This is a genomic window from Variovorax sp. GW821-FHT09B05, from assembly GCF_059418265.1.
On sequence record NZ_JBWKPN010000002.1, the window covers coordinates 657,922 to 712,857 of the forward strand.

Here is a 54,936-nt window from a genome sequence, read left to right on the forward strand (position 1 = left end):
AGGCCGTCACCATCAAGAGCCACCACAACGTCGGCGGCCTGCCCGAGCAGTTGGGCCTGAAGCTGCTCGAGCCGCTGCGCGACCTGTTCAAGGACGAGGTGCGCGAACTCGGCGTCGCGCTCGGCCTGCCACCCGAAATGGTCTACCGCCATCCGTTCCCGGGCCCGGGCCTGGGCGTGCGCATCCTCGGCGAGGTGAAGAAGGAATACGCCGACCTGCTGCGCCGCGCCGACGCCATCTTCATCGAGGAGCTGCGCAACTTCACCGACGCCGAGACCGGCAAGACCTGGTACGACCTCACGAGCCAGGCCTTCACCGTGTTCCTGCCCGTGAAGAGCGTCGGCGTGATGGGCGACGGCCGCACCTACGACTACGTCGTCGCCCTGCGCGCCGTGCAGACCAGCGACTTCATGACCGCCGACTGGGCCGAGCTGCCGTATGCGCTGCTCAAGAAAGTGTCGGGGCGGATCATCAATGAGGTGCGCGGCATCAACCGCGTGACCTATGACGTGTCGAGCAAGCCGCCGGCGACGATTGAGTGGGAGTGAAATCAGGTCCTTCGGGGACTATCGCCTAGTATCGAAAAACTGCCGTAACGTGTTGATTTAAAAGGAAATACGTCACGGCAGCTATCGGTGGCTATCGCCGGCCAACGAAACAGGTTGGCGGTAAAAGTGGCGGTAAGAACCGGAGGCCGGATTAAGACCTTCCCGTTCACTATTGAGACCAAACCGGTCTTTGACGGTAAAAGTCTTCTCTGGAAAGCTGATTTCATGCGGCTTTCCAGGCATCAGCAGGTCTCCTGACCCCTGACGGTAAAAGCCGTCACCAACAGGAGGAAAACCTCGATGCTTACCGACACTGCACTGCGCAATTTGAAGCCTAAGTCATTGACTTATAAGGCTTCTGACTGGGATGGGATGTACGTGACGGTATCGCCACCGGTACCGTCACCTTCCGCTACGATTACCGTCTCAACGGTCGCGGTGAGACCCTGTCCATTGGCCGCCACGGGCCGGCGGGTATTTCGCTGGCGATGGCCCGCGAAAAGCTGATCGACGCCAAGAAGGCCGTCGCCCAAGGCAAGTCCCCCGCGTTGGAGAAGCAGCGCGAGAAGCGCCGTCTGACCGCTGCCAAGACCTTTGGCGACGTGACCGAGAGGTGGCTGGCCTGCGCTCGGATGGCCGACGGCACCAAGGCGATGCGCAAGAGCATGCAGCGCTCGCTACAGCATTTATCGTCGGATCCCAGGAGCGGTCGCGCGCGAGGCTAAGCTGGGACTACTCGAGCCAATCCTGAGGGCGTCATCGTGAAGACCTGCAAGGGCTCGAATGCGGCGAACACCTCCGCAAGCTCAATGCGCGTCATGCCGATCTCATTCAATATCTCTCCATCAGGCAGACCTGGGATCTGTAGAACCTTCTTCGCTTCCACATAGTTGATATTGTGGACAAAGATGCCGATCACTTCTGCGCCGCGGACGCGCCACTCGTTGTAGGGGCCTGCGACTTGAAAAGTTTCCTCAAGGGTGTCCATGTTTAGCGGCTTCCCTCCGGAATGATCGGTACCGTCTGGCGCTGAGAAGGAGCCCGCGTCGGTGTTAGAAACGGATAGAACGGAGGCAGCAGTTGGCCTGAACATTACGCCAACGCTGCCGCAGGGCTGCATGGTGTGTCCGGGCCACAGCACAGAACATGACAGAGGCCATTTGTCCTTGTGGTTGATGGCCTCTTGCAGGTCATCAGGAAATACTCCACCTGCGCGCATGTTCGCGTGACGCGAAAAGTGAACAACGACAGCCTTGTGCTTCTCAAGCGTTGCGGTCAGAACGTCGTCGGTCATCGGGGGCGTGTGATCTTGGTGCACTATTTCAATTTCTCTTGTTGTGGTTTCGACAAGTCAGCACCATCGGGCAATATTGGACTATGCATTCTGTTCAAACGTGAGAGTGAACGGATGACCCAGGCTGAACGCTCCAAAAAAAGGAAAGAATAATGTCTCACATCCCGGTGACCGACACGATCGCCCACGCACTCATGCAGCTCGTAGACGACTCGAACAACAATGGCGTCTATCGAGAGCCTTCGCACGCCGACATCGAATTTCACGTCAATCAGGCGAGCCTTGCAGAGCATGATCCCAAGCAGCAGGGACAGCTAATTGGAAAGGCGAAGCGCGTTCGAGCTGTCCTTTACGCGGTTATGGACTCAAGCCCGGTCGCAGCAAGTCGGTTCGCTTCAGGCTTGCTCGCGAAGGTGCGCGCATGCGGCGGATTCCGAGAGGCGTCCACCAACTATGTGGGTCGCGAAGCGATTGAAAACGCAAAGGCAGCCTTCGATGCAGAAGGTTTTGTTTTGACCGACGACGGCACGCTTTCTCCCAAGGTGCTCTCCTCTTTGCACGGCATCGCGCTAACTGATGCTCTCGCCGCCTACGCCCGACGAGCACAAAAGGGCGCCGAGGATGCTGCCCTGATCACGGGCACCGGAAAAGACTTGATGGAGGCCACGGCCGCTCATGTCCTCGATACGCTGCAAGGAAGATATCCCAGCGGCGCCAACTTCCAGGCACTGCTCGGCATGGCTTTCGTAGCACTCGACCTCGCCGTCCCCGAAATGCCCGAGCAGCCTGGCGAGCCGGCGGTTAAATCGATGGAGCGAGGGCTCTTCCTTTCGGCCTTGGGTGTCAATCGGGTTCGCAACAAGCAGGGCACTGGCCATGGCCGACCGTGGCTGCCGACACTCGCTGATGAGGAAGCGAAGGCCGCCATCGAGGTCATGGGCACGGTGTCTGCCTACTTGTTGTCGAAGCTCGCCAGGCGCGAACGCCGCATTCGGCTGCCGTGAAAAATCTGCGCAAGTTGTGATGCATCAAGCGGGGCACACGCCAGATGACTGCATCGTTGCTCTCGCCACAACCCGTCTTACCCCTGCTCGACAGCATGACGATTGAAGAGTTCTACTCCGCACCTCGCGGGACGTACGGAAATGCCTTGCTGAACTGGAGCAAGCACGCGCCGAGCGATGTGATTTCCTATGCGGTGAGTTACCGGAACGCAGCACATTGTTTGATCGCCGATTACGAGCGCAGGGGCATTGGTGATATTGACTACGGTGCTTGTCCCGTCATCTTTCTCTTTCGCCACGCGATCGAGCTCTACCTGAAGGCGATGGTATACCGCTTGGCCAGGCTCAGTGTCGACGACCAGGAGCTTCGGTGGGTATTGCCAAGGCTGTGGAGAGAGCATTCGCTCATGACGCTGCTGAGCATGGCACAGCCCGTTCTTACTGCCATGAGAGACAGGCTTCCTCTTGCTCTGCGAGTCATTGACGAGGAAGAGCTGCAGTTCGTGTCTGATCTGGATCGCGTTGACCCTGGCTCGTACTCATTTCGGTATCCCGTGGCATCTTCGGGCGGAGCCGCGCTGAAGGGGATGCTCATGACAAACATCTTCGTGTTTGGGCAGATGGCGGACCGGACTTTGGACTCACTCAATGCGATCTGCCGTCATCTCATCATCGAGGTACATGCCCTTGAACCCCAGATGTGTCTGAATCTCGGATCCATGAATTCACGGCAAAGGGGCTGACACGTTGGACGGCATGCCAGACGAGGTCCTGGAGGGAAGGTGGTCATCTTACGGGGCGATATTGGCGGAGCCTGACGTCAGGGCCAGGGTGTGCGCTGGTCTTTGCTGACCGCGAAGCTTCCTTTTTTGCCTCGATCCAGCGCTCGACCTCTTTTAGGTCACAGACGACACAGCGGGCGGTGAGTCTGAAGCGTCGCGGAATTCGCCGCGCTGCTCCATCTCGTAGATCGTTGTTTCAGCCAGGGGACGATCTGGTGCAGTTCGTGACGGCGGATGGTTCTGCGAAACGGCAAGGGTGGCTTCGTGAGGAACTGGGGTACTTCGTCATAGCCCCTCGTGCCTGGGGCAGGGAGGAGTAAATGTCTGTCCGCGGATTGCGGCAAGGGTGTCGACATGGCGGTGACCGTAGGCGGATGCGTTGTCGCTCATGGTGGCTATCGCGAATGATTGGTACAACCTGCTGGGGCGCAGCCCGGAGTAGGGCGTGACCGATCGGATTCCAATGCGCATATTTGCCTTGATGGCGATATTCGCTGCGCAGTGAGTCTTTGCGGAATCCAGACCGCCAGTGTCCCGACGGGCCTGGAGATTGCGCTTCCAACAGAACACCTCCAAACCGCGCGGGGCCGTCTGGTGGCGGTCATTTGGTCTTGTGATGGCCTAGGCTGCTCTAGCTCGATGAGGTTGGCATGGCCGCGGCCTCAACGATGAACTTGCTGCGCTCGTAGAGTTCGTCGAAGGTCATGATGTCGATGCCTGCGATGCTGTTGCGATACAGCTCGAAGGAGCGCATCTTGTCGGTGTTCACGCCGTGCTCCGAGACGAATTCGCTCAGGGAGCCCGCGACGATGAAGGCGCGTGGCCTGAAGTTGAAGACGTATTCCCCGGTCGGATTGCCGTCCCTGTCGTTGGGCTGGATCAACCCGTACAGCCTTTGCATTGCAGCCGCGACAGTACCTTGAACTTGAGCCACAGCACCGGCCAGTTCGGAAGAGGGGGCCCAGCAGCCAGAACGATAGGCCGATGCATCCAGCAGTGGTGTGTTGTGCTTCTTGATCTCCACAAAGCAAAGAGCGTTGATAATGCCGCGGGTCTTCATCAAGCCATCGGCACGCTTGCCATGGCTCAACAGATCGTGCCCCTGCACCACCTGTTCCAGCTTGCGGTCGTCGAAGCCGGTGACGAAAAAATAGCTCAGGCCGTAGCCGAACACCCATTGGTTCTTCTCGAAGAACATCTGCCACAACGCTTCATCGCCGTGTGCGTGCTTGGCCTGCTTCACCTGGTCGAAGTATCCAGCATCCTCCAGCAACCGCTGGAAGATGGTCAACTGCTTCTTGCGGTAGCCTAGTGTGACTACATCCTCTTTTGTCAGCTCCGCCTGAACGACTTCGGCAAATACCTCTTGGTTGTCATGCACGAGGTTCGCAGCTTGCTCTTTAGAAAGTACCAGCCGGCGAAGCTCGGCGTCCGTGATGTTGACTTTCTGCGGGCCATTGAATTCCACTGCCGCGATATCTTGGAAGAAGCGCAGCAATGTGGGGATCTCATTGCCGATGAAGGAGAAGTGAGTGTTGTGCGGAACGCCCGTGGAGCCGTTGAAGGCCTGCAGCGTCACAACGCGCAGGCTTCTGTCGCTCTCCAGGAACTTCGCGATGATCTCCGTTCGGCCTTTCTGTGTGTGGCGTAGCACCACTTCCTGCTTGACCTTGGCGTAGTGCAGGCCCTCTGAGTCGATGACCTTGGAGGCAATGCGGAGCGCGCCATCGGCCGTCGCTACCGCAGGGCTGATGTAGGTCTTACCGGGAATTTTTTTCCGATGTATCTCCGTCTCGTCGTCCATTCTTGCCTCCTTGCTGCGTCTGTAGTTTAGAGACATGGGCGACTCGGGCGCTCAAGAACGTGCTGGCGCTTGGTTGCCTGGTCGCGGCCGGGCTGTCGCTCGTGGAGCGCGGGCTGCTTTGATCCGTGGGTTTCCTGCTTCCCAGCGGGGCTCCTGGCTTGATTCGGTTTGGACATCGGTGTGGCGGATGGCGTAGTCGAGCAGATCGACGCCCTGCTGAGGCCGCTCACGCCGACCATGGGCAGGGAAGGCCACGAGGTGGAAACACGCGGCCAGGATCAACGGCATCCACAGATACATGTTGCTGTCGTTCTTCAGTAGTGTCGATGCGGCCATGGCCGAAGCCGTCAATGCAGGGAATAGGCCAAGCTTGCGCAGATCCCCGGTGAGCAACCCGACCCTGCCGTCGAAGACATTCCAGCGGTGGCGGTACTGCAATACCTGCCCAGCCTGATCGACCTCGATCACACAGGGCGTGACGATGGACTGCGCCGAGCGCCATGCCAGGCCGCCGGCCATCAGCAGCGCGAGCGCGAGGCAGCCGAAGGCCATCCAGCGCCAGTTCTTCAGATGAGTGGTCTTCGCGCGCTTCCTACTATGGTGAAGCAGACGACTATCCCATAGCGCAGAGAGCGATTGCTGCTATAGCCAGCTTGGGCTACGTTGAGGGCGCAGCAGCTGAAGAGCTTTACCGTATCGCCCTGGACACGCGGGATTCGGACGTCCGGTGGGGAATATTCGAACTGCTCGTGCCCTTCGCAGGCGAGAGCTTTCAACGTCGGCTGTTCGACTTGGCCGTGAACCCTGGGCGTCGAGCCGTCAGGCTGGCGGCAGTTGCAGCATTGCTTGGTAGCCATGAATCGGTCGCGGCCGAAATCGTTGGCATGATCACGCCCAATCTTGTCCGAATGCGTATCGAGGGAGTGGCATCGAGACTGCTAATGCTCATTGCGGCCCAAGGAGACGAGGACCAGATCCTAGGAATTGCGGCGGAACTGGCAACTCATCCCAAGCGCAGAGTACTCTTGCTGCTGGCGATCTGGGTCTTGAGTGAGCGGAACGGGCCGACGGCTCAGCGGATCGCGGAGGTGCTACCGAAGGATCACTTGGGCGTGCAGTGGGCAATTGCGGGGGCAAGGTGAACTGATCGAGAAGGCGCTCGACGACCTCGGCGACACCTTCAGTGTTGCCGAGGTGCTACGCTTCTTGCAGCCCTCGCAGAACTAGCAGCACAGTTCTTGCGCCTACAGCAATCGGGAAGCTGTCGAATCCAGCGTAGGTGAACCAACGAGGCGGTGCCGATCGGGCAGAGGCATTGCGTTTTCTGTACCCTATGAGTTGATTGATGATGGTGTCGCTAGAGTTGCCGCCCCATAAATCGCTCCATCTCCCGCGCCAGCAAAAGATGTGCGCTTCTGACGGTAAAAGCGACGGTAAGGCCCCAATGTCGATCTCCCTTTAACCACGCGGGTTTGGGCGTCTTGTTGATGATGGAGTGGGAGTGAGATCGGGGCCTTCGCGGACTGTCTTCCGCGAAGAAAACCCCCATCGGCCCTCAAGAGGCCGACGGCCCGACCTCGATCGCGATCTTTCCCCGCACCCCGTTGTTGGGACTTTCCAGCCGCGCATGGGCAAGCGGAATGTCTGCCAGCGAATAGACGGCACCCACGTGCGGCCGTAGCTGCCCGCGCTCGATCAAGGCGCTCAACTCATCGAGCTTGCCGCGGTTCTGTCGCGTGAAGACGAAGTGGTAGCTCGCGTTCTTGCCCCAGGCCTGGACGAGGTTCTGCGGCCGGGCGATGTCCACGATGCTGACGACGCGGCCGAGCTGGGCCAGCGCGTCGGGGCTGCGCGACAGGGTGTCGCCGCCGATGGTGTCGAACACGACATCGACGCCGCGGCCACCCGTTTCGCGCAGGACGGCGTCGACGTAGTCCTCCTTCTCGTAGTCGATGAGCACGTCGGCGCCCAGGCTGCGTGCGAACTCGAAGTTGGCTTCGCGCACGGTCGTGAACACCCTGGCGCCTATGGCCCTTGCGAGCTGGATCGCCACATGGCCGACGCCTCCGGCGCCGCCGTGCACCAGGATGCTTTCGCCCACCCTGAGCGCCGCGCGCACGACCAGTGCTTCCCACGCCGTGCCGCCCACCAGGGTCAGGCTCGCCGCCTCGAGATGGCTCAGCGAGGAGGGCTTCTTGCCGACGATGCCTTGGGCGGCGACGTGGTACTCGGCATAGCTGCCCGGCCCGTCGAAGATTTGCGGCGTGTACCAGACCTCGTCTCCGCGAGAGAAGGCCGTCACGCCAGGCCCGACTTCTTCCACAACGCCCGATACGTCGTGGCCGGTGATAGCCGGCAGTGGCACCAGGTCGGGATAGTCGCCCCGCCGGACCTGGTAATCGAGCGGATTGATCGAGGTCGCATGGACCCGGACCAGGACCTGTCCCGCCTGGGGCACAGGGCGGGGCAGGTCGCACAGTTCGAACGATTCGGGGCCGCCGAACGATGTGAGTCTCAGGGCTTTCATGGCATGTCCTTCATTTCTATAAAAAGGGATATCGGGAATTTCCGATGTTTCAGGGTAAAAAAAGGTCAAAGCTCCTTGCCGATGATCTCGGCCAGGGCGCTGATGGTTGCCTCGTTGCGCTTGTAGTAGGTCCACTGGCCGATGCGACGGACTTCGACGAGACCGGCCCGCTGCAGGGTCGCCAGGTAGTCCGACACCGTCGACTGCGACAGCCCGACGCCTTCCTGGATGCTGCTGACGCAGACCCCCACTGTCAGGACGTCGCCTTCGTCCTGCGGCGGGAAGTTCTTCGCGGGGTCCTTCAAGCCCTTCAGGATGTCGAGGCGCGTCCGGTTCGAGAGGGCCTTGAAGACTTCGAGCAGTTCCATGCGCCGATCGTATCGGAATTTACCGATATCTCAATGCCGATGACGTATGACCCTTCAAGTCTCAGGGGCCACCCACCACGCACGCCCCGTGCGCGGCGCCTCCAGCGCCACCCGTTCTCCCATCACCGGCGTGGCCAGCTTCACATCGCGCACCCGCGCCAGCGCCTGGATGCGCTCGAACGGCTCGTTCCACGCATGCATCGCCAGGTCGAAGGTGCCGTTGTGCACCGGCAGCAGCCAATGCCCGCGCAGGTCCAGGTGGGCCTGCAGCGTCTGCTCGGGCTGCATGTGGACGTCGGCCCATTGCTTGTCGTAGGCGCCGGTCTCGAGCATGGTCACGTCGAAGGGACCGTAGCGATCGCCGATGGTCTTGAAGTCGGCGTGGTAGCCGGTGTCGCCGCTGAAGAAGAGCCGCAGGTCGCCGGCCAGGATCACCCACGAGGCCCAGAGAGTGCGGTCCTCGTCGAGCAGGGTGCGGCCCGAGAAATGTTGCGCGGGCACGGCCGCGAGGCGGATGCCGCCGACGGTGGTTTCGTCCCACCAGTCGAGCTGCCGCACCCGCGCCGGGTCGACGCCCCAGCCGATCAGGCGGTCGCCCACGCCGAGCGGGGTGACGAACACCTCGACCTTGGGCGCGAGCCGCGCGATGGCTGCGCGGTCCAGGTGGTCGAAGTGGTCGTGCGAGAGGATCACGCCCTTGATCGGGGGCAGGTCGTCGATGTCGATCGGCGGCGCATGGAAGCGCTTGGGGCCGGCCCATTGCACTGGCGAGGCGCGCTCGGAGAACACGGGGTCGGTGAGCCAGAACTCGCCGTCGAGCTTGAGCAGCAGGGTCGAATGGCCGAGGCGGTAGAGGCTGCTGCCTGGCGCCGCCAGCAGGGCCGCGGTCGTCAGCGGCCGCACCGGGATCGGGGTGCTCGGCACGGTGGTGTCGGTCTTGCCGGTCAGGACCCGCCAGCCGATCGCCACGGTCTTCAGGAAACCCATCGGCGCGCGCGGCACGACGTTGCGATAGACGCCGCCGCGCTGCTGCGGCGACTGGGGATGGGCCGTGGGGCGCGAGCCGCAGGCGCACAGGGAGAAGGTGGACATGGCGAGGACTCCGTTCGTGAACAGGTGAAAGGGGCTCAGGCGCCGGCCGCCGGGCCGGGACGGCCGCAGACGAGGCGCACGGCGGTGCGGATGCCGGCCTGGTACTCGGCCGGCGTGCGGGCGTAGTGCTTGAGGCCGTGCGAGGCGGCATACAGGTGCTGCGCGAGCGCCTTGGCCGTGAGGCCGGCGCCGCGCCAGGGCACGGCGTCGCCGCTGGACTGGATGGCGCGTGCCAGTTCCTTGGGCACGGCCTGGTCGAACTCCTCGAGCACCGGGCCGACCAGCTCGCGCGCGGTCGCGACGATCTCGTTCATGTGCTCGAGCGACATCTGCGAACCGTCGTTCTGCGCATGCAGCGCCGCGAAGGCGCCGACCAGCCGCTCCTCGATCGGCAGCTCCTCGCGCGCCAGCGCGGCCCGCATGGCCGCGAGACCGCGTTCCGCGAACCAGGTGACGGCCTGCTTGAAGAGCTCGTCCTTCGCGCTGAAGTGCAGGTAGAGGCCCTGGCGCGAGATGCCGGCGGCGCGCGCGAGGTCGTCCATCGAGGTCTTGCGGTAGCCGTAGCGCAGGAAGACGCCGATCGCGGCCTCCATGATCGCGACGCGCCGGTCGGGGGTGGGGGCCATCAGCGGGGAACTCCGGCAAGGCCGAAGGAGATCGGGGACAGCGAAGGCATGGGGCGAATTCGACGGTGAGGGTGGGTGTTCAGGGCCCCGCCGATCGACGCACCACGAAGCTCGGTGCCGATCCGCGGGGACAGGCATCGAACTTTACAATATTGATCTACTTTGTCAATTTGGTATGGAAGTCGAGACCCCGCTCCTCACGCGGTTTCAACGCTCTCGTAGACGAGGATCGCCGCCGCGAGGTCCTCGAGCGCCGTGCCCACGGCCTTGAAGACGGTCCGTCCATCGGTCCCGGTTCGTCCCTGCACCCGGCCCGCGGCCAGGTCGGCCAGCTCTCCCGCCACGTCCGCCGCCGCGAACACGCCGCGCGACATCGGCCCGAGCAGCTCGCCGCTTTTCTGCAGCGCCTCCCGCGTGTCGATGAAGAGCTTCGCGCCGACGAACGCGGCATCGTCGGCCTCGCGCATCTGCGGCGTGAAGCTGCCGATCAGGTCGAGGTGGCTGCGCGGCCGCAGCCAGGCGCCCTCGATCACCGGCTGCGTCGCGAGCGTGGCACAGCTCACGATGTCGGCCTCGCTCGCGGCCTGGGCGAGGTCGGTGGCGACGAACGCATCGATATCTTGCGCGTGGAGGCGCGCGGCGAGTTCCTTCGCCGCCACTTCGTTGCGATCCCAGACCGCGATGCGCTCGATCGGCCGCACGGTGCGAAAGGCCTCGGGAACGAGGCCACCGACACGGCCGCAACCGACGACGAGCAGGCTGCGCGCCTCCACGGGCGCGAGGTAGGAGGCGGCGAGGGCCGATGCGGCGGCAGTGCGGCGCGAGGTGATCTCGTTGCCATCGATTTGCGCCAGCGGCTCTCCCGTGCTTGCGTCGTAGAGCGTGTAGGTCGAGAACAGACCGGGCAGGCCGCGTTCGGCATTGCCCGGGAAGATGTTCACCGTCTTGATGCCCAGGTAGCGCCCCTCCTGCCACGCCGGCATGATCAGCACGGTTCCGCCCGGTTGCGCGGCCTGGCCGGGAAGCGCATGCACATGCCGCAACGGCACTTCGCAGCCGGCGACGAACATGTCGCGCAGCGCGGGGATCAGGCGCTCGAAGCGCAGGGCGCGGCGGGTGGTTTCGGTATCGATGGTTCTCATGGGGCGGTGGGATGGAAACGGAGGGCGGGGCTCATGCATCGAGCACGAGGTCTTCGAGCGGCACGGCCTGGCATGTCAGGCACACGGCCGGGTCTTCGGGTTCGCGGCCATGCAGGTGCGCCACCTTGCCGGCGATCACGCGCACGGCGCAGCTTTCGCATTGCCCCACGCGGCAGCCGCTGGGCAGTGGCAGGCCCAGCGATTCGCCGAAGCTCAGCAAGCTGCCTTGCCTGGGCGTCCAGGTGGCCGGCCCGTGGCCCGAGCGCGCGAAGCGGACGTTGAACTGCTGCGGACCATCCGTTGGCGGCGCGGCGGGCGAACGGAACACCTCGCTGAAGATGTCGAAGCGCGGAACGCCGCGCGCCACCAGTCCCGCGATGACGCTGTCCATCATCGCGGGCGGCCCGCACAGGTAGAAGCGCGCCCGCTGTGCGATCAGCGCGTCGTCCACCACGCCGGCATCGATGTATCGGTCCGACTGGTAGTCGATGCCGAGGCGGTCCTCGGGCAACGGCGCGTTGTAGTGGTCGATCACCTGCAGTCGGGGCAGGCGTGCGCGGTGCTGCGCGATGCGTTCGCGGAAGGCATGCGTCGCGCTGTTCTGGTTGGCGTAGTAGAGCCGGATCGCGGGGCCTTCGGCGCCATCGGGCAGCGACTCGAGCAGGCTGATGAACGGCGTGATGCCGATGCCGCCCGCGAACAGCACCAGCGGCTGGGGCGAGCGCCGGGGAATCACGAAGCCGCCGGACGGTGCCCGCAGCTCGACCGTGTCGCCGAACTTCAGCTCGCGATGCAGGTGGCCCGACATGCGCCCCTGGTACGGCGTGCCGTCGGGCGCGCGGCCGCGCTGGTGCCGCACCGCGATGCTGTAGCCGCGCCGATCACCTTGCTCGGCCGCACCGGTGAGCGAGTAGGCACGCGAGACTGGCGTGCCATCGCCGAGATCGAGCTTCAGTTCGACATGCTGGCCGGGCCGGTAGTCGGGCAGGGCGCCACCGTCCAACGGCTCGAAATGGATGCTCAGAACGCCTTCGGCCTCGGGCCGCAGTTCGTCGATGCGAAAGCGGCGCGTGCCCGTCCATGCGCGCTGTTGCAACGCCGTGGCGGGATCGCGTTCGATGTTGCAGAGAAAGGAGCGGTGCGGCACTGAGCCGCTGACCGGATCGCAATGGTTGGCCGAGATCAGCGCATTGAAATTGCTGCTCAGCGCACCATCGACCGGCAGGCCCTCGCGGTCCAGCTCGCTGCAACCCTGCCACCAGCCGAACTCGGCCACGACGAGATCGTCGGCCAGGTCGGGCGTGATGCGCGCGACGAAGCGGGCCTCGCCCACGCGCGTGCGGATGCGCAGCCAGTCGCCGTCGACGATGTGCTTGGCCTGCGCGAGCGCGGGGCTCAGCTCGGCCACCGGCTCGGGCGCGCGCCTGCGCAGCGAGGGCAGGCTGCGATGCTGGCTGTGGCAGTAGAGACCGTTCTTGGCCGAGCTCAGCACGTAGGGGAAGCGGCCCTGCGCGGTCGCCCGAGCATCGCGCGGCGTGTCGGCGGGCTCGACGAAGCTCGCCACGGGCGGCTGGCCGTGGCGCAGCAGGGTTTCGGAATAGAGCTCGACGCGGCGCGTGGGCGTGTCGAAGCCTCGCACGCCGGTGGGCGTTTCGCGCGCGTACTTCCGCTCGCCCGCGTCGATGTCGCAGGCCATGCCTTCGGGCCGCTCGCGCAGCTGCGCCACCGTGAGGCCCAGCGGCTCGAGGATGTGGTTCCACCCGGCCTCCAGGCTGCCGCCGAAGAATGCGTCGCCCATGCCGAGACGTTGCGCGAGATCGAACAGCACCTCGTTGTCGGAACGCGATTCCCCGCGCGGCGCCACCATGCGCTGGCGCAGTTGCACCCAGCCGGCCGCGCGGTCGTCGATCTCGAAGCCGATGCGCAGGCCCTCGCGCTCCCAGGGCGTGTCGATCGGCAGCAGGATGTCGGCATGGCGCGCGGCCGGCGTCTCGAACAGATCGCAGTGCACATGGAACTCGAGCTGCGCCAGCGCCTGCTGCGCGAGCGCGGTGTCGGCCTGCGAGACCGGCAGGTTGGTGCCGAAGGCCATCATCGCGCGCACCTTGTACGGCTCGCCCTCGACGATCGCGCGATAGGTGTCGCGCGCGGTCACCCAGCCGTGGGCGGGCGGTCCGATCGGCCGTTCCTTCAGGCCGAGTGCCTTCGCGCGCTGTGCATCGGGCAGCAGCGAGAGCGCATTGACCGTGTTGACGCGCGGACCCGTGCGCACGCGGTTGCCGCCGATGCGATCGAAGCTGCCGCACAGCGCGTACAGGGTGGCGACCGCGCGCTCCGACTGGGTCGCGTTGGTGTGCTGGCCGATGCCGGTCCAGGCGTGATAGGCCGTGCGATGCCCGCCGCCGAACAGCTCGGCCGCGGCGCGCAGCGGGGCTTCGGGCACGCCGGTGATGCGTTCCACTTCCTGCGGCGTCCAGGCGGCGCAGGCCTGCGCCAGCAGATCGAAGGCCGGGCGGCAGGCGATGCGCGTGCCGTTCTTCGCCGTCAGCGTGACAGCACCGCGCAGGCGGAAGTGGGTCGAGCCTTGAACTCGTGCGGCCCGAGCGGTGTCGTAAGGCACTGCCCCCTGTTTCGTGTCGCTCCAAGCCATGAAGCGGTCGCCCCCGGCATCGGGCCTCAGGTCGCGCTCGCGCAGCAGATGCCCGTCGTCGTCGCGCACCAGCAGCGGCGCATTGGTCCAGTCGCGCACGAAGTCTTCGTCGAAGCGCTCGTCCTCGATCAGCAGGCGGATCAGCCCGAGCGCGAGCGCCGCGTCGGTGCCGGGCCGCACCGGCAGCCACACCTCGGCCTGGCGCGCCAGCGCCGTGGGACGCGGATCGACCACGATCATCCGCGCGCCTTTCGCTCGGCCCTTCGCGATGGCATTGGCCTGCGCCAGCCAGGTGTTGGTGGGGTTGTGGCCCCACAGCACGATCAGCTCGGCCTGCGCATAGTCGGCCGGCGGCATGCCGCAGCCGAAGGTGAAGGCATGGGCGAAGTCCTTGTGCCAATTGCAGACCTCGGTCGCGTAGCAGATGTTGGGGCTGCCGAAGAGGCGCACGAAGCGCTCGATCCAGTCGATGCTGTCGGACAGCGGCGTGCCGCTCGGCGTGGTGACCGCGAACACCACCGATTCGGCGCCGCTCTCGGCCCTGATGGCCCCCAGGCGCCGGGCGGTCTCGGCCAGCGCCTCTTCCCAGCCGATGCGCACCCAGCCCGGATCCGGATCGCCCTTGGGCCGCGTGCGGCGCATGGGATGCAGCACGCGGTGCGGGCTGTGCACGAGTTCGGGCGCGGCCTTGCCCTTCATGCACATCGCCTGGCCGGTCGGGTGCGACGTATCGGGCCGCACCGACACCAGCATGTCGCCGCGCACCTCGTTGAGCGTGCCGCAGCGCGAGCGGCAGAGCGTGCAGTAGCCGGGCTTGGTTTGCGTCGTGGCCGCGTCCATTCGAGTGCCCGGTCCGTTCAGGGCATCACGGGTGCCACGTAGCTCAGCGTGCGACCCAGGAACCACAGCATGAAGAGCACCAGCGGCGCATGGACGAGCAACTGGAGGAAGGTGAAGCCGACGATGTCGCGCGCCTTCAGCGAGAGCACGCCCAGCAGCGGCAGCATCCAGAACGGGTTGATCAGGTTGGGCAGCGCCTCGGCCGCGTTGTAGACCTGCACCGCCCAACCGAGGTGGACCTTGAGTTCGTTGGCCGCCTGCATGACGTAGGGCGCCTCGATGATCCACTTGCCGCCGCCCGAGGGAATGAAGAAGCCCAGGATGGCGGAGTACGCGCCCATCACCACCGCGAAGCTGTCGACGCTGGAGATGCTCACGAACAGGTGCGCGATGCGGTCCGACAGCGTGTGGCCGCCGTCGCCCTTGGCGGCGGTCAGCATGGCGGCGATGGCGCCGTAGAGCGGAAACTGGATGATCACGCCCGCGGTCGAGGGCACCGAGCGCGACACGGCGTCGAGAAAGCTGCGCGGGCGCCAGTGCAGCAGCATGCCGATCATCAGGAACAGCAGGTTGTAGGTGTTGAGCCCCGCGATCGCGATCAGCGGGCTCTTGGCCATGAACTCCTGCGCGAGCCAGCCGAAGCCGAGCGCGCACAAGAGCAGCGTGAGCAGCGGGCTGCGCTCGAGCCATTCGCCGGGGCGGCGCGCGGCGGTCGCATCCGTTGCCGGCTTGGTCTCGGCCAGGTCGATGCCCAGCTCCTGCGCCGTGACCGCGCTCTCGGCCGTGGGCGCGGACCACAGCGCGATCGCGACCGAGACGGTGATCAGCACCAGCGCCATCACCATCGATTGCCACAGGAAGATGGTCTGGCTGAACGGGATGACGCCGGTGATGTCGAGGATGCTCTTGGGCAGGCTGGCCGCGTTCGCCTGCAGTTGCGCCGCCGAGGAGCTCAGGCCGAGCGCCCAGGTCGCGCCCAGCCCGAGATAGGCGGCCGCACCGGCGGCGCGGTAGTCCATGCGCAGTTCGGTCCGGCGCGCCAGGGCGCGCACGTAGAGCGCGCTGAAGATCAGCGAGATGCCCCAGTTGAACAGCGACAGGATCATGCTGATCGCCGCCACGTAGGCGATGGCCTGGCGCCCCGACACGGGCACCGATGCCAGGCGGCCGATGAAGCGCGCGGCCGGCGGCGAGGTTGCGACCACGTAGCCGCCGATCGCGACCAGCGCCATCTGCATCGTGAAGACGATCAGGCTCCAGAAGCCGTCGCCGAAGGCCTTGGCGACGACCAGCGGGCTCGATCCATTGAGCAGCGCCGCGACCGCGACCACCGCCGCCGCGATGGCCGCGAACACGTAGGCATCGGGGAACCAGCGCTCGGCCCAGGCGGTGAAGCGCAGGCCCAGTCGGCTCAGGAGGCCGGGACCCGCGGGGCCGGGATGCGCGGTGGAAGGGAGCAGGGCGTCTTGCCCGGGGGCTGTTCTTGATGTCGAGGGCATGGTGTCTCCAGTGGCTGGGCCTGGGGCGTCTTTCGCGCCCGGGATGTCGTGCGGGGCGACTATGGGCGAATGCCTCCACCAATTCAAATATTGAATATCAATAGAGTGATATAGGATCGATCTATGTCGATCACGATCAAGCAGCTGCAGCATTTCGTCGCCACGGCCCACACGGGCCAAGTCTCGCGCGCGGCGCAGCGCTGCTATGTGAGCCAGCCCTCGTTGACGACCTCGCTGCGCAATCTCGAGACCGCGCTGAAGGTCCAGCTCTTCACGCGGCACTCCGACGGGCTGCGGCTCACGGTGCATGGCGAAGGCTTCCTGCGCCACGCGCAGCACATCCTGCGCACGCTCGAGGTGGCGGTGGAGGAGACCCACGGCTCGGCATCCTCGGTCGAAGGGCGCGTGCGCATCGCCATCACGGACACCGTGTCCGAATACATGCTGCCGAAGATCATCGGCGCCATGCGCCGGCAACTGCCGCTGATCGAGTTCGAGCCGGTCGAGCGCAACCGCGAGGAGATCGAGGCGGGGCTGCGCAGCGGCGAGTTCGACCTGGCCGTGGTGCTCGTCTCGAACCTCTCGCAGGCGTCCGACATCCGGCGCGAAAACCTGCTGAAGTCGCAGCGGCGCCTGTGGACCTCGCTCGACCATCCCTTGGCCACCGGGCAGTCGGTGTCGTTGCGCGAGATCGCGGAGCTTCCCTTCGTGCTGCTCGACATGGACGAGCACGTGGAGACCGTGGGCCGCTACTGGGGCGCGGCGAAGCTCGAACCCAAGGTCGTGTTCCGTACCAAGTCGATCGAGGCCGTGCGCAGCCTGGTCGCACAGAACGTCGGCGTGACGATCCTGTCGGACCTCGTGTTTCGCCCGTGGTCGCACGACGGCGGGCGCATTCGCCGCACGGCGATGGCGGGCGCGGTGCCGTCGATGGACCTGGGGCTGGCCTACCGGCGCAGCGGCGTGCTGTCCGAGGCGGTCGCCGCCTGCGCGAGCACCTTGCGGCTGCTGGCCAAGACGGTGACGCGCGAGTCGGATCTGCGGGCCGGCGACGGCCCCTGAAAAAAAGCCCCGCGTCTTCTCGAAACGCGGGGGCTCGATCGCTCAGGCCGGCATGCGCCCGAAGCGGCCGCCGTTGAAGTCGGCCATGGCCTGGCGGATCTCGGCCTCGCTGTTCATCACGAACGGACCGTAGCCCACCACGGGCTCGTCGATCGGTTCGCCCGACAGCCACAGCACCGTCGCGTCGCTGTTGGCCTCGATCTCCACGCCGCTGCCGGCTGTGTCCAGGTGCACCAGATGCCCCTCACGCGCGATCGTCTCGCCGTTGACCAGCACCGTGCCGCGCAGCACCACCAGCGCGAGGGTGCGGCCTTCCTTCGCCTCGAAGCGCCCGGTGCGGCCCTGGGCGATGCGAAGGTCCCAAACGTCCATCGGCGTGAAGGTGCGCGCCGGGCCGCGGTGGCCGTCGAAGTCGCCGGCGATCACGCGCACCCGGCCCGCGCCCTCGGGCAGGTCCACCGACGGGATCTGCGCGTCGAGCAGGGTCTGGTAGCCGGGCTCGGCCATCTTGTCCTTCGCGGGCAGGTTGACCCAGAGCTGCACCATCTCCATCGTGCCGCCGCGCTCGGTGAAGCCGCGCGAGTGGAACTCCTCGTGCAGGATGCCGCCGCCGGCGGTCATCCATTGCACGTCGCCCGGGCCGATCAGGCCGCCCGCGCCGGTGGAGTCCCGATGCTCGACCTCGCCCTGGTAGACGATGGTCACGGTTTCGAAACCGCGGTGCGGATGCTGGCCCACGCCGCGCGGGCGGACGGCCGGTTCGAAGGCGGTCGGCGCCGCATGGTCGAGCAGCAGGAACGGGCTCAGGTGCTTGCCCAGGCCGTCGTAGCCGAACAGCGAGCGCACCGGAAAACCGTCGCCCACCCAGTGCGTGCGAGGGGCGCTGTAGACACCGAGAACCTTCTTCATCTTCATCTCCTTGCGTCGCCAGGACGAGGGTCCTGGCCGATGGATAGAGAATATGGGTTGAACGATTGATGCGGTAGATGGCGATATTTGCCATCAGCGTTCTATTTTGTGAACGATGAGGGGCGAGAGCGATGAAGGATCTGAACGATCTCTACTACTACGTGCAGGTGGTGGACCACGGCGGCTTCGCGCCCGCGGGCCGCGCGCTGGGCATGCCCAAGTCCAAGCTCAGCCGGCGCATCGCGCTGCTCGAGGAGCGCCTGGGCACGCGCCTGATCCAGCGCTCGACGCGGCGCTTCGCCGTCACCGAGCCGGGCCAGACCTACTACGGCCACTGCAAGGCGATGCTGGTCGAGGCCGAGGCGGCCGACGAGGCCATCGCGCTGACCCAGGCCGAGCCGCGCGGCGTGGTGCGCATGACCTGTCCGGTGGCGTTGCTCGACACGCACGTCGGCGACATGGTGGCGGCCTTCATGGTCGCGCACCCGCGCGTGCAGATCCACCTCGAGGAAACCAACCGCCGCGTGGACGTGGTGGGCGAGGGCGTCGACGTGGCCATTCGCGTGCGGCCGCCGCCGATCGAGGACAGCGAGCTCGTGATGCGCGTGCTCGCCGAGCGCGGGCAGTGCCTGGTCGCGCATCCGAAATTGCTGTCGGGCGGCATCCCGCGCGTGCCCGCCGACCTCGCGGGCCTGCCGAGCATGGACCTGGGCCTACCGCAGCACGAGCATGTGTGGACCCTGATCGGCCCCGATGGCGCGCAGGCCGCCATCCGCCATCAGCCGCGCCTCGTCACGCGCGGCATGCTCGCACTGCGCGCCGCGGCCCTCGCGGGCGTGGGCGTTGTGCAGCTGCCGTCGATGATGGTGCGCGAGCAGATCGCGCGCGGCGAGCTGATCCACGTGATCCAGGGCTGGGCACCGCGGCGCGAGATCATCCACGCGGTGTTCGCTTCGCGGCGCGGGCTGCTGCCGGCGGTGCGGGCGCTGGTGGACTTTCTGGCGGAGCGCTTCGCGGCGCTGGACGAGGACTGAATCCGCGTTCCATTCGCCTCGGGCCGCGGTTCCTCACCCGCAACAGTTCGCTTCCATCGCAACCTCAAACCGACTCCTCGGCAACAAGTGTTGTGGATTTGTTCTCAGTGTTTGTCCGAATCTGAAACCGCGTTTGTACATCCGTACATCATTTGGTTAACAGCAATAACAATATGCAACCATCCAAAAAAGACAGTCAGGGAAGAAGGTATGCCACTCGTTCTGGGCGTGATGGGGCTCCCTCCGGTTGAGGTCGAGCTCCTGAGAATCATCGTCCGCCTCAGCTCCAATCTCCGTTCGCGCTGGACGGTCAGCGAATCGCAGTCCTGCGACCTGCTGCTGATCGACGGCGAAGGCCCGGCCGCGGAGCGGCAGGCGCCGCCGGCCCGTTTCGTGGTGCCGATGGTGCCGCGCCACGGCGCCGCCGCCACGCCACCCAGTCCCGCGCTGGCGCGCCCCATCTACGCCGAGGAACTGGTCGAGCTGCTCAACCAGATCGCGCCGAGCGCGGTGACGGGCCATGCAGCGCCATCCGGTGCGCGTGCTTCGCTGAGCCGCTGGCCGTCGCAGGCGACGCTGCAGTGCCACCCGGCCCATGTCCGGCTGGCGGCGGCGCTCGCCCGGAGCGCGCAATCGGCCGAGAGCCTCGGGGTGCTAGGCCAGGTCGATGCCGAGGTGTGCCGCGTTTTCCTTCGCCTACTCGACGAAGAGGGGGCCCTGGTCTGGGTCCGGGAAGAAGCGATCCCCGCGCCTCGCGTGGCCGCAGCCGCCGATGCGCGGCAACACAAGCAGGGGCTGCTCTCGCGCATCCGCCGGCGTCTCGGCCTGTTCTGAGCGCGGCACGCCATGAGGGATTTCAAGCTCGTCTTCACGGGCCCGATGGGCGTGGGCAAGACCACGGCCATCGCCGCCATCAGCGAAACCGCGCCCATCGCCACCGAGGTCGCCAATGCCGATGCCTCCGTGGCCAAGGCCACCACGACGGTGGGACTCGACTTCGGCCAGCTGACGCTGGACAACGGCGACCGGCTGCGCCTGTACGGCACGCCGGGGCAGGCCCGCTTCGACTTCATGTGGAAGATCCTGGTGCGCGATGCGCTGGGCCTCGCGATCCTGGTCGACAACAGCCGGCCCGATCCGCTGGCGGACCTGGTGGCCTATCTCGACGGCTTCGCGGGTGCGCTCGAGAAGATGCCCTGCGCGATCGGCGTCACCCGGCTGCCCACGCATCCTTCGCCCACGCTCGACGACTACGCCGGCGCGCTCGCGGCCCGCGGGCTGGTGCTGCCGGTGCTGGCGATGGACCCGCGCCGCAAGGACGACGTCGTCGCCTTGATCGAGACCTTGCTGATGCAGATCGAGGTGATCGACGAGGAGATCGCGCCATGAGCATTCCCCACGCGCTCAAGCTGCGTGCCGCGGCCGAGGCCCGCAGCGTGCTCGACGAGACGAGCGGTGTCGTCTCGGTGGTGGTCGCCACGCCCGACGGCTTCGAGATCGCGCATGCCAGCCTGCGCGACTTCGACCCCTCGCGCATCGCCGCGATGGCCAGTTCGATGGCCGCCATCGGCGCCGTGGCCTCGCAGGAGGCGCGCCTCGGTCGCTGCACCTGCATCACGGTGGCCACCGACAAGGGCTTCGCGCTGGTCAGCCCGGTGCGCAACGGCGAGACGGAACTGGTGGTGAACGTCATCGCCGACGCCGGCGCGGTCCTCGCTCAGGCGATGTACCGGACCGCCGCCTGCGTGCGGGCGCTCGAGGCGCCTTGAGGCGTCGATCGCAATTTCCGGCGGAGGCGGGTTGCATGCGACGCCGCCGCTTCATCCTTTCATTCGCATGATCCACAGGGAACAAGACACATGGCCACGATCCAGAACAGCCTCGACAACCTCATGACCGCCGACGGCGCACTGTGCGCCGCCGTGGTCGACTCCGCCAGCGGCATGATGCTGGGCGCCATCGGCTCCGGCGTCGACCTCGAGGTGGCGGCCGCCGGCAATACCGAAGTGATGCGCGCCAAGCTCAAGACGATGCGTGCCCTCGGCCTCAACGACAGCATCGAGGACATCCTGATCACGCTCGGCAAGCAGTACCACCTGCTGCGCCCGATGGCGCAGAAGGAGGGCGTGTTCATCTACTTCGTGCTCGACAAGGCCAAGTCGAACCTGGCGCTGGCCCGGCGCAAGCTGCAGGAGGTCGAGAAGGACATGAACTTCTGAGCGTCCGTGCCCGGGTGCCTTAGGCGCACCCGGTGCATGGGCAATGCGGCGCCGATACGATGGCCGCTCGTTCGCCGCCCCGTCGAACCTTGGTGACCGCTCTCTTCGTCACGCACGAGGACCCGGATGCCAGCCATCTCGCCCGACGCGGCGAGACAGCCCGCCACTGAACCCTTGCAGCACCTGTCATTCCCGCGGGGCGGCTTCCTCGTTTCGTTTCGAAGGACGCCGACATGCACGCCGACACCTCCATCTCCCGTTCCGTCCGGCGCGAAGCGTTCGACCTGCTGCTGCAACGCCATTCCCCCTGGCCGCTGACCGATCCCGCACCCTCGGCGCAGGACCTCGACCTGGTGTTCCAGGCCGCGCTGCGCGCCCCCGACCACGGCCAGTTGCAACCCTGGCGCTTCCTCACCATCCGCGGCGATGCCCGCATCGCGCTCGGCGAAGTGTTCGCACGAGCCGCGCGGCAACGCGATCCCGAAGAAGACGGCGAGCGCTTTCGCAACAAGGCGATGGCCGCGCCGCTGCTGATCGCGCTCTGCGCGCGCGTGCTGGCGCCGCACAAGATCCCCGAGTCCGAGCAGGTGCTGGCGGTCGGCGCCGCCGCGATGAACATGCTCAATGCGCTGCACCTGCTGGGCTATGGCGGCTTCTGGGCCACGGGGCTCAACAGCTACGACCCGCGGGTGCAGCGCGCGCTGGGCCTGGGCGAGGCGGACCGGCTGCTGGGCTTCCTCTACGTCGGCACGGCGAAGGAGGCGACGCGCGCGCCCGAGCGCCGTGCGCCCGAGTCCTTCGTGCGCGAATGGACGGGCCCGGCGGTCGACGCGGCGCGCTGAAATTTCTTCGCGCGGCGGTCCCGGATCGCGCCGGGCATCTGTACCATTCAGCCCCCCAACGAATGCCATCCGCCGTGCGGTCCTCGACCGCCACCGCACGCGCCCCCACGCTTGACTGCCGCCATCCGCCACACCCGCCGCCGCGCACCCACGTCCCCGCACGAGGGCCGACGCGCATGAAGTCCCGCCGCACCGCCCCCGCGAGCGAACAGCAGTTGCTGCTGCCCGGCATCGACGCACCGCCGCCACCGCTGCGCACGCGCAGCCGCGCCACGCCCGGCGAACGCGCGCCGCGCAAGCCGCCGCCGGCGCATGTGCTGTTCTTCGCGATCCATCCCGGCGAGGAAGATGCCGCGCGCATCGCGGCCTGGAGCGCGCAATGGCATGCGGAACGGGACCTCCGTGCCATGCATGTGGAGCCCGACCGGCTGCACGTCACGCTGCACGACCTGGGTGAGCATGACGAGTTGCCGCGCGACAAGGTCGAGCTCGCGATCGCGGCCGCCTCGCGGCTGCATCTGCCGCGCTTCGAGGTGGCGTTCGACAGCGCGATGCGCTTCGCCAAGGGCGCCTGCGCGCTGCTCGGCGGCGAGAACGCCGAGGTGGCCGCGCTCGCGGCCTTCAGGCAGCGCCTGGGCGAGGTGCTGGCCGATGCGGGCTTCGCGCCCAAGCGCGCCTTCACGCCCCACCTCACGCTGTCGTACATGCGCGGCGCGATGGAGCCGGCCATGGTCGAGCCGGTGCGCTGGACCGCCGCGAGCTTCGCGCTGATCGACAGCCGGCGCGCCGAGGGCGTGCACGAGGTGCTGGGCCGCTGGGCGCTGCCGGGCTGACGCCGGCGTCAGAAGTTCGCGCGCACGCCCACGGTCAGCAGGCCGGCCTTGGCGTGCTTCGAGACCTTGCCGAAGTAGTCGTAGTCGGCGGTGATCGAGAGATTGCGCGTCACCGCGTACTCGGCGCCGAAGCCGGCCATGAGGCCCGTGCCGTTGCCGCCGATGCTCTCGCCGCCGAACAGGCGGTGGCTGTTGCCGGCCGAGACCCGGCCGTGCGCCACGCCGAGCCGGCCGTTGAGCGCGAAGGATTCGCCCAGCGGCAGCCGCGCGGTGGCGGCCGCGTAGAACACCTGGCCGGTGCCGCTCTCGAGCACCGAGTTCGCGCCGAACACGCTGTAGCTGGTGTTCCACTGCTTCACGCGGCCCAGCCGCGCATAGCCGCCTTCCACGCCGAAGGTGTCGGTGAAGCGGTAGCCGCCATAGACCTTGAACGCGGTGCCGCTCTTGCTGTTCTTCTCGCCGCCCCAGGGCACGGGCACGCGCGAGGACGAGGGCAGGCTGTAGCTCGAGCGGCCGATGGCGCCGCCGACGTACAGGCGCGTGGGTTCCTTGCCGTACTCGGCGGCGCCGGCCTTCATCGACGCGGCGGCGCCCAGCAGCAGGGCGGACAGGAGGAGGGCGGTGCGCAGGGACGAGGTCTTCGGAAACGAGGCGGGCTTCGAATGCATGGAATGCCTGGAAAAGTGGGATGAAAAGAAGGGAGCCAACGGCGGCACGCGGTGCGCCGGTGGTTGCGTTCATTCTCGAAACCGAGCCTGAAGAAAGGCTGCGCCTCCCCTGAAGGCTTCGTGAAGGTGGTCGCTGCACAAAGCTTCAAGACGCGGCCTGCACCGAGGGCTAAGGTGCCACGCCATTCCCCATCCATTCATGCATTCACGGAGACACGGTTGACTGACATCGGACCCCTAGGATTCATCGGACTCGGCGTCATGGGCCAGCCCATGGCGCTCAACCTCGCGCGCGCGGGCACGCCGCTCGTTGTGTGGAACCGCTCGCCCGCGCGCGCCGAGCCCTTGCGCGAAGCCGGCGCGCAGGTCGCCGACACGCCCGCGCAGGTGCTGCGCCGCACGCGCATCGCGATCCTGATGCTGGCCCACGGCGAGGCGATCGACGAGGCGCTGGGCCGCGGTACGCCGGCCTTCGCGGACAACGTCGCGGGGCGCACCATCGTCCACATGGGCACGACCTCGGCCGCGTATTCGCAGGGGCTGGCCGACGCGGTCCGCGCCGCGGGCGGGCGCTATGTCGAGGCGCCGGTCTCGGGTTCGCGCAAGCCGGCCGAGGCCGGGCAACTGGTGGCGATGCTGGCCGGCGACGCGGACGCGGTGGAAGCGCTGCGCCCGCTGCTCAAGCCCATGTGCCACGAGACCGTGGTCTGCGGCCCGGTGCCGCAGGCGCTGCTCATGAAGCTCTCGGTCAACCTGTTCCTGATCACCATGGTCACGGGCCTCGCGGAGGCCTTCCATTTCGCCGACCGCCATGGGCTCGACACGCGCAAGCTGGTGTCGGTGCTCGAGGCCGGGCCGATGGCCAGCGCCGTGTCGCGCATGAAGGCGCAGAAGCTGCTCGCGCAGGACTTCGAGGTGCAGGCCTCGATCACCGACGTGCTCAAGAACAACCGGCTGGTGGCCGAGGCGGCGCGCGCGGCCGGCGTGGCCTCGCCGCTGCTCGATGCCTGCCATGCGCTCTATGGCGAGACGCAGGCGCTGGGCCTGGGCGCGCTCGACATGGCGGCCGTGGTGCGCGCGATCGAGGCGCGCACTGACGCCGGCGCGCGCTGATCAGCCCAGCGCCGCGCTCCAGCGCGCGGGCGTGAGGCCGTAGGCCTGCTTGAACTGGCGCGACATGTGGCTCTGGTCGGCGAAGCCGGCCGCGTCGGCCGCATCGGCCAGCGAGCTGCCGCGCCGCAGCAGTTGGCGCACCGCGTCGAGCTGGCGCAGCGTGCGGAAGCGGCTCGGGCTGGTGCCGAAGGCCGCGCGGAACTGGCGCGCGAGCGACCAGCGGTCGAGCCCGGCCAGGCGCTCGAGCGCCGCCATCGCGGGGCGCTCGGTCGGCGTGGCGGCGATGTGGTCGCGCACGCGCGTGAGGCCCGCGAGTTCGAGCGAGCCGGGTGCCTGGGGTTGCCCGGTGGCGGCGTTGGCCAGCAGCTGCGCCACCGCGACCGCGAGCTCGGTGCGCAGCACCTCGTCGTCGATCGCGGCGTCGAAGTCCCAGAGCTCGCGCGCGGTGCGCGGGCCCGTGCCGAGGGCCCGCAGCCGCGTCGCATCGAGCACGGGTTGCGCCACGAAGGGCAGTGGCTTGCCGTGCAGCGCGCGCTGCACCAGCGCCGGGTCGACGTAGAGGATGCGGTAGCCGAAGCCGTCGTCGGTGCCCGCGCCGCCGTCGTGCAGCTCGTCGGGATGCAGCACGTGGCACTGGCCAGGCAGGCACTGTTGCTGCGAGCCGCGGTAGCGAAAGCGCTGCACGCCCGCGAGCGTGATGCCGATCGCGTAGGTGTCGTGGCGGTGCGGCGAGAAGGCCTGGCCGTGCAGATGGGCCTCGAGGCGTTCGATGCCTTCGGTGCCGGGAGCGATCCGGATGCGGGGGGAGGGCGCCATCGTGATGCGGAAAGGGGCGATGGCCGTGTTTGTACGCCGAACCCGAAGACCGTGCTCAGTCGCCGTCGGCGAACTGGTCGAACAACAGGCCGCGCAGCCACTGGTTGCCCGGGTCGCGGTGCAGCTTGGCGTGCCAGAACAGGTTGATCGCGATCTGCGGCAGTGCTACGGGGTGCGGGCGCCACACCAGCCCGAAGGGCTCGGCGATGCTCTGCGCGAGCCGCTCGGGCACGGTGGCGATCATGTCGCCCGAACGCAGGATGTGGCCGATGGCCACGAAGTGCGGCACGCGCAGCCGGATACGCCGCTGGATGACCTGCGCGGCCATCACGTCGTCGGCCTTGCCGTGGCCGGTGCCCGCGGCCTGCACCAGCACGTGGTCGGCCGCGACGAAGTCCTTGAGCGACACGCTGCGCTTCTTCGCGAGCGGATGGCTGCCGGCGAACAGGCACACGTAGCGCTGGCGGAACAACCGGCGCTGGAACACGCCCGACTTGAGCTGCGGCAGCAGCCCGATCGCCAGGTCGACATGGCCGGCCTCGAGCTCCTCGCGCAGGTTGGTGGCGGTGTTGTTGCGCACGGTGCTGATGGTCACGCCCGGCGCGACCGCCGACAGCGCGGCCATCAGCTTCGGCGTGAAGTAGATCTCGCCGATGTCGGTCATCGCGAGCGCGAAGGCGCGCGTGCTGGTGGCCGGGTCGAACACCACCTGCTGGTTGAGCGCGGTGTGCAGCGCGCCCATCGCATAGGCCACCGGCTCGGCCAGCTGCAGCGCGAAGGGCGTGGGCTCCATGCCGCGCGCGGTGCGCAGGAACAGCTCGTCACCCAGCAGCTTGCGCAGCCGCGCGAGCGCGTTGCTGATCGCGGGCTGCGACAGGCCCAGCGATGCGGCCACGGCCGACACGCGCTTCTCGGCCAGCATGCGGTCGAACACCAGCAACAGGTTGAGGTCGATGTCCTTGAGCTGCATGCCGGACCTTTATTCATTTCGGTGATGAAGAGGATTCACGGAATTCTATTGGTCAATCGGCGACGGCCGCGCATCATCCGTCCCCGAGACAACCGGCGCAGCGCGCCCGCCCACGAGAAGAAGATCCGATGGACCTGCACATCCACCCCCTGGCCCGCACGCTCGAGGTCCGCCCCGGCGCGAACCTGCTCGAGGTGCTGCGCGAGCACCATGTGCCGGTGTCGTACAGCTGCATGGCCGGGCGCTGCGGCACCTGCCGCTGCAAGCTGGTGTCGGGCCATGTGCTCGATGCGGGCCAGGATGCCATCCGCCCCGACAGCCAGGGCGAGCGCTACGTGCTGGCCTGCCAGGCCACCCTGACTGAGAGCTGCGCGATCGAGATCCCCGAGCCCGACGAGGTGGTGGTGCATCCGGCGCGGGTGCTCAAGGCCACGGTCTCCGGCATCGAGACGCTGACCCACGACATCCGCCGCCTGCGCCTGAAGCCCAACAAGCCGCTGGAGTTCTCGCCCGGCCAGTACGCGCAATTGCAGTTCGCACCGGGGCTCGCGCGGCCGTACTCGATGGCTGGGCTGAGCCGCGACGACGAGCTCGAGTTCCACGTGCGCCGCGTGCCCGGCGGCCGCGTTACCGCGCATGTGTTCGAGCAACTGCGCGTGGGCGACGCGGTGCGCGTCAGCGGTCCGCTGGGCACCGCCTACCTGCGCACGAAGCACCGCGGGCCGATGCTCTGCGCGGCCGGCGGCACCGGGCTGGCGCCGATCCTGTCGATCGTGCGCGGCGCCATCGAAGCCGGGCTCACGCAGCAATCGATCCACCTCTACCTCGGCGTGCGCTCGGGGGCCGACGTCTATGGCCTCGCCGAGCTGCGCGAACTGCAGGCGCTGCATCCGCGCCTGACGGTGCAGGTGGTGGTGGTCGCCGGCCCGGCCGAGGCCGGCCAGCGCCTGGGCCTGATCACCGACGCGATCCGCGCCGACTGGCCAGGCAGCCTCGAGGGCTGGCGCGCCTACCTCTGCGGCTCGCCGCCGATGGTCGAGGCCGTGACGCAACTGGTGCGCGGCCGCGGCCTCGCGCCCGAGCAGATCCATGCCGATGCCTTCTACCTGCAAGGCACCTGAAGAATTGCCGGAAAGACAAGGAGACCCGCGATGACAACGCAAGCCGTGTTCCCCATCGAGCTGCGCTGGGAGAACGAGCAGACCAGCCGCATCCCGTTCAAGGCCTACACCGACGAGGAACTGCACAGGAAGGAGCTGCAGCGCTTCTTCTACGAGAAGCACTGGTGCTATGTCGGCCTCGAGGCCGAGATCCCGAACCCCGGGGACTTCAAGCGCACCGCCGTCGGCGAGCGCTCGGTGATCCTGGTGCGCGACATGGAAGGCGAGATCCACGTGGTGGAGAACGTCTGCGCGCACCGCGGCATGCAGTTCTGCCGCGAGCGCCAGGGCAACCGCAAGGACTTCGTCTGCCCCTACCACCAGTGGAACTACTCGCTCAAGGGCGACCTGCAGGGCGTGCCGTTCCGCCGCGGCGTGAAGCAGGACGGCAAGGTCAACGGCGGCATGCCGGGGGACTTCAAGCTCGAGGAGAACGGCCTCAACAAGCTCAAGGTCGCGCGGCGCGGCGGCGTGGTGTTCGCCTCCTTCGACCACGACATCGAATCGTTCGAGGACTTCCTCGGCCCCGAGATCCTGCGCTACTTCGACCGGCTGTTCGACGGCCGCAAGCTCACCATCCTCGGCTACAGCCGCCAGCGCATCCCCGGCAACTGGAAGCTGATGCAGGAGAACATCAAGGACCCGTATCACCCGGGCCTGCTCCATACCTGGTTCGTGACCTTCGGGCTCTGGCGCGCCGACAACAAGTCGGAGCTCAAGATGGATGCGCGCGGGCGCCACGCCGCGATGATCTCCACGCGCGGCAGCGCGGGCAAGGCCGCGCAGGTGACGCAGGTCTCCAGCTTCAAGGAGAGCATGCAGCTCAAGGACCCGCGCTTCCTCGACATCGTGCCCGAGCCCTGGTGGGGTGGGCCGACCGCGGTGATGATGACGCTGTTCCCGAGCCTGATCCTGCAGCAGCAGGTCAACAGCGTGTCGACGCGCCACATCCAGCCCGTGGGCCACGATGCCTTCGATTTCGTCTGGACCCATTTCGGCTTCGAGGACGACAGCGAGGAGATGACGCAGCGCCGCCTGCGCCAGGCCAACCTGTTCGGGCCGGCGGGCTTCGTATCGGCCGACGACGGCGAGGTGATCGAGTTCTCGCAGCAGGGCTTCGAGCAGAAGCCCTACCACCGCACGCTGGCCGAGCTCGGCGGGCGCGAGGTCGAGAACACCGACCACATGGTGACCGAGACGCTGATCCGCGGCATGTACCGCTACTGGCGCGAAGTGATGGAGGCCGCATGAAGCAGCTCGACCCCGCCGCCTACCTCGACCTGGCCCGGCTCTACGCGGCCTACGCCCACGCGGTCGATTCGGGCCAATGGAGCCTGTGGCCGGCCTTCTTCACCGAGCAGTGCAGCTACCGCCTGCAGCCGCGCGAGAACCACGAGCGCGGCCTGCCGCTGGCCACGCTGTCCTTCGAGAGCCGCGGCATGCTCGAGGACCGCGTCTACGGCATCCAGGAGACGCTGTTCCACGACCCGTACTACCAGCGCCATGTGGTCGGCCTGCCGGTGGTGCACGGCGTCGACGACGACGGCGCCATCCACAGCGAGGCCAACTACGCGGTGTTCCGCACCAAGCTCGACGGGCCCTCGACCGTGTTCAACGTGGGCCGCTACATCGACCGCATCGTGCCCACGGTCGAAGGCCTGAAGTTCGCGTCGCGCCTGTGCGTGTTCGACAGCGAAATGATCCCGAATTCCATCATCTATCCGATCTGAGCCATGCAGGACAAAGAACCCGAGACCCACGGCGCGCCGCTGCGCCGCTTCACCGACCCGGCCTATCGGCCGCTGTGCGCCAACCTCGCCGAGGTGCGCGAGAACATCGACGCGCTCGACCGCAGGATCGTCGCACTGCTGGCCGAGCGCGGCCGCTACGTGAAGGACGCGGCGCGCTTCAAGCGCGATGCCTTCCAGGTCTCGGCGCCGCAGCGCCAGCAGGAAGTCATCGACAAGGTGAGGGCGCTGGCCGAGCAGGAGGGCGCCTATCCCGAGGTGGTGGAGGCCGCCTACCGCGCGTTGATCGCGGGCTTCATCGCGCGCGAGCAGCAGGACCACCTGGGCATGGTGGACGTGGAGGCCCAGCCATGAAGACCCTGTTCGTGCTCGCGGCCACGGCCGCCCTCGCCATCACGGCCCAGGCCCAGGACTGGCCGCAGCGTCCCGTGCGCGTGATCGTGCCCTTCGCCGCCGGCGCCTCGCCCGACATCCTCGCGCGCATCGTCAACGACAAGCTCGCCGCGCGCATCGGCCAGCCGCTGATCGTGGAGAACAAGCCCGGCGCGGGCGGCAACAGCGGCACCGACCAGGCCTCGAAGGCCGCGCCCGACGGCTATACCTTCCTGCTCTCGGTCAACGCGCCGCTGGTCTACAACACCATCCTCTACAAGAACCTGCCGTACGACCCGTTCAAGGACCTGGTGCCGGTGTCGCTCGCGGCCACCACGCCCAATGTGTGCGCGGTGTCGAACGGCATGAACGTCGAGTCGGTCAAGGGCTGGCTCGATGCGATGAAGCGCAACCCCGGCCAGTTCAACTTCGCCTCGACCGGCAACGGCTCGATCTCGCACCTGGGCGTGGAGCTCATCAAGCTCAAGACCCGGTCCTTCGCGGTCCACATTCCCTATGCGTCCTCGGGCCAGGCCGTCACCGCGATCATCCAGGGCGACGTGCAGTTCGCCTGTCTGCCGCCGGTGTCGGTGATGCCGCAGGCCAAGGCCGGCCGGCTCAAGGCCATCGCCGTGACCTCGGCCGAGCGCTCGGGGCTGCTGCCCGAGCTGCCGACCCTGCGCGAATCGGGCCTGCCCGACATCCAGGCCGTGCCGTGGTTCGCCTACATGGCGCCCAAGGGAACGCCCGATGCGATCGTGCAGCGCATGAGCCGTGAGATCGCCGCGGTGCTCAAGGACCCCGAGGTGCAAAAGCGCCTGCAGACCGCCTACTTCGATCCCGTGGGCAGCACGCCCGAGGCGCTGGCGAAGTTCATGGGCGAGGAGCTGCGGCGCTGGAAGCCGGTGATCGAGCGCACGGGCCTCAAGCCCGACTGACAGCCATCCACGCCACGAAGGAAAAGAACATGACCACGATCACCTGGATCGACGCCGCGGCGGTGGACGACGTCCCCGCCGACGACGTGATCGGCATCGACGTGCAGGGCCGCGACATCGCGCTCTACGGCACCGAGGACGGCATCCATGCCACCGACAACATCTGCACCCACGGCCATGCGCGGCTGTGCGACGGCTTCCTCGAGGGCCACGAGATCGAGTGCCCGCTGCACCAGGGCCGCTTCGACGTGCGCAGCGGCAAGGCGATGTGCGCGCCGCTCACCGAGGACCTGCGCAGCTACCCGGTGAAGATCGAGAGCGGGCGGGTCTACCTCGCGTTCGAGGGCTGATCGGTGGGCAGCTCGCGCGCTCGCTCGCGGCGCCGGCGCTTGGCCTTCGATGGATGCCACTGGTGCGTCGAGGGCTTGAAGGCCGGCCGCTCGAGCGCCATCGCCTCGAGGAAGCGCGGGCCGATCTGCAGCCGCGGCGTGGCCAGCGAGGGATCGAAGTCGGCCTCGACACGGCCCACGTCGGGCACGCGCGCATAGCGCAGCACGCGGTAGCCGGCATCGACCAGCAGCGCGTCGTGGGCCTCGCGCAGCGCACGCTCCTTGCGGCCGGCCTTCTCGTCGAGGCCGACCACGGCCACCACCTCGAAGTTGCGGTCGCAGATGACGAAGTCGGCGATCTTGCGGCCGAAGCCGCTGCGCGCGGCGCGGGTGCGCGCCGTGAGCAGGGCGCCGAAGCTCACCTGCGGCAGCACCACGAGGTCGGGCAGCGTCTGCACCAGGCGGTGGTACATGGCCTGCTGGCGTTCGTTGAGCGGCGCGCGCGGCCGTGGGCGTTCGACGAAACCGCCACGGCTGTCGTTGCGCTTCTGGGCGATCAGCACGAACAGGAGCAGGGCGAGGGTCGCCAGAACGACCACGAATAGAAATGTATTCATCTGTAACTCTCCTTCAGCGGCGAGTCTCGCACGAGTGAGAGCGAGGGCTTCGACAAGCCCCTCGAGGCCCGGGACCAGGGCTTGCGCGCGGCCTCTGTTGCGGCTGCATTTCGCGGGCTCTGTATCTGTTCGCGGCGCGCCGGTGCGGCGAAGATGGCGCCTTTTCTTTCAGCTGGAAATTCCGTCATGACCGCCTCCGCCCATCGCCAACAGACCGCCGACCGCATCGCCGCCGAGCTCGGCCACAGCTTCGAGGGCGAGATCCGCGTCGGCGGCCACTACGCGTCGGCTGTGCGCGATGGCCAGACCGTCTACATCAGCGGCCAGGTGCCGCGCGTGGGCACCACGGTGATGGTCACGGGCCGCGCGGGCGATACCGTGTCGCTCGAGCAGGCACGCGAGGGCGCGCAGATCTGCGCGCTGCGCGCGCTCGCGATCCTGCGCCGCGAGCTCGGCTCGCTCGAGGCGGTGCGCCAGGTGCTGCGCGTGGGCGTGTTCGTGCAGTGCAGCGCCGACTTCACGCAGCACAGCGAGGTGGCCGACGCGGCCTCGGACCTGCTGCACGAGGTGTTCGGCGACGCGGGCGTGCATGTGCGCACGGCGGTCGGCGTCTATGCGCTGCCGAAGAACGCGACCGTCGAGGTCGAGATGACCGTGGCAGTCGACTGATTCAGCGCAGCAGCAGGTCCGCCACTTCCTGCGCCAGGGTCGCCACGGTGCGCGGCGCGCAGCCCTCGGCGTTGTTGCTCACGGTGACGAAGGCGTTGTGCCCGGCCTTCACGGTGCCCGCGATCACGCGCGCCAGCGCCTGGCGCGTCTCGGGATCGGGGTCGACGATCTTGTCGAACGGGCCGTAGAGCTTCTCGGCGTCCTCGTAGCCGTAGCGGCCGTGGCGCCGGTGCAGGTTCCAGCGGCACACCAGCGGGCGCGGCCACAGCGCACGCAGCATCGGCAGCTGGTCCTCGATCGGCGGCATCTTCGCGTGCAGGCCCAGGCACCAGGTGGCGCCCACGCTGCGCAGCATGGCGGCGAAGTCGGGCGTCATGAGCTGCGGGTCGCGCACCTCGACCGCGACCACCGCGTCGGGCGCGGTCGGGGTGAGCGCCGGCAGCGCGGCGATCATCGCGGCGAGGCGCTCGAGCAGCAGCGGCACATCGGCCAGCACGGGCCGCGGCAGCGGGCTCAGCTGGAACACCAGCGCGCCGATGCGGTGGCCCAGGCCCTGCAGCGCGGGCTCGGCGAACTCGCGCACCGCGAGATCGGCGCTGAGGAAGGCCGGGTTGATCTGCGTGCCGCGGCCGCTCTCGTCGCGCACCGTGGCATCGGTCACCACGCTCGGTGCCTTCACCACGAAGCGGAAGTCGTCGGGCACCATCGCCGCGTAGCGCGCGTACTGGCTCGCGGTGAGCGCGCGGTAGAAGTTGCGGTCCAGGCTCACGGTGCGGAACAGCGGGTGCTGGCCATAGGCCGCGAGGCCGTTCTTCGACAGCACGGCCTCGGCGTACTCGCCGTCCCACACGAGGCCGGCCCAGCCCGGGTAGTTCCACGACGAGCCGCCGAAGCGCAACTGCGGCGGCAGCTGCAGCGCGAGGTCGACCAGCGCGGGATCGGCCGGTGCCGGCTGCACGGTGCCGCCGCGCGATTTCTTCGGGGCCGGGGCGTCGTCCGTGGGAGGGGCGGGCGTCGCCGAAGGGGGAGATCCGGGGAGGTCGGGGAAAAGATGGTCCTGCATTGCACTGATGCCTCGGGCGCGCATTCTCGCCCGGCCGGCGCCTGCCCGCCGGGCACAATCCGCGCCATGAAACAGTGGTTGCGCACCCGCGGCGGATGGTGGCTGGCCTGGCTGGCGCTGTCGGCCACGGGCGCGGTCTGGCTCGCGCGCGCGGATATCGAGCGACTGCACCAGGCCTTCGACACCGACGCGCGCATCGCGCATCGCCTGATGAGCCAGCAGGTGGTGCAGTACGACGCGGTGCTGGCCACGCTCGCGCTGCTCGAACCCGCGAGCGGCGGCGGTGCGGCCGACCGTCCCGAACAGCGGCTGCCCGCCGTGTACGCGTCGATCCTCGGCGTGCAGCGGCGCGCGCGCGACGAGGCCTGGCCGCCGGGTCCGCAGGCCGAGGCGCTGGCGCGGGCCGAGGCGCGCTCGCGCGAACTGCACCGCGCCGAATACGCGGCGCTCGACCTGCCGCACGGGCGCTACCTGCTGGCGATCGGCGCCGACCCGGTCAGCTACGCGCTGGCCATCGACCTCGCGGGCACCGTGCCCTGGCGCGACTGGCCGATGAACCCGCAGCAGAGCCCGGTGCGGCTGAGCCTGCAGCGCGATGGCCAGCAGCTGGTGCTGCAGCCGGGGCGCATCGGCGAGGGCGGCTGGCGCTTCGACTTCACCAAGGTGCTGGCCTCGCCGAGCCAGCCCTTCGACCTGGTCGCGCAGCGCCAGGTGGGCTGGTCCGAACTGCCCTGGCGCGCGATCGCGCTGTGGACGCTGGCGATGGCGCTGCTGGTCGCGGGCCTGTGGACCGCGCAGCGCCAGCGCGTGGCGCGCCGCCGCGCTGAAGAGCTGCTGCGGCTCGGCCAGGTCGCGCGGCTCAATGCGCTCGGCGAACTGTCGGCCGGCCTCGCGCACGAACTCAACCAGCCGCTGACGGCCGTGCTCGCCAATGCGCAGGCCGCGCGCCGGCTGCTCGACGAGGAGCCGCCCGACATCGCCACCGCGCGCGGCGCCATGGGCCAGGCGGTCGAACAGGCGCGGCGCGCGGCCGGCGTGGTGGGGCGGCTGCGGCGCGTGATCGAGCGGCCCGAGGCCGGTGGCGAGCTGCGCCCGCTGGCGCTGCACGAGGTGGTGCGCGATGCGATGCACCTGCTGGCGCCCGAGTTCGAGCAGCGCGGTGTCGCGGTGCGCTTCGATGCCGCGGCCCAGCCGCCGCTGCGCGTGCTCGGCGAGCCGGTGGCGCTCGAGCAGATCGTGCACAACCTGCTGATGAACGCGCTGCAGGCGCTCGAGGGCGTGCCCGCGGGCGAACGGCGCATCGAGGTCGAGCTCGCGCGCCAGGGCGAGGAGGGCACGCTGGCCATCGTCGACAGCGGCCGCGGCATCGCGCCCGAGGCCTTGCCGCGGCTGTTCGAACCCTTCTTCAGTACGCGCGAAGGCGGACTGGGACTGGGCCTGAGCCTCAGCGAGACGCTGGCCAGCGGCATGGGCGGCAGCCTCGAGGCCGCCCATGCACTGCCGCGCGGCGCGCGCTTCACCCTGCGGCTGCGGCTGGAAGAAAGCGCCCGATGAACGTCCAGCCCCAATCCCCGCTGGTGCACCTGATCGACGACGACCAGGCCGTGCGCGACAGCCTCGCGCTGCTGATCGGCACCGTGGGCCTGCGCGTGCAGGCCTGGGCCGATCCGCAGGCCTTTCTCGCGGGCTTCGACCGCAGCGGCATCGGCGCCATCGTGCTCGACGTGCGCATGCCCGGCATCGGCGGGCTGACCGTGCTCGACCGGCTGGTGGCGCAGGGCGTGGACCAGCCCGTGATCATGCTGACCGGCCACGGCACGGTCGAGATGTGCCGCCGTGCCTTCAAGGCCGGCGCAGCCGAGTTCCTCGAGAAGCCGGTCGACGACGAGCAACTGCTCGAGGCGCTGCAGCAGGCGGTGCGCCAGCACGTGCGCTCGCGCGAGCGTTCGCAGGCCGACCAGGCGGCGCGCGAGCGGGTGGCGCAGCTGTCGGAGCGCGAGCGCGAGGTGCTGGCCTTCATCGTCGCCGGTCTCACCAACAAGGAGATCGCGCGCGAGCTCGCGCTGTCGCCGCGCACGGTGGAGACGCACCGCGCGAACCTGTTCGCCAAGCTCGAGAGCGATTCGCTGGCGCAGCTGATCCGGCGCTACGCGCTGCTGGTCGACGGCGACGTGGCCTGAGCGGCGCTCCGTAGAACTACGGAGCGCGGCCCGCAGCCGTACGAATGGCCGCGCCGGCGCGCCTTTCCTACAGTGGCGCAGCCGCCGGCAACGGGCCGGCGCCACTCACTGGAGACCCTTTCATGCATTCGTCGCTTCGCCTCGCCACCCTCGCTGCCGCCGTCGTCGGCCTGGCCGCCTCCACCCTGGCCCAAGCCCAGACCGCCGCGCCCGCCGCGGTGCGCACCGAGCGCAACATCTCGCTCACGCTGGCCAACCAGATCGCCGCCGAGGCCGTCGCCGCCTGCGCCGCCAACGGCTACAACGTGGCCGCCACCGTGGTCGACCGCGCCGGCACCGTGCGCGCCGTGCAGCGCGCCGACAACGCCGGCCCGCACACGCTGGCCTCGAGCGAGCGCAAGGCCTGGACCTCGGCCTCGGCCAAGAGCCCCACGCAGGCCATGATGGAGAACGCGCAGAAGAACCCCGGCGCCGCGAACCTGGTCTACCTGCCGGGCTTCCTGCTGCTGGGCGGCGGCGTGCCCGTGAAGTCGGGCAACGAGGTGATCGGTGCCGTGGGCGTGGGCGGCGCGCCCGGCGGCCACCTCGACGACCAATGCGCGAATGCCGCGCTCGAGAAGGTCAAGGGCCTGCTGGGATGAGAACGCCGCGCGCGCTTCGGCTCGCCGCCGGCCTGGCGCTCGCGCTCGGCGCGGGCGTGCCCGGCGCGGCCATGGCCCAGGTCGCGCCCAGCGTGGCGGAGGCCAAGGCCTACGAGGGCCTGCACCGCGCGGCCTGGCAAGGCGACCTGCCGCGGCTGCGCACGCTGATCGCGAGCGGCGCGACGCTCGATGCGCGCGACGCCCGTGGCCGCACGGCGCTGCAGGTGGCCACGCATGCGCGCCAGCGCGAGGCGATCCGCCTGCTGGCGCAGGCCGGCGCCTCGCTCGACCTGCTCGAGGATGATCGCTACGACGCCGTGACCATCGCCGCGGTGGCCGACGATCCGGCCACGCTGGCGCTGCTGCTGTCGCTGGGCGCGAGCGCGAAGCAGGTCACGAGCCGCTACGACGGCACCGCGCTGATCGCGGCCGCGCACCTGGGCCACGACGAGGTGGTGCGCCAGCTGATCGCGGCCGGCGCGCCGCTCGACCACGTCAATAACCTGCACTGGACCGCCACCATCGAGGCCGTGGTGCTGGGCGACGGCGGCGCGCGGCACCAGCGCACGCTGGCGGCCCTGATCGGCGCGGGCGCCAGGCTCTCGCTGGCCGACCGGCAGGGGCGCACGCCGCTGCAGCTCGCGGTGGCGCGCGGCTACACGGCGATGGCCGACCAGTTGCGGGCCGCCGGCGCGCCTTGAGCAGAACGCGGGGCGCGGGCGCCGGGCGGCTCGGGGACAATCGGGCCTCGCCGTCCCAAGGATTCGTCCCATGTACATGCCCCCGCAGTTCAACGCCAAGGATCCCGCCGTCGCGCTCGAGCTGATGCGCGCCCATCCGTTCGCGAGCCTGATCTCGACCGACGACGACGGCCTGCCGTACGTGACGCACCTGCCCCTGGTGGCCGAGCAGAGGACGGGCGAGGGCGGCGGGCTGGTGCTGTGGGGCCACTGCGCCAAGCCCAATCCGCACTGGCGCTACCTGCAGGCGCGGCCGCGCGCGGTCGCCACCTTTCTCGGGCCGCATGCCTACCTGTCGCCGCAGGTCTATCCCGACCTGGCGCGCGTGCCGACCTGGAACTACCTCGCGGTGCATTGCACGGTCGAGGCCCGGCTGGTCGAGGACGTACCGGCCAAGGACGCGCTGCTCAAGCGCCTGATCGGCGAGCACGAGCCGGCCTATGCGCAGCAGTGGCGCGACCTCGGCGAGGAATTCCAGCTCAAGATGCTGGCCGGCATCGTGGGCTTCGAGCTGCGCGTGACCGCGCTGCAATGCAAGATCAAGCTCAACCAGCACCGGCGCGAATCGCATGCGGCGATGCACGAGCGCTATGCGGCCGGGTCGGGCGACGAGCGTGCGCTGTCGGTGTGGATGGAGCGGCTCGGGCTGACCGGTGCCGAGGCGCCCGCGAAGGGCGCGGCCTGAGATGCGCGGACTCGGACTGATCGGCCTCGTGGTCGCGCTCGCGATCGTCGCGCTGGTGGCGAAGAAGCAGTTCGCGGGCGCGGCCGCGCCGGCGGTGTCGACCGGGGGCGATGCCACGGTGCGCGACCAGGCGCGCCAGGTTCAGGACCAGTACAAGCAGGCCCTCGACGCCGCGATGCAGCAGTCGCAGCGCAAGATGCCCGATGACGAGTGAGCCCCTGAACGACGACGGCTTCATGGCGCTCGCGCTGGCCGAGGCGCGGCGCGCGGCCGAGGCCGGCGAGGTGCCGGTGGGCGCGGTGCTGGTGAAGGACGGCCGCGTGATCGCCACCGGCCGCAACACGCCCGTGGGCGGCCACGACCCGAGCGGCCATGCCGAGATCAATGCGCTGCGCGCCGGGGCCGAGGCGCTGCGCAACTACCGGCTCGAGGGCTGCGAGCTGTTCGTCACGCTCGAGCCCTGCGCGATGTGCGCGGGCGCGATGCTGCATGCGCGGCTCGCGCGCGTGGTCTATGGCGCCAGCGATCCCAAGACCGGCGCGGCCGGCTCGGTGCTCGACCTGTTCGCGCTGCCGCAGCTCAACCACCGCACGCAGGTGCGGGGTGGCGTGCTGGCGGCCGACTGCGCGGCGCTGCTGCAGGACTTCTTCCAGCGCCGGCGCACGGCCGCGCGCGAGCAGGCGCAGCCGCTGCGCGACGATGCGCTGCGCACGCCGCCCGAGCGCTTCGAGGCGCTGGCGGACTACGCCTTCGCGCCGCACCATGTGCAGGACCTGCCGTCGCAGCGCGGCTGGCGCCTGCACTACGTCGACGAAGGGCCGGCCGATGGCGGTGCCGTCGAGGCGACCTGCCTGTGCCTGCATGGCCCCGGCGAATGGGGCTATGCCTTCCGCCATCTCGTGGGCCTGCCCGGGCTGCGCGTGCGGGTGCCCGACCTGATCGGCTTCGGCAAGAGCGACAAGCCCAAGCGCGAGGCCGCGCACAGCCTCGCGTGGCATCGCGACCTGCTGCTCGAATGGCTGGCCCGGCTGCCGCCCGCGCCGATGGTGCTGCTGCACTCGCAGGCCGGTGCGGACCTGGCGGCCGCGCTCCATGCGGCCGCGCCCGCGGGCCGCTTCGCGGCGCTGCTGGCTGCGCCCGAGGGCGGCGAGCGCGTGCGCGATGCCTGGCGCGCGCCGTTCCCCGACCGCGGCTTCGAGGCCGCGCTGCGCGCGCTCGGCCCGCTGGCCCGGTCCTCGGGACCGGATCGCGCGCAGGCGCTGGCACTGGCCGGGGCCGCGCGCGCCGCGATGGGATACTCGACGCCGTGAGCAACAAGCACATCTACATCTATTCCCCCTCCAGCGCGGTGCGCGACAAGGCCGCGTTCCGGCGCGGCGTGGCGCGCCTGAAGGCTCTGGGCCACGAGGTCGAGGTCGACGAGGCCGCGCTGTCCTTCCACCAGCGCTTCGCCGGCGACGACGCGACGCGCCTCGCGGCCATCGGCCGCGCGGCCGCGAGCGGGGCCGACATCGCGTTGATCGCGCGCGGCGGCTACGGCCTCACGCGCATCCTCGACGGCGTGCCGTTCAAGAAGGTGGCCAAGGCCATCGAGCGCGGCACCGAGTTCGTCGGCCTCAGCGACTTCACCGCGCTGCAGAACGCGCTGCTCGCGAAGACCGGCGCCGTGACCTGGGCCGGCCCCGCGGTGGGCGAGGATTTCGGCGCCGAGGCCGGGCCCGACGACATCATGGAAGCCTGCTTCGACGACCTCGCGAGCGGGCAGGGCGAGGGCACCGGCTGGCGCATGCCGGCGCGCGATGCCGGCATCAAGCTCAAGCCCGTGCACGACGCCGTGCTGTGGGGCGGCAACCTCTGCGTGCTGACCAGCCTGCTCGGCACGCCGTACTTTCCGGCGGTCGACCAGGGCGTGCTGTTCATCGAGGACACCAATGAGCACCCGTACCGCATCGAGCGCATGCTCGAGCAGCTGCGCATGGCCGGCGTGCTCGGCCGCCAGCGCGCCATCGTCTTCGGCCAGTTCACCGGCATGCGCAAGGTGCCGGGCTACGACCGCGGCTTCGGCCTCGACACCGTGATCGACCGGCTGCGCGCGCAATTGCGCAAGGTGCAGGTGATCGCGGGCCTGCCGTTCGGCCACGTGCCGACCAAGGTGCTGCTGCCGGTGGGCGCGAAGGTCGAGCTCGCGGCCGACGGGCGCGACGTGTTCATGGTGTGGGGCCATCACCCGCACGGCAGCGCCAGGCCGCACGGGCATGCGCATGGCCACGATCACGGCCACGCGCACGGCGACCACGCCGACCACGGCCACGCACACTGAGGCGCCGCGCCCGCCAAAAAAAAGGCGGCCCGGAGGCCGCCTCGAAGCGAACGTCAGGCAGCTCGCGACCGCCTGCCGTCCGTTACATCAGTGGTGGGGAATGCGCTGGTGCGCGCGCGGTCCCATCGATCCCGGCAGTCCGCCTTCGAACATGCTGTTGATGCCCTTCATCTTGCGGCGCGCGGCGGTTTCGCCGTCGACCGCGCTCAGCGCGGTCATCACGTCCTGGCGCAGATACCAGAGGGTTTCGACATCGGCGGCAAAGCGCACGCGCTGACTCACGCGTTGCACCGAGTGGCCGCCGTGCGATGGCAGCAGCGACAGCATCGCGCTGCGGATGCGGCCGAGCTGCAGATCCTTGGTGCGCGCACTGGCACCACCCGAAAGGTGCAGCAGACGAAGCAGACGACGGATGATCGACATGGCGAGTTACGTAACACCAGGAGCAAAGGTGGCGGTTACCTTAATCGGGCGATGATCAAGACACAAGTTGTGGAACATTGTTTCTTGTTTGAAAACAACACACTTTACGTAGCAGTTCGAGCAAAAACTGAGGAGTGTTTTCTAAAGTATTAAGGAAAATGCAGGACTTTTCCTACATGGCCCATAGTATTTATCCGACAGCTCACTCTTCCTCTTCAGAATAGTGCGACTTGGTGAAGGATTTGACGGTACAAACCCGTCCAGGGATGACCGGATTTCGGCGTTCTCCGTGTCCGGTCGGAGATAAGAAAACTCAAAACAACGGCGGTGAGGCCGAATTCAGAACATGGTTGTCAACTCCACTGTGGTGTTTGCGGACCTGACCGGGAGCACCCGGGTCTTCGAGGCGATGGGCAATGCCCGGGCCACCGAGACGGTGACGCGCCTGACGCAATGGATCGGGGCGGTGTGCGAAAAGCATGGCGGCCGGGTGGTGAAGTCGCTGGGCGATGGCGTGTTCGCGCTCTTCGCCGAAGGCGCGGGCGCGATCCAGTCGGTGATCGAATTGCAGCGCCAGCACCAGAAGCGCCTGCTGGCCTGGCCCGCGCCGCTGCGCATGGAACTGCAGATCGGCGTGGCCAGCGGCGAGGTGCTCGAGGTCGACGGCGACTGCTTCGGCGACGCGGTCAACCTGGCCTCGCGGCTCAGCGATCTCGCGGGGCCGAGCCAGATCTGGGCCACCGAATCGGTGATCGCCCAATTGCCCGAGGGCGCGGTCCATCACCGCGACCTCGGCCCGATCAACATCCGCGGGCGCAGCGAGCTCTCGGTGGTGCATCGCATCGACTGGCAGGAGGACGTGACCGCCTCGCTGACGGTGCCGGCCGCGCTGATGGCGAGCCGCCATGCCGATTCGAACTTCGGCCAGATCGAGCTGAGCTGGCTCGACGTGCGCTCGATGTTCCGCACCGAGCAGTTGCCGATCCACCTGGGCCGCGTCGACGACGCCGAGTTCGTGGTCAACGATCCGCGCGTGTCGCGCCTGCATGCGCGCATCGAGCTGCGACAGGGCAGTTGCGTGCTGACCGACATCAGCACCTACGGCACCTGGGTGCGCTTCCACGGCAATGCCGGGCCCAGCAGCGAGATCGCGCTGCGGCGCGAGGAATGCGTGCTGCACGGCAGCGGCGAGATCGGGCTCGGCGCGCCGCTCAGCGATTTCAGCGCGCCGACCATCGCCTTCAACACCATGGGCGGCGACGTGCTGCTGTCGCGCCGCTCGGTCGGCTGAAGGGCGGCCGCCTCGTCACGTTTGGCTACCAGAAGCGGTGGCCGGGCGTGCACGGGGCGCGGGGGCCGGGCGTTGCTCGTGCATCGGACCGCCGTTCGCGGTCGTTTCCAGCCAGCCTGGACCGGGAGCCCTCAGTGAACCTCAAGCCTTCTTCTTCCTCGTCCCGCGGCCTGCATCTGGCCGCGCTCGCCGCCGTGGCGCTCGCCTCGCTGTTCGCGGCCGGTGCCGCCAACGCGCGCGGCCACTGGTCGATCGAGATCGGCACGCCCGGCGTGGGCTATCCGCCGCCGTACTACGCGCCGCCGCCCGTCTACTACGAGCCCGCGCCGATCTACTACGCGCCGCCCCCGCCGGTGTACTACCGCCCGCCGCCGCCCGTGTACTACCGGCCGGCACCGCTGATCGCGCCGCCGCCGGGCCGGCTCTACTACGGCCCCGGCTACCCGTACCGCGCGCCCAACGACGACGGGGACGACGACTGACGCGCCCAGTGTCCGCCTGAGCGCTTGCTGAAGACAATTCGCGACAGGAATTGTCAAATTGTGTTTCTTGAACGACGAAAAAGTCACACAAGTTCACATTCCTAAGCTGAAAGTCCGCCGGTTCCGGCCTCTCGATCCACGGAAACCGGTAGGGCATGACCCTTGCCTCCTGACCCCCATCGGCGCGCGGGCGCCGCAGGAGCGAGGGTCATGTTCGACACGGAAGAAGCCGGCCAGCAGGCAGCGGCTCATGAGACGGGGGATGCGCCGCTGGCGCGGGACGGGGACGGCCACGGCACGCCCACCCACACGGGATCGGCCAAGGCGCTGAAAGGCCTGGCGCTGTTCGCCATGCCGGCGCTGATCGCGGGCTGTGGCGGCGGAGGAGGCGGCGGTGGCGCCGGCGGTGGCATCTTCCCCGGCGCGGGCGGCGGCAACCCGCAGCCCGATCCGGCCACGCCGGCCGACACCGGCCCCTACCACTACCTGCAGGCCAAGAGCGACGCCGAAGCCGCGCGCTTCCTGCTGCAGGCGCAGTTCTCGGCCTCCGAGCCGGAGATCGCCGCGGTGCGCAGCCTCGGCTATCTGCCCTGGCTCGAACAGCAGTTCAGCGCGCCGCGCACCCAGACCGCCTGGGAATGGGTCGAGAGCCAGCCCTACAACGCCACCGACATCGACGCCACCGTCTGGCGCCAGCTCATGCTGTCGGGCGACGCGGTGCGCAAGCGCATGGCGCTCGCGCTCAGCGAGATCTTCGTGGTCTCGGCCAACGACATCGGCTCGAGCTGGCCGACGCACATGATGGCCCAGTACTGGGACATGCTGGCCGCATGCGTCTCGGGCAACTTCCGCCAGCTGCTCGAGGCCGTGACGCTCAATCCCGCGATGGGCTTCTACCTCAACACGCGCGGCAACCAGAAGGAGAACAACCGCGGCCGCCAGCCTGACGAGAACTATGCGCGCGAGGTCATGCAGCTCATGAGCATCGGCCTGCAGCAGCTCGAGGCCGACGGCACGCCGAAGACCGGCGCCGACGGCCAGCCGCTCGACAGCTACACGCAGAACGACGTGACGCAGCTCGCGCGCGTCTTCACCGGCTACGACCTCGACATCAAGCCCGGCGAGGAGAACGGCTTCCGCCCGCCGGGTGCCAGCTACACCGTCGAGACCAGGGACTGGACCACGCGGCCGATGGTGCTTGTCGCGAGCCGCCACTCGATGCTCGAGGCGAAGTTCCTCGGCGCCACCGTGCCCGCCAACACGCCCGGCGCCGCCGCGCTCAAGATCGCGCTCGACACGCTGTTCAACCACCCGAACGTCGGCCCCTTCATCGGCCGGCAGCTGATCCAGCGGCTGGTCACGAGCAACCCGAGCCCGGCCTACGTGAAGCGCGTGGCCGCGGCCTTCGCCGACAACGGCGCGGGCGTGCGCGGTGACCTGAAGGCGGTGTTCGCCGCCGTGCTGATCGACGACGAGGCGCGCGCGCCGGCCGGCCTGGCCAATCCCGACTTCGGCCGCCTGCGCGAACCGATGCTGCGGCTGGCGCAATGGGGCCGCAGCTTCGGCGCGAGCTCCACCAAGGGCACCTGGCGCATCGGCGACCAGAGCAATGCCAGCTACGGCCTGGGCCAGAGCCCGCTGCGTTCGCCCTCGGTCTTCAACTACTTCCGGCCCGGCTACGTGCCGCCGGCCACCGCCATCGCCGAGCGCAAGCTGGTGGCGCCCGAGTTCCAGATCGTCAACGAGTCCAGCGTGGGCGGCTACCTCAACTTCCTGCAGAACGCGCTGCCCTACGGCATCGACAACGGCGACGTGCGCGCCGCCTACACGGCCGAGAAGGCGCTGGCGCTCGACCCCGCGGCGCTCGTGAAGCGGCTCAACCTGCTGCTGACCGGCAACCAGCTCTCGAGCGCCACCGTGAGCCTGATCACGAATGCGCTCGCCACCCCCGCGCTCAACGCCAGCAGCAGCGAGGGCGCCCGGCTCAACCGCGTCTACGCGGCCGTGATGCTGGTGATGGGCGCGCCCGAATACCTGGTGCAGAAATGAACCCCATGACCCCGACGAACACGGCCAGCCAGGAGCGGCGCCCATGCATCTGATCGATCCCGCGCGCCACACCCGGCGCGCCTTCCTGCGCCGCTCGGGCCAGCTCGCGATGGCCGGCACCGCGCTGCCGTTCGCGCTCAACCTCGCGACCATGGGCGAGGCCGCGGCCCAGGCCGCGCCCGGCGACGACTACAAGGCGCTGGTCTGCGTCTTCCTCTACGGCGGCAACGACTACGCCAACACGGTGGTCACCTACGACACCGACAGCTACGGCAAGTACAGCCAGATCCGCGGCGGCAACGGCGATGCCGGCGGCGGCATCGCGATCGCGCGCGCCCAGCTGCTGCCCACCTTGCTCGCGCCCACGCAGGCATTGCCGGGCGGACGCCAGTACGCGCTGCATCCGTCGATGACCGCGCTGGCCGACTTGTTCCACAACGAGGGCAAGGTGGCGGTGCAGCTCAACGTCGGCCCGCTGATCGGGCCGATCACGCGCGCCCAGTACGACAGCGGCAACCGCAAGTCCTGGCCGGTGCCGCCCAAGCTGTTCTCGCACAACGACCAGCAGTCGGTCTGGCAGTCGTCCTCGCCCGAGGGCTCGACCGTGGGCTGGGGCGGCAACATCGGCGACCTCGTGCTGTCGGGCAACACCGGCGCGCTGTTCACCTGCATGTCGGTGTCGGGCAATGCCGTGTTCCTCTCGGGCGACCAGGCGCTGCAGTACCAGGTCGGCACCGGCGGCGCGGTGCGCATCTACAGCGTGGGCACCAACACCGGCAACCTGTTCGGTTCCGACACCGTCAAGGCCGCGATGCAGCAGCTCGCGCAGCAATCGCGCGGCCACACGCTCGAGGAGGAATACAGCAAGGTGGTCCGGCGCGCGGTCAAGGCCGAGGGCCAGGTCACGGCGGCGATCCAGAGCGACTTTCCCGCCGGCGCCTTCCCGGCCAACAACGGCCTCGCGAGCCAGCTCAAGATGGTCGCGCGCCTGATCCGCGGCCGCGCCTCGCTGGGCGTGAAGCGCCAGGTCTTTTTCGTCTCGATGGGCGGCTTCGACCTGCACGACAGCCTGATGACCATCCAGCCCGGCCTGATGCAGCGGCTGTCCGATGCGATGGCCGCGTTCCATCGCCAGATGGCGACGCTGGGCCTCGGCGACCAGGTCACGGCCTTCACGGCCTCAGACTTCGGCCGCACGCTCTCGTACAACAGCGACGGCTCCGACCACGGCTGGGGCGGCCACCACTTCGTGGTAGGCGGCGCGGTGAAGGGCAGGGCGATCTACGGTACGCCGCCGCCCGTGAGCATCGGCAACACCGCGGCCGATGCCGACCAGTGGCACGTGGGCCAGGGCCGGCTGCTGCCCACCACCTCGGTCGACCAGTACGCCGCCACGCTCGCGCGCTGGTTCGGCGTGCCCGACAGCCAGCTCGACGGGATCCTGCCGAACCTGAAGAACTTCGGGCGCACGGCCAACGGCATCGCGTATCCGCGCGACGTGGGATTCATGGGATGAACATCATGGGCCACGTCACCTTGATGGGCAGCCTCGACAGCGTCGAGGGCGGCATCAGCGTGGACTTCGGTCCGAAGCCGCGCCGCGAGGCACCGCCCGCGACGCCGGGCCTCGGCCTCGCGCGGCGCCGGCCCTTCGCCAGCGTCGCAGCCGCGATCGCGGCCATCGAGGCGCTGGACCGCGAGCTGCGCAAGTTCGAACTCGCGGTCGACGACGTGCTGCAGGACTACCTCGGCGTGCAGATGGCGCAGATCACCGACTGCGCACTGACGCGCGGCTGGGAGCCCGTGGGTTTCGTGCAGGACGAGGGCTTTCGCGTCTACCGCTACGAGCGCGTGCGCGGCCGCTCGAGGCAGGCCGGCGCGGGCCGCTGAGGCGCCGGGCGGCCAGCGCGGCGCCGCCTGTCATCGCACCGACACGAATCCGTCACGCAGCGCAGTCACCATCCGGCTCGCCCCGGCTGCGATGGTCCCGACGTCCACGGCCCGGCTCCTCCGAACACGCCGCGCATGCACCTTTCCTGCACCTCCTTCCTCGATCCGGCATGCCCGCAGCGGGTTCACAGCTCGCGGCGGGACTGATGGCGGTGGCGGTGCTCCTGGGCGGCATGCCGGCCGCGCGCGCCGACGCGCCACGGACCGCTGTGGCCGATCCCGCGGCGCCGATGCACTTCGACATTCCGCGCCTGCCGCTGGCCGCCGCACTGAGCCGCTTCCATGCGCAGACCGGCCAGTCGCTGCTCTACGACGACGCGATCGCCGACGGCCGCATGGCCGGCCCGCTGCAGGGCGAGCACACGCCCGAGGCCGCGCTGCGCGAGCTGCTCGCGGGCAGCGGCATCGTGGTGCGCTACACCTCGCAGGCGGCCTTCATGCTGATGCGGCCCGAGGCGCCCACCGCCGGGACGTCGCCCGTTGCCCCGACGGCCGACACGCGAACCGCCATCGCGGCGACCGCCGTGCGCCGCGCCTACTACGCGCAGTTGCAGGCCCGCGTGACCGCCGCGCTGTGCGGCGATCCCGTCACCATGCCCGGCAGCTACCGGCTGGCGCTCAACCTCTGGATCGATGCCGGGGCCCCGGTGGTCGAGCGCGTGGTGCTGCATGCCACCGGCAACGAACGGCGCGATGCGCGCATCGCCGCGCGGCTCACCGGCCTGGCGCTCGAGTCGGCGCCGCCCGAGGGCCTGGCGCAGCCGATCGCGCTGCTGATCCTGCCGCGCCAGCCGGCGCAGACCGGCGACTGCCGCCCATGAGCGCCGGCCTGCTGAACTTCCTGGTCGAGCGCTACGACGTGCTGCGCCGCAAGCTCTCGCACCGGCTCGGTTCGGTCGAGCTGGCCGAGGACGTGCTGCACGACACCTACGTCAAGCTCTCGGTGCGCGCGCCGGCCGGCCCGGTGCACAGCCCGCAGAGCTTCCTCTTGCGCACCGCGGTCAACATCGCGATCGACCGCATCCGCGCCGACCGGCTCGAGCTCTCGGGCGAGGAGGTCGACGAGCTGCTGATGACCGACGAGAAGGCCATCGACCCGGCGGTCGCGGTCGAGGCGCGCATCGACCTCGAGGCGGTGGCGCGCGCGATGGAGCTGCTGCCGCCGCTGCGCCGGCAACTGCTGTTCGCCTCGCGCGTCGAGGGCATCCCGCAGAAGGAGCTGGCGCAGCGCTACGCGATCTCGCTGCGCCGCGTCGAGCGCGAGATCCACCTGGCGCACGAGTTCTGCGTCGAACAGATGCGAGGGCCGCGCAAGGATTGAATTGGCGGTCGGCCCCGGCGCCGAACGTCCAGTCAGCAGCACACCGATGATCTCGAACATGGCCGACGACGATTCCGAAGTCCTTGCCTCCCGTCTCGACGAGGAGGCGCGCGCCTGGGTGCGCCGGCTGCGCTCGGGCGCGGCCACGCGCAGGGACGCGCGCCAGCTCGCGCAGTGGCGCGCGCGCGGCCCCGGCCATGCGCAGGCCTTCGAACGCGCCAAGCGCGAATGGCAGGCGATCGGCGGCGTGGCGCAGGCGCACCAGCGGCTCTTTCCCGAGGCCGCCGCCGCGCCGGGCCGCGCGGCCGTGCAGGCCGCGGTGGCGGTCGACACGCGCCGGCGCTGGCTGCTCGGCGCGGGCTTCGCGAGCGCGGGCGCCGCGGCCATCGCGGCGGTGGTGCACCCGCCGCTGGCGCTGTGGCCCTCGTGGTCCGAGCTGGTGGCCGACTACCGCACCGGCACCGGCCAGCAGGCCACGGTGACGCTGGCCGCCGACGTGGAGCTGATGCTCAACACCCAGACCAGCCTCGCGGTGCAGCCCGGCGCCGCGGCCGGCGGCGGCGAGCGCATCCGGCTGATCGCGGGCGAGGCCACGCTGCGGCGCGGCCCCGGCGCGCCCTACGTCGAGCTGGTCGCGGGCGAGCTGCGCATCGTGCCCGGCGTGGGCAACGTCGCCGTGTGGCGCCAGGACGAGCGCTACCGCGTCAGCTGCATCGAGGGCCGCGTCGAGGTGATGCATCCCACGCGCACCGTTGCGCTGCGCGAGGGCGAGCAGATCTGGTGCGGCGCGACCGGTGTGTCGCCGGTGGCGCAGGTGGACATGGCGCAGACCCAGGCCTGGCGCCGCGGCGAGCTGGTGTTCCGCGCCACGCCCCTGAGCGAGGCGGTGGACGAGATCAACCGCTACCGCAACGGCCGGGTCGTGCTGGCGAGCGACTCGCTCGCGCGCCACCGGCTCAGCGGGCATTTCCGGATCAACGCGCTCGACGAGGCGATCGAGCAGATCGAGGTGCTGTTCGGCGCGCGCGCGACGCGCTGGCCGGGCGGGATCGTGATGCTGGGCTGAGCGCGGCCGCGGGCGCGCAAAAAAAGTCGGATTTCCTTGGCGGGTCTTCGCTGCGCCAACGTCTAGGTCAGGACTTCAACGACCGACCCCGACGCCTACACGGACCCGCCACCATGTCTTCGACCCTGCGACGCGCCACCGACCGAACCCCGCCGCACCATCCACCCCGCGCCCCGGGCGCCATCCCGCGCCAGGCGCAGCCGCTGCATCCGGTCGCCTGGGCCATCGCCGGCCTCGCGATGGCGCTGGCCACAGGCGGCGCGCAGGCGCAGCGCGCCTTCAGCGCCGGCTGGATGGCGCAGAAGAACATGGCGCAGGCCACGGCCACCGCCACCGGCCGTCTGCCCAACGGCCAGCCGGCCGCGCTGCTGACCCACCCGCAGGCGCAGCAGCAGCGCGCCAATGCCGAGCTGCAGCGCTCGCTCGACAACCTGCAGCTGGCCGCGCGCGGCATCGCGGCCCAGCAGGCGGCCCAGGCCGCGGCGCGGCTGGCCGCGCAGGGCGAGGCCTCGGTGCCCGACGGCCTGGCCGAGGGCGGCCTGCGCGTGGACGGCAACAGCCTCAGCGCGGGCTGGCTCAACGCGCAGGCACCGCAGCAGACGCAGGCCAACGGCCGCACCACGGTCGCGATCCGCCAGACCGGCGACCGCGCCATCCTCAACTGGGAGAGCTTCAACGTCGGGCGCAACACCACGGTGGAGTTCCAGCAGCAGCCCGACTGGGCGGTGCTCAACCGCGTCAACGATCCGCAGGCGCGGCCCAGCCGCATCCAGGGCCAGATCAAGGCAGACGGCACGGTGCTGATCGCCAACCGCAACGGCGTGGTGTTCAGCGGCAGCAGCCAGGTCGACACGCGCAACCTGGTGGCGGCCGCGGCCCGCATCGGCGACGAGCAGTTCCGGAACAACGGCCTCTACAGCGCCCAGGTCAACGGCCAGCCGCAGCCGGTGTTCACCGACGCGTTGGGCAAGGTCGAGGTGCAGGCCGGCGCGCGCATCGCGACCCGGCAGCCCGTGTCGGTCACGCAGGGCGGCGGCTACGTGCTGCTGCTCGGGCACGAGGTCGAGAACGCCGGCAGCATCGCCACGCCGCGCGGCCAGGCGCAGCTCGCGGCCGGCGACAGCTTCGCGATCCGCAAGGGCGTGGGCACCGACGCCAACACCTTCTCGACCACGCGCGGCAACGAGATCGCGCCGCGGTTCGTGCCCGACAGCACGGCCGGGCTGGTGCGCAACAGCGGCCTGATCGTCGCGACCGAAGGCGACATCACGCTGGCCGGCCGCACGGTGCGCCAGGACGGCGTGGCGCTCGCCACCACCACCGTCAACGCGCGCGGCACGGTGCACCTGCTGAACTCGGCGGCCGATGCCAGGGGGCGCGTGGCCACGGGCTGCGAGGCGGTCACGGCGGTGCTGATCGATGCGGACGATCGATTCAGCGCGCTGGACAGCCAGCGCGAGGCGCTGGTGAGCGAATCGGTCGCGCTCGACCGGCTGCGCACCATGGCCGTGCCGGGCGCCTTCGACAACCTGTCGCGGCTGCAGGACCGGCGCGATCTCTCGCGCGTCGAGGTGACGTCGGGCGGCGAGGTGCATTTCGAGGACGGTGCGCTGGTGCTCGCGACCGGTGGCCAGATCGCCGTCAGCGCGCAGCGGCGCGTGCGCGTGGGCGCGCAGGCGCGGCTGGACGTCGCGGGTGCGGTCGGCATGAGCGTGGCGATGGAATCGAACAACGTCCAGGTCAACATCCAGGGCAACGAGCAGCGCGACGCGCCGCTCAACCGCGACACCGGCAAGCTCGCCAACGCCAACGTCTGGATCGACCGGCGCCGCCTGTCGTACGTGCCCGCCAAGCCGGGCGTGTACGACCGCGACCGCTTCTACACCGCGGGCGGCCTGCTCGAGGTCGGCGGCTACCTGGGCAACCAGCCGCACGGCATCGGCGAGTGGATGGCGCAGGGCGGCAATGTCACGCTCGCCGGCGCCGAGGTGGTGACGCAGCGCGGCTCGCAGATCAACCTGTCGGGCGGCTCGATCGACGTGCGCACCGGCTACCTGAACCAGAGCTGGCTCAAGGGCAGCGACGGACGCCTGTACCGGCTCGACCGCGCGCCCGCCGACATGGCCTTCGAGGGCGTGTACCGCGGCTTCGAGGATGCGCATGCGCGCTGGGGCAAGAAGACCACCGGCTATTTCTACAACCCGCTGATCGGCCCGCAGCGCCAGCTCGAGAACGGCTACACCGTCGGGCGCGATGCCGGCCGGCTGGTGGTGAGCGCGCCCACGGCGGTGCTCGAGGGCGACATCGAGGCCCGCGTGTTCCGCGGCCCGCGCCAGACGCAGGCGCGCGGCGCGGCGCAGGACGGCTATCTGCAGTCGCAGTTCGCGCTCGCGCGCGCCGGCACGCTGGCGCTGCGCCGCGTGGGCGGCGTGGGGCCCGACGGTACTTTCGACACCCAGGTGCGCATCGGCGAGTTCGCCGATGTCGCCGATGCGCTCGCCGGCGATCCGTCGGCTGCGCTGCCTGCCGCGCGCACCGGCACCGTCTTCCTCGACGCCGCGCGCCTGTCGGGCTTCGGCCTCGGCGGCCTGGAGATCGTGGCCAACGGCGAGGTGCGCATCGAGCGCGCGCTGCGGCTGGCCGATGGCGGCCGGCTCGAGATCGTGGCGCCTTCGACGCGCATCGAGGCCGACGTGACGGCGCGCGCCGGCAGCGTGGTGGTGGGCAATGTCGCGCCGGTGGCGAGCACCGGCTCGCCCAACGCCGGTGACCTGCTGCTGCGCGACGGCGGCGCGAGCTTCGTGCTCGGCGCGGGCGCGCGGCTCGACCTGCGCGGCCTGTGGACCAACGAGCAACTGGAGGGCGGCGATATCGACGGCGAGGCCGGCACCGCCTTCGTCGACGGCGGCGGCCTCTCGGTGCGCATGACGCATGGCGGCATCGCGCTGGAGCGCGGCAGCCTGGTCGACGTGTCCTCGGGGGCCACCCTGGCGCGCAACGGGCGGCTCATGGGCGGGCGCGGCGGCAGCGTGAGCCTGCTGGCCGGCGCCGCGCAGGTCGAGACCAATCTCGAGGAGAACCCGGGCGGCGCGCTGCTGCGCATCGATGGCGAGCTGCGCGCGAGCGGCGTGCTGGGCGGCGGCACGCTGACGCTGCAGTCGCCGGCCAACGTGCTGTTCGGGCCCGATGCCTTCCTCGAGGGCGGCACGCTCGCGGCCGGTACGCCGTCGCCGCTGACCATGGTGTTCGCGCGCGACGTGCACGTGGGCATCGGCGAACGCCTGCCGCAACGCATCTCGACGCCGTTGACGGTGTCGCTGCAGGACTTCGCGCTGCCGTACATCCTGAGTCCCACCAATGCCGCACCCCTCGTGACCGCGGCCGACTGGGTGCTGCCACCCTCCGTCTCGGTCTACACGCCGCAGGGCTTGCTGCCACCCGGCAGCCCGGTCCCGGCGGGCACGCGCATCAATGCCTTCGGCGGCCAGCTGCCGACGGGCACGGTGCTGCCTTCGGCCGTGTTCCCGCTCGGCATTCCAGTCCACCCCTACGTGCTGACCCAGGAGGCGGGCGAGCGCTCGGCGATCGCGGCGGTCTATCTCGCGGGACGCCTGATCGAGCGCGGCGCGCACTTCGACGAAACGATCGCGTTCGCGCCCGCGCTGCGGCTCGATCCCGCGTTGCTGCAAAGCGGCTTCTCCAGGTACCGGATCGGCAGCTTCAGCGGCGTGCGCGTGCTCGACGATCTCGCGCCGCGCGTGCCGGTGCTGCGCGCCGCGGCCGATGCGAGCGAACTGGCCAGCGGCACCGACACCGCGCGCGCGCTCGAGCGCTGGCTGCCGCCGCTGTACGCCGAGGATGCGCCGCGGCATCGGCTGAATTCGCGCACCGGCGCCGACCTGAGCCTGCAAGGCGCCGAGCTCGAGCTCGCGCGCGGCGTGCGCATCGAGGTCGATCCGGGGCGCCAGGCACGCCTGGTGGCGCAGGGCCAGCTCACGGTCGAGGGCCAGGTGATCGCGCCCGGCGGCGACATCGTGCTGGCCAGTGCCGCCACGCGCGGCACCACCGATCCGAAGCTGGCGCCGATCGGCACCTCGATCTGGATCGGCAGCGAGGCCGTGCTCGACGCCGCGGGCCGCGCCCACGTCGCGACCGACGACCACGGCCTGCGCTACGGCATCGCGCCCGACGGCGGCTCGATCCGCATCGGCCTCGAGGACTACACGCGCGCCGACCGCGACTACCTGAAGGCCTCCGGCATGCACGTGATCCTGCGGCCCGGCGCCCGGCTCGATGCCTCGGGCGCCTCGGCCGAGGTCGACGCCGCGCCGCAGAACCTGCCGCCCGGCGGCACGCGGGCGCAACGGCTGGCCGGCGACGGCGGGCTGATCCGCATCGGCTCCTCGCGCGGCATCTTCAACGACGGCTGGCTGCGCGCCGCCGCGGGCGGCGAGGGCGCGGCCGGCGGCACGCTGGAACTGGTGCTCGAGAACCCGATGAACAACCCGCACCGGGTGCAGGTCCTGACCTTGGCGCAGGAGCGTGTCGCCAGCGGTGCCGCGATCGGCTTGCGGGCCGGCGAAGCCGACGGCTCGCTGGTCGATGCGCGTGCCCGCCTCAGCGCCGAGGAGGTGCGCGACGGCGGCTTCGGCACGCTCGAGCTCTGGAGCCGCGACCTCTTCAGCTTCGAGGGCGACCTCGACCTGCGGCTGCCCGAGGGCCTGATCCTGCGCCGCGGCGCCTTCGTCAGCGCGCCGGCCGCGCCGCCCGCGCGGGTGCGGCTGGCCGCGCCCTCCGTGCTGCTCGACGGCAAGGTCGCGATCCCGGTGCAGCAGAACGAATTCCAGTCGGGGCTGGTGCAGACCGGCACCTCGACCGTCAACCGGGGCCGGTTCGAGATCGAGGCCGCGCTGATCGACGTGCGCGCCGCCAACCTGTTCGGCGCCATCGGCGTGAGCCAGAGCATGGTGCCCACGCCCAGCGGCGGCCAGATCGTGAGCCGTCCGCTGGACTTCGCCGGCTTCGACGAGGTGCTGCTGAACAGCCGCGGCGACGTCCGTTTCACCAACGGCACGATCGAGGTCGGCGGCAACCTCACGGTGAGCGCGGCCCAGCTCTACCCGACCACCGGCGCCATGGGCGACCTCCGCGTGGCCCTGCGTCCCGGGCAGCCCGAGCACTACGATCCCGCGCGCCGGCTCACGATCCGCGGCACGGGCACGGTGCCCGAGCTGCCGGCCTCGGCCTTCGGCACGCTCACGCTGGCGGCCGCGACCATCGACCAGGGCGGGGTGGTGCGCGCGCCGCTGGGCAGCATCGTCTTCGGCACCAAGCCCGCCTTCGGCATCGGCACGCCGCCGCTGCGCGACCAGATGTTCGAGGTGATGCTGCGCGACGGCAGCCTCACCTCCACCAGCGCCGCGGGCCTCGTCATGCCCTATGGCGGCACGGCGGACAACATCCGCTACAGCTACAACGGCCAGGAGGTCGAGTACCTGCCGCTGGCGGCCGTGTCCGGCAAGCCGACGCAGTATGCCGAGCTGTTCGTGCGGCCCGGCGTGGCCTTCGGCCAGTCGCGGATCACGGCCGAGCACGGCGCGGTGCTCGACGTGTCGGGCGGCGGGCAGCTCACGGGGGCCGGCTTCTTCACCGGCCGCGGTGGCTCGGTCGACGTGCTGCGCACGCCGCTGATCGATGCCAATCCCACCTACGGCTTCAGCAGCGCGGGCGCCGGTGTCTATGCGCTGGTGCCGGGCTTCGCGGGCGGCTACGCACCGGTGGCGCCCGATACCGGCGCGGGGGCGCCGCGCGTGGGCCAGCAGATCCGCTTCGACGCGCCCGTGGGCGGACTGCCCGCGGGCACCTACACGCTGATGCCCTCGACCTATGCGCTGCTGCCCGGTGCCTGGCGCATCGAGCTCGGCGCGCAGAACCAGGCCGGCCCGTTCGACACGGTGCGCGCCAGCGGTTCGATGCGCGCAAGCGGCTACCTCGGCATCGCCAACACGGCCGTGCGCGACGCGCTGCCGACCGCCGTCACGCTCACGCCCGGCAGCGCGGTGCGCGGCCTCTCGCAGTACAACGAGACCAGCTATGCCGACTTCGCGCTGGCGCGCGTCGCCCTGTTCGGCGGCGCGCGGCCGCGGCTCGAGCGCGACGGCCAGAGCGTGCACATCGATACCGGCAGCGCGACGGGCCGCGTGCTGTCCTTCGAGGGGCTGGCGCGGCTGCGCGGCGAGGCGGGCGCGGG

The 54,936-nt window shown here is 69.4% G+C and carries 54 protein-coding genes and 2 pseudogenes (2 of these 56 cut by a window edge); 38 read left to right on the forward strand and 18 right to left on the reverse strand.

The window, feature by feature from the left end; genetic code table 11:
* Positions 1-548: the 3' end of a glutamine-hydrolyzing GMP synthase gene (guaA, locus tag AC07RM_RS08030; protein ID WP_203205974.1), read on the forward strand. It extends 1,072 nt beyond the left edge of the window; the window shows 548 of its 1,620 coding nt (coding positions 1,073-1,620); its start codon lies off the left edge, out of view; the stop codon is at positions 546-548.
* A 300-nt stretch (positions 549-848) separates the two neighbouring features.
* Positions 849-1,216 (forward strand): annotated as a pseudogene (locus AC07RM_RS08035) (integrase arm-type DNA-binding domain-containing protein); the annotation flags it as partial.
* A gap of 53 nt (positions 1,217-1,269) precedes the next feature.
* Here AC07RM_RS08035 and AC07RM_RS08040 read toward each other — a convergent pair.
* Complete coding sequence (locus tag AC07RM_RS08040; protein WP_495334116.1) at positions 1,270-1,842, reverse strand: hypothetical protein; 573 nt, start codon at positions 1,840-1,842, stop codon at positions 1,270-1,272.
* A 152-nt stretch (positions 1,843-1,994) separates the two neighbouring features.
* Here AC07RM_RS08040 and AC07RM_RS08045 point away from each other — a divergent pair, with 152 nt between their 5' ends.
* Positions 1,995-2,846 (forward strand): abortive infection family protein, encoded by an 852-nt coding sequence (locus tag AC07RM_RS08045; protein WP_495334117.1) that lies wholly within the window; start codon positions 1,995-1,997, stop codon positions 2,844-2,846.
* Positions 2,847-2,890: 44 nt separating this feature from the next.
* Complete coding sequence (locus AC07RM_RS08050; protein WP_495334118.1) at positions 2,891-3,589, forward strand: hypothetical protein; 699 nt, start codon at positions 2,891-2,893, stop codon at positions 3,587-3,589.
* Positions 3,590-3,632: 43 nt separating this feature from the next.
* Here AC07RM_RS08050 and AC07RM_RS08055 read toward each other — a convergent pair.
* From AC07RM_RS08055 to AC07RM_RS08065, 3 genes and pseudogenes are all read right to left on the reverse strand, one after another.
* Positions 3,633-3,984, reverse strand: a pseudogene (locus tag AC07RM_RS08055) (helix-turn-helix transcriptional regulator).
* Between the two features lie 275 nt (positions 3,985-4,259).
* Positions 4,260-5,432, reverse strand: a complete 1,173-nt coding sequence (locus tag AC07RM_RS08060) for a Shedu immune nuclease family protein (protein WP_495334119.1) — start codon at positions 5,430-5,432, stop codon at positions 4,260-4,262.
* Between the two features lie 51 nt (positions 5,433-5,483).
* Positions 5,484-6,041 (reverse strand): VirB8/TrbF family protein, encoded by a 558-nt coding sequence (locus AC07RM_RS08065; RefSeq protein ID WP_495334171.1) that lies wholly within the window; start codon positions 6,039-6,041, stop codon positions 5,484-5,486.
* Positions 6,042-6,085: 44 nt separating this feature from the next.
* On the opposite strand from AC07RM_RS08065, the gene AC07RM_RS08070 reads away from it, so the two are divergent.
* Positions 6,086-6,574 carry a hypothetical protein gene (locus AC07RM_RS08070; protein WP_495334120.1) on the forward strand — a complete coding sequence of 163 codons (489 nt, stop codon included), beginning with the start codon at positions 6,086-6,088 and terminating at the stop codon, positions 6,572-6,574.
* Between the two features lie 413 nt (positions 6,575-6,987).
* Here AC07RM_RS08070 and AC07RM_RS08075 read toward each other — a convergent pair whose 3' ends face one another.
* From AC07RM_RS08075 to AC07RM_RS08105, 7 genes are all read right to left on the reverse strand, one after another.
* Positions 6,988-7,959, reverse strand: coding sequence for a zinc-dependent alcohol dehydrogenase family protein (locus AC07RM_RS08075; RefSeq protein WP_495334121.1), 972 nt, complete (start codon positions 7,957-7,959; stop codon positions 6,988-6,990).
* A 65-nt stretch (positions 7,960-8,024) separates the two neighbouring features.
* Positions 8,025-8,327 (reverse strand): ArsR/SmtB family transcription factor, encoded by a 303-nt coding sequence (locus tag AC07RM_RS08080; protein WP_093341792.1) that lies wholly within the window; start codon positions 8,325-8,327, stop codon positions 8,025-8,027.
* Positions 8,328-8,381: 54 nt separating this feature from the next.
* On the reverse strand, positions 8,382-9,419 hold the full coding sequence (locus tag AC07RM_RS08085) for an MBL fold metallo-hydrolase (RefSeq protein ID WP_495334122.1): 1,038 nt from the start codon (positions 9,417-9,419) through the stop codon (positions 8,382-8,384).
* A 35-nt stretch (positions 9,420-9,454) separates the two neighbouring features.
* Positions 9,455-10,045, reverse strand: coding sequence for a TetR/AcrR family transcriptional regulator (locus AC07RM_RS08090; protein WP_057591691.1), 591 nt, complete (start codon positions 10,043-10,045; stop codon positions 9,455-9,457).
* Between the two features lie 197 nt (positions 10,046-10,242).
* Positions 10,243-11,187 (reverse strand): bifunctional Delta(1)-pyrroline-2-carboxylate/Delta(1)-piperideine-2-carboxylate reductase, encoded by a 945-nt coding sequence (gene lhpI, locus AC07RM_RS08095; RefSeq protein WP_495334172.1) that lies wholly within the window; start codon positions 11,185-11,187, stop codon positions 10,243-10,245.
* Between the two features lie 31 nt (positions 11,188-11,218).
* Positions 11,219-14,677, reverse strand: a complete 3,459-nt coding sequence (locus AC07RM_RS08100) for a molybdopterin-dependent oxidoreductase (protein ID WP_495334123.1) — start codon at positions 14,675-14,677, stop codon at positions 11,219-11,221.
* 17 nt (positions 14,678-14,694) lie between these two features.
* Positions 14,695-16,176 carry a short-chain fatty acid transporter gene (locus tag AC07RM_RS08105; RefSeq protein ID WP_495334124.1) on the reverse strand — a complete coding sequence of 494 codons (1,482 nt, stop codon included), beginning with the start codon at positions 16,174-16,176 and terminating at the stop codon, positions 14,695-14,697.
* Between the two features lie 123 nt (positions 16,177-16,299).
* On the opposite strand from AC07RM_RS08105, the gene AC07RM_RS08110 reads away from it, so the two are divergent.
* Complete coding sequence (locus AC07RM_RS08110) at positions 16,300-17,238, forward strand: LysR family transcriptional regulator (RefSeq protein ID WP_495334125.1); 939 nt, start codon at positions 16,300-16,302, stop codon at positions 17,236-17,238.
* A 42-nt stretch (positions 17,239-17,280) separates the two neighbouring features.
* Here AC07RM_RS08110 and AC07RM_RS08115 read toward each other — a convergent pair whose 3' ends face one another.
* Positions 17,281-18,147: a pirin family protein gene (locus AC07RM_RS08115; protein WP_495334126.1), complete on the reverse strand. Its 867-nt coding sequence runs from the start codon at positions 18,145-18,147 to the stop codon at positions 17,281-17,283.
* Positions 18,148-18,278: 131 nt separating this feature from the next.
* On the opposite strand from AC07RM_RS08115, the gene AC07RM_RS08120 reads away from it, so the two are divergent.
* The 7 genes from AC07RM_RS08120 to AC07RM_RS08150 all read left to right on the forward strand — a co-directional run bounded on the left by AC07RM_RS08120 (position 18,279) and on the right by AC07RM_RS08150 (position 23,075).
* On the forward strand, positions 18,279-19,181 hold the full coding sequence (locus AC07RM_RS08120; RefSeq protein WP_495334127.1) for a LysR family transcriptional regulator: 903 nt from the start codon (positions 18,279-18,281) through the stop codon (positions 19,179-19,181).
* 210 nt (positions 19,182-19,391) lie between these two features.
* Positions 19,392-20,015 (forward strand): hypothetical protein, encoded by a 624-nt coding sequence (locus tag AC07RM_RS08125; protein WP_495334128.1) that lies wholly within the window; start codon positions 19,392-19,394, stop codon positions 20,013-20,015.
* A 12-nt stretch (positions 20,016-20,027) separates the two neighbouring features.
* Positions 20,028-20,570 carry a GTP-binding protein gene (locus AC07RM_RS08130; protein WP_296787887.1) on the forward strand — a complete coding sequence of 181 codons (543 nt, stop codon included), beginning with the start codon at positions 20,028-20,030 and terminating at the stop codon, positions 20,568-20,570.
* Positions 20,567-20,950, forward strand: a complete 384-nt coding sequence (locus AC07RM_RS08135) for a roadblock/LC7 domain-containing protein (RefSeq protein WP_495334129.1) — start codon at positions 20,567-20,569, stop codon at positions 20,948-20,950. The genes AC07RM_RS08130 and AC07RM_RS08135 overlap by 4 nt, the downstream gene beginning before the upstream one ends.
* Positions 20,951-21,040: 90 nt before the next feature.
* A complete protein-coding gene (locus AC07RM_RS08140) occupies positions 21,041-21,400 on the forward strand; it encodes a hypothetical protein (RefSeq protein ID WP_296787891.1) in 360 nt (119 codons plus the stop codon).
* Positions 21,401-21,633: 233 nt separating this feature from the next.
* Positions 21,634-22,242 (forward strand): nitroreductase family protein, encoded by a 609-nt coding sequence (locus AC07RM_RS08145; protein WP_495334130.1) that lies wholly within the window; start codon positions 21,634-21,636, stop codon positions 22,240-22,242.
* A gap of 176 nt (positions 22,243-22,418) precedes the next feature.
* Positions 22,419-23,075 carry a 2'-5' RNA ligase family protein gene (locus tag AC07RM_RS08150; protein ID WP_495334131.1) on the forward strand — a complete coding sequence of 219 codons (657 nt, stop codon included), beginning with the start codon at positions 22,419-22,421 and terminating at the stop codon, positions 23,073-23,075.
* Between the two features lie 8 nt (positions 23,076-23,083).
* On the opposite strand, the gene AC07RM_RS08155 is transcribed toward AC07RM_RS08150, so the two are convergent.
* On the reverse strand, positions 23,084-23,743 hold the full coding sequence (locus AC07RM_RS08155; protein ID WP_495334132.1) for an outer membrane beta-barrel protein: 660 nt from the start codon (positions 23,741-23,743) through the stop codon (positions 23,084-23,086).
* Positions 23,744-23,971: 228 nt separating this feature from the next.
* Between AC07RM_RS08155 and AC07RM_RS08160 the strand changes: the two genes are divergently transcribed.
* Positions 23,972-24,856, forward strand: coding sequence for an NAD(P)-dependent oxidoreductase (locus tag AC07RM_RS08160; RefSeq protein WP_495334173.1), 885 nt, complete (start codon positions 23,972-23,974; stop codon positions 24,854-24,856).
* Here the strand turns inward: AC07RM_RS08160 and AC07RM_RS08165 are convergent, their stop codons facing one another.
* Complete coding sequence (locus AC07RM_RS08165; RefSeq protein WP_495334133.1) at positions 24,857-25,672, reverse strand: AraC family transcriptional regulator; 816 nt, start codon at positions 25,670-25,672, stop codon at positions 24,857-24,859.
* 55 nt (positions 25,673-25,727) lie between these two features.
* Complete coding sequence (locus AC07RM_RS08170) at positions 25,728-26,642, reverse strand: LysR family transcriptional regulator (RefSeq protein WP_495334134.1); 915 nt, start codon at positions 26,640-26,642, stop codon at positions 25,728-25,730.
* 128 nt (positions 26,643-26,770) lie between these two features.
* Between AC07RM_RS08170 and AC07RM_RS08175 the strand changes: the two genes are divergently transcribed.
* From AC07RM_RS08175 to AC07RM_RS08200, 6 genes are read left to right on the forward strand one after another with little or no spacing between them, the layout of a single operon-like run.
* On the forward strand, positions 26,771-27,763 hold the full coding sequence (locus AC07RM_RS08175) for a 2Fe-2S iron-sulfur cluster-binding protein (protein ID WP_495334135.1): 993 nt from the start codon (positions 26,771-26,773) through the stop codon (positions 27,761-27,763).
* A 30-nt stretch (positions 27,764-27,793) separates the two neighbouring features.
* A complete protein-coding gene (locus AC07RM_RS08180) occupies positions 27,794-29,053 on the forward strand; it encodes an aromatic ring-hydroxylating dioxygenase subunit alpha (RefSeq protein WP_208509105.1) in 1,260 nt (419 codons plus the stop codon).
* Positions 29,050-29,532 carry an aromatic-ring-hydroxylating dioxygenase subunit beta gene (locus AC07RM_RS08185; RefSeq protein WP_495334136.1) on the forward strand — a complete coding sequence of 161 codons (483 nt, stop codon included), beginning with the start codon at positions 29,050-29,052 and terminating at the stop codon, positions 29,530-29,532. The genes AC07RM_RS08180 and AC07RM_RS08185 overlap by 4 nt, the downstream gene beginning before the upstream one ends.
* 3 nt (positions 29,533-29,535) lie before the next feature.
* Entirely contained in the window at positions 29,536-29,904 is a 369-nt protein-coding gene (locus AC07RM_RS08190; RefSeq protein ID WP_495334137.1) for a chorismate mutase, read from the forward strand.
* Complete coding sequence (locus AC07RM_RS08195; RefSeq protein ID WP_495334138.1) at positions 29,901-30,860, forward strand: Bug family tripartite tricarboxylate transporter substrate binding protein; 960 nt, start codon at positions 29,901-29,903, stop codon at positions 30,858-30,860. The genes AC07RM_RS08190 and AC07RM_RS08195 overlap by 4 nt, the downstream gene beginning before the upstream one ends.
* A 29-nt stretch (positions 30,861-30,889) precedes the next feature.
* The gene (locus tag AC07RM_RS08200) at positions 30,890-31,210 is read left to right on the forward strand and encodes a non-heme iron oxygenase ferredoxin subunit (protein ID WP_495334139.1); all 321 of its coding nucleotides are present in this window, start codon (positions 30,890-30,892) and stop codon (positions 31,208-31,210) included.
* Here the strand turns inward: AC07RM_RS08200 and AC07RM_RS08205 are convergent.
* On the reverse strand, positions 31,189-31,806 hold the full coding sequence (locus AC07RM_RS08205; RefSeq protein ID WP_495334140.1) for a DUF2726 domain-containing protein: 618 nt from the start codon (positions 31,804-31,806) through the stop codon (positions 31,189-31,191). The two genes, AC07RM_RS08200 and AC07RM_RS08205, sit on opposite strands and share 22 nt — an antisense overlap.
* A gap of 186 nt (positions 31,807-31,992) precedes the next feature.
* Here AC07RM_RS08205 and AC07RM_RS08210 point away from each other — a divergent pair, with 186 nt between their 5' ends.
* The gene (locus tag AC07RM_RS08210) at positions 31,993-32,475 is read left to right on the forward strand and encodes a RidA family protein (RefSeq protein WP_495334141.1); all 483 of its coding nucleotides are present in this window, start codon (positions 31,993-31,995) and stop codon (positions 32,473-32,475) included.
* Between the two features lies 1 nt (position 32,476).
* Here AC07RM_RS08210 and AC07RM_RS08215 read toward each other — a convergent pair whose 3' ends face one another.
* Positions 32,477-33,538: a DUF72 domain-containing protein gene (locus AC07RM_RS08215; protein WP_495334142.1), complete on the reverse strand. Its 1,062-nt coding sequence runs from the start codon at positions 33,536-33,538 to the stop codon at positions 32,477-32,479.
* Positions 33,539-33,604: 66 nt separating this feature from the next.
* Between AC07RM_RS08215 and AC07RM_RS08220 the strand changes: the two genes are divergently transcribed.
* The 8 genes from AC07RM_RS08220 (at position 33,605) to AC07RM_RS08255 (ending at position 40,104) form a co-directional block, all read left to right on the forward strand.
* The gene (locus AC07RM_RS08220; RefSeq protein ID WP_495334143.1) at positions 33,605-35,092 is read left to right on the forward strand and encodes a sensor histidine kinase; all 1,488 of its coding nucleotides are present in this window, start codon (positions 33,605-33,607) and stop codon (positions 35,090-35,092) included.
* Complete coding sequence (locus tag AC07RM_RS08225) at positions 35,089-35,718, forward strand: response regulator transcription factor (protein WP_495334144.1); 630 nt, start codon at positions 35,089-35,091, stop codon at positions 35,716-35,718. The genes AC07RM_RS08220 and AC07RM_RS08225 overlap by 4 nt, the downstream gene beginning before the upstream one ends.
* Positions 35,719-35,840: 122 nt before the next feature.
* Positions 35,841-36,359 carry a GlcG/HbpS family heme-binding protein gene (locus AC07RM_RS08230; RefSeq protein ID WP_495334145.1) on the forward strand — a complete coding sequence of 173 codons (519 nt, stop codon included), beginning with the start codon at positions 35,841-35,843 and terminating at the stop codon, positions 36,357-36,359.
* Positions 36,356-37,060, forward strand: a complete 705-nt coding sequence (locus AC07RM_RS08235; RefSeq protein ID WP_495334146.1) for an ankyrin repeat domain-containing protein — start codon at positions 36,356-36,358, stop codon at positions 37,058-37,060. Before AC07RM_RS08230 ends, AC07RM_RS08235 begins: the two co-directional genes overlap by 4 nt.
* A 70-nt stretch (positions 37,061-37,130) precedes the next feature.
* The gene (locus AC07RM_RS08240) at positions 37,131-37,784 is read left to right on the forward strand and encodes an FMN-binding negative transcriptional regulator (RefSeq protein WP_495334147.1); all 654 of its coding nucleotides are present in this window, start codon (positions 37,131-37,133) and stop codon (positions 37,782-37,784) included.
* Between the two features lies 1 nt (position 37,785).
* Positions 37,786-37,998: a hypothetical protein gene (locus AC07RM_RS08245; RefSeq protein WP_495334148.1), complete on the forward strand. Its 213-nt coding sequence runs from the start codon at positions 37,786-37,788 to the stop codon at positions 37,996-37,998.
* Positions 37,988-39,094 (forward strand): tRNA adenosine(34) deaminase TadA, encoded by a 1,107-nt coding sequence (gene tadA, locus AC07RM_RS08250; RefSeq protein ID WP_495334149.1) that lies wholly within the window; start codon positions 37,988-37,990, stop codon positions 39,092-39,094. The genes AC07RM_RS08245 and tadA overlap by 11 nt, the downstream gene beginning before the upstream one ends.
* Positions 39,091-40,104 (forward strand): LD-carboxypeptidase, encoded by a 1,014-nt coding sequence (locus AC07RM_RS08255; protein WP_495334150.1) that lies wholly within the window; start codon positions 39,091-39,093, stop codon positions 40,102-40,104. The genes tadA and AC07RM_RS08255 overlap by 4 nt, the downstream gene beginning before the upstream one ends.
* An 87-nt stretch (positions 40,105-40,191) precedes the next feature.
* Here the strand turns inward: AC07RM_RS08255 and AC07RM_RS08260 are convergent, their stop codons facing one another.
* Positions 40,192-40,527, reverse strand: a complete 336-nt coding sequence (locus AC07RM_RS08260) for a hypothetical protein (protein ID WP_495334151.1) — start codon at positions 40,525-40,527, stop codon at positions 40,192-40,194.
* 346 nt (positions 40,528-40,873) lie between these two features.
* On the opposite strand from AC07RM_RS08260, the gene AC07RM_RS08265 reads away from it, so the two are divergent.
* The 9 genes from AC07RM_RS08265 to AC07RM_RS08305 all read left to right on the forward strand — a co-directional run.
* The gene (locus tag AC07RM_RS08265; protein WP_495334152.1) at positions 40,874-41,818 is read left to right on the forward strand and encodes an adenylate/guanylate cyclase domain-containing protein; all 945 of its coding nucleotides are present in this window, start codon (positions 40,874-40,876) and stop codon (positions 41,816-41,818) included.
* Between the two features lie 134 nt (positions 41,819-41,952).
* A complete protein-coding gene (locus tag AC07RM_RS08270; protein WP_296787933.1) occupies positions 41,953-42,300 on the forward strand; it encodes a hypothetical protein in 348 nt (115 codons plus the stop codon).
* A gap of 210 nt (positions 42,301-42,510) precedes the next feature.
* On the forward strand, positions 42,511-44,349 hold the full coding sequence (locus AC07RM_RS08275; protein ID WP_495334153.1) for a DUF1800 domain-containing protein: 1,839 nt from the start codon (positions 42,511-42,513) through the stop codon (positions 44,347-44,349).
* Between the two features lie 43 nt (positions 44,350-44,392).
* Positions 44,393-45,865, forward strand: coding sequence for a DUF1501 domain-containing protein (locus AC07RM_RS08280; protein ID WP_495334154.1), 1,473 nt, complete (start codon positions 44,393-44,395; stop codon positions 45,863-45,865).
* Positions 45,862-46,239, forward strand: coding sequence for a hypothetical protein (locus AC07RM_RS08285; protein WP_495334155.1), 378 nt, complete (start codon positions 45,862-45,864; stop codon positions 46,237-46,239). The genes AC07RM_RS08280 and AC07RM_RS08285 overlap by 4 nt, the downstream gene beginning before the upstream one ends.
* 170 nt (positions 46,240-46,409) lie before the next feature.
* The gene (locus AC07RM_RS08290) at positions 46,410-47,120 is read left to right on the forward strand and encodes an STN domain-containing protein (protein WP_495334156.1); all 711 of its coding nucleotides are present in this window, start codon (positions 46,410-46,412) and stop codon (positions 47,118-47,120) included.
* The gene (locus AC07RM_RS08295) at positions 47,117-47,620 is read left to right on the forward strand and encodes an RNA polymerase sigma factor (RefSeq protein ID WP_143129107.1); all 504 of its coding nucleotides are present in this window, start codon (positions 47,117-47,119) and stop codon (positions 47,618-47,620) included. Before AC07RM_RS08290 ends, AC07RM_RS08295 begins: the two co-directional genes overlap by 4 nt.
* A 46-nt stretch (positions 47,621-47,666) precedes the next feature.
* Entirely contained in the window at positions 47,667-48,686 is a 1,020-nt protein-coding gene (locus AC07RM_RS08300; protein ID WP_495334157.1) for a FecR family protein, read from the forward strand.
* A 113-nt stretch (positions 48,687-48,799) separates the two neighbouring features.
* A protein-coding gene (locus AC07RM_RS08305) for a filamentous hemagglutinin family protein (protein WP_495334158.1) crosses the window boundary here: on the forward strand, positions 48,800-54,936 show its 5' portion. 5,812 nt of this gene lie beyond the right edge of the window; 6,137 of the gene's 11,949 nt are visible here — the first part of the coding sequence; its start codon is at positions 48,800-48,802; the stop codon falls past the right edge of the window.

Coding starts and splice junctions, on each gene's coding strand:
- AC07RM_RS08040 (WP_495334116.1), bottom strand. CDS start 1,842: ATGACCGACGACGTTCTGACCGCAACGCTTGAGAAGCACAAGGCTGTC.
- AC07RM_RS08045 (WP_495334117.1), top strand. CDS start 1,995: ATGTCTCACATCCCGGTGACCGACACGATCGCCCACGCACTCATGCAG.
- AC07RM_RS08050 (WP_495334118.1), top strand. CDS start 2,891: ATGACTGCATCGTTGCTCTCGCCACAACCCGTCTTACCCCTGCTCGAC.
- AC07RM_RS08060 (WP_495334119.1), bottom strand. CDS start 5,432: ATGGACGACGAGACGGAGATACATCGGAAAAAAATTCCCGGTAAGACC.
- AC07RM_RS08075 (WP_495334121.1), bottom strand. CDS start 7,959: ATGAAAGCCCTGAGACTCACATCGTTCGGCGGCCCCGAATCGTTCGAA.
- AC07RM_RS08080 (WP_093341792.1), bottom strand. CDS start 8,327: ATGGAACTGCTCGAAGTCTTCAAGGCCCTCTCGAACCGGACGCGCCTC.
- AC07RM_RS08085 (WP_495334122.1), bottom strand. CDS start 9,419: ATGTCCACCTTCTCCCTGTGCGCCTGCGGCTCGCGCCCCACGGCCCAT.
- AC07RM_RS08090 (WP_057591691.1), bottom strand. CDS start 10,045: ATGGCCCCCACCCCCGACCGGCGCGTCGCGATCATGGAGGCCGCGATC.
- lhpI (WP_495334172.1), bottom strand. CDS start 11,187: ATGAGAACCATCGATACCGAAACCACCCGCCGCGCCCTGCGCTTCGAG.
- AC07RM_RS08100 (WP_495334123.1), bottom strand. CDS start 14,677: ATGGACGCGGCCACGACGCAAACCAAGCCCGGCTACTGCACGCTCTGC.
- AC07RM_RS08105 (WP_495334124.1), bottom strand. CDS start 16,176: ATGCCCTCGACATCAAGAACAGCCCCCGGGCAAGACGCCCTGCTCCCT.
- AC07RM_RS08110 (WP_495334125.1), top strand. CDS start 16,300: ATGTCGATCACGATCAAGCAGCTGCAGCATTTCGTCGCCACGGCCCAC.
- AC07RM_RS08115 (WP_495334126.1), bottom strand. CDS start 18,147: ATGAAGAAGGTTCTCGGTGTCTACAGCGCCCCTCGCACGCACTGGGTG.
- AC07RM_RS08120 (WP_495334127.1), top strand. CDS start 18,279: ATGAAGGATCTGAACGATCTCTACTACTACGTGCAGGTGGTGGACCAC.
- AC07RM_RS08125 (WP_495334128.1), top strand. CDS start 19,392: ATGCCACTCGTTCTGGGCGTGATGGGGCTCCCTCCGGTTGAGGTCGAG.
- AC07RM_RS08130 (WP_296787887.1), top strand. CDS start 20,028: ATGAGGGATTTCAAGCTCGTCTTCACGGGCCCGATGGGCGTGGGCAAG.
- AC07RM_RS08135 (WP_495334129.1), top strand. CDS start 20,567: ATGAGCATTCCCCACGCGCTCAAGCTGCGTGCCGCGGCCGAGGCCCGC.
- AC07RM_RS08140 (WP_296787891.1), top strand. CDS start 21,041: ATGGCCACGATCCAGAACAGCCTCGACAACCTCATGACCGCCGACGGC.
- AC07RM_RS08145 (WP_495334130.1), top strand. CDS start 21,634: ATGCACGCCGACACCTCCATCTCCCGTTCCGTCCGGCGCGAAGCGTTC.
- AC07RM_RS08150 (WP_495334131.1), top strand. CDS start 22,419: ATGAAGTCCCGCCGCACCGCCCCCGCGAGCGAACAGCAGTTGCTGCTG.
- AC07RM_RS08155 (WP_495334132.1), bottom strand. CDS start 23,743: ATGCATTCGAAGCCCGCCTCGTTTCCGAAGACCTCGTCCCTGCGCACC.
- AC07RM_RS08165 (WP_495334133.1), bottom strand. CDS start 25,672: ATGGCGCCCTCCCCCCGCATCCGGATCGCTCCCGGCACCGAAGGCATC.
- AC07RM_RS08170 (WP_495334134.1), bottom strand. CDS start 26,642: ATGCAGCTCAAGGACATCGACCTCAACCTGTTGCTGGTGTTCGACCGC.
- AC07RM_RS08175 (WP_495334135.1), top strand. CDS start 26,771: ATGGACCTGCACATCCACCCCCTGGCCCGCACGCTCGAGGTCCGCCCC.
- AC07RM_RS08180 (WP_208509105.1), top strand. CDS start 27,794: ATGACAACGCAAGCCGTGTTCCCCATCGAGCTGCGCTGGGAGAACGAG.
- AC07RM_RS08185 (WP_495334136.1), top strand. CDS start 29,050: ATGAAGCAGCTCGACCCCGCCGCCTACCTCGACCTGGCCCGGCTCTAC.
- AC07RM_RS08190 (WP_495334137.1), top strand. CDS start 29,536: ATGCAGGACAAAGAACCCGAGACCCACGGCGCGCCGCTGCGCCGCTTC.
- AC07RM_RS08195 (WP_495334138.1), top strand. CDS start 29,901: ATGAAGACCCTGTTCGTGCTCGCGGCCACGGCCGCCCTCGCCATCACG.
- AC07RM_RS08200 (WP_495334139.1), top strand. CDS start 30,890: ATGACCACGATCACCTGGATCGACGCCGCGGCGGTGGACGACGTCCCC.
- AC07RM_RS08205 (WP_495334140.1), bottom strand. CDS start 31,806: ATGAATACATTTCTATTCGTGGTCGTTCTGGCGACCCTCGCCCTGCTC.
- AC07RM_RS08210 (WP_495334141.1), top strand. CDS start 31,993: ATGACCGCCTCCGCCCATCGCCAACAGACCGCCGACCGCATCGCCGCC.
- AC07RM_RS08215 (WP_495334142.1), bottom strand. CDS start 33,538: ATGCAGGACCATCTTTTCCCCGACCTCCCCGGATCTCCCCCTTCGGCG.
- AC07RM_RS08220 (WP_495334143.1), top strand. CDS start 33,605: ATGAAACAGTGGTTGCGCACCCGCGGCGGATGGTGGCTGGCCTGGCTG.
- AC07RM_RS08225 (WP_495334144.1), top strand. CDS start 35,089: ATGAACGTCCAGCCCCAATCCCCGCTGGTGCACCTGATCGACGACGAC.
- AC07RM_RS08230 (WP_495334145.1), top strand. CDS start 35,841: ATGCATTCGTCGCTTCGCCTCGCCACCCTCGCTGCCGCCGTCGTCGGC.
- AC07RM_RS08235 (WP_495334146.1), top strand. CDS start 36,356: ATGAGAACGCCGCGCGCGCTTCGGCTCGCCGCCGGCCTGGCGCTCGCG.
- AC07RM_RS08240 (WP_495334147.1), top strand. CDS start 37,131: ATGTACATGCCCCCGCAGTTCAACGCCAAGGATCCCGCCGTCGCGCTC.
- AC07RM_RS08245 (WP_495334148.1), top strand. CDS start 37,786: ATGCGCGGACTCGGACTGATCGGCCTCGTGGTCGCGCTCGCGATCGTC.
- tadA (WP_495334149.1), top strand. CDS start 37,988: ATGACGAGTGAGCCCCTGAACGACGACGGCTTCATGGCGCTCGCGCTG.
- AC07RM_RS08260 (WP_495334151.1), bottom strand. CDS start 40,527: ATGTCGATCATCCGTCGTCTGCTTCGTCTGCTGCACCTTTCGGGTGGT.
- AC07RM_RS08265 (WP_495334152.1), top strand. CDS start 40,874: ATGGTTGTCAACTCCACTGTGGTGTTTGCGGACCTGACCGGGAGCACC.
- AC07RM_RS08275 (WP_495334153.1), top strand. CDS start 42,511: ATGTTCGACACGGAAGAAGCCGGCCAGCAGGCAGCGGCTCATGAGACG.
- AC07RM_RS08280 (WP_495334154.1), top strand. CDS start 44,393: ATGCATCTGATCGATCCCGCGCGCCACACCCGGCGCGCCTTCCTGCGC.
- AC07RM_RS08285 (WP_495334155.1), top strand. CDS start 45,862: ATGAACATCATGGGCCACGTCACCTTGATGGGCAGCCTCGACAGCGTC.
- AC07RM_RS08290 (WP_495334156.1), top strand. CDS start 46,410: ATGCCCGCAGCGGGTTCACAGCTCGCGGCGGGACTGATGGCGGTGGCG.
- AC07RM_RS08295 (WP_143129107.1), top strand. CDS start 47,117: ATGAGCGCCGGCCTGCTGAACTTCCTGGTCGAGCGCTACGACGTGCTG.
- AC07RM_RS08300 (WP_495334157.1), top strand. CDS start 47,667: ATGATCTCGAACATGGCCGACGACGATTCCGAAGTCCTTGCCTCCCGT.